We start from the raw sequence: 54,431 nt of genomic DNA on the forward strand, positions 1-54,431 counted from the left end.
CTGGACATCCTCCAGGACCGTTTCGAAGAACTGACCGCCTTGCTGGGCGATGGCGAGGTCATTGCCGACCAGAACAAATTCCGTACCTATTCCAAGGAATACGCGGAAGTCGAGCCGATTGTCGCCACCTATAAACAGCTGCTTAAAGTGCAGGGCGACCTCGAAGGCGCCCAGGCGCTGCTCAAGGACAGCGACCCGGACATGCGCGAAATGGCCGTGGAGGAAGTGCGCGAAGCCAAGGAACAGTTGCTCGAACTGGAAAGCAACCTGCAACGCATGCTGCTGCCCAAGGATCCGAATGACGGGCGCAACGTGTTCCTTGAGATCCGTGCCGGCACCGGCGGCGACGAGGCGGCGATTTTTTCCGGCGACCTGTTCCGTATGTATTCGCGTTATGCCGAGCGTCGCGGCTGGCGGGTGGAGATCCTGTCGGAGAACGAAGGCGAACACGGCGGTTATAAAGAAGTCATCGCCCGGGTCGAAGGCGACAATGTCTACGGCAAGCTGAAGTTCGAGTCCGGCGCCCACCGCGTGCAACGCGTGCCGGCCACCGAATCCCAGGGGCGTATCCACACCTCGGCCTGCACCGTGGCGGTATTGCCCGAGCCGGACGAGCAGGAAGCCATCGAGATCAACCCGGCGGACCTGCGGGTCGACACGTACCGTTCCTCTGGCGCGGGCGGCCAGCACGTCAATAAGACTGACTCGGCGATCCGCATCACGCACTTGCCCTCGGGCATCGTGGTCGAGTGCCAGGAAGAGCGTTCCCAGCACAAGAACCGCGCGCGGGCCATGGCCTGGTTGTCGGCCAAGCTCAATGACCAGCAGACCAGCGCCGCCGCCAATGCCATCGCCAGCGAACGCAAATTGCTGGTGGGCTCGGGCGATCGTTCCGAGCGGATCCGTACCTACAACTTCGCCCAGGGCCGGGTCACCGACCATCGCGTCAACCTGACCCTGTATTCCCTGGATGAGATCCTTGCCGGTGGTGTCGATGCGGTGATCGAGCCGTTGCTGGCCGAATACCAGGCCGACCAGTTGGCGGCGATTGGCGAGTAAGCACAGGTGAATGAATGACCATTATCGCCAGTCTGTTACGCGCCGCCGAGCTACCGGATTCGCCCACGCCACGGCTGGATGTCGAGTTGTTGCTGGCCGCTGCCCTGGGCAAGTCCCGCAGCTTCCTGCACACCTGGCCTGAGCGGATCGTGCCCAGCGAGGCGGCGTTGCTGTTCTCCGAATACCTGCGGCGTCGTCGCTCCGGCGAGCCGGTGGCCTACATCCTCGGGCAGCAGGGTTTCTGGAAGCTCGACCTGGAAGTCGCGCCCCATACGCTGATCCCGCGTCCCGACACCGAGCTGCTGGTGGAAACCGCACTGGCCTTGCTGCCCGCGACACCGGCCCGGGTCCTGGACCTGGGCACCGGCAGCGGCGCGATTGCCCTGGCGTTGGCCAGTGAGCGCCCGGCCTGGAACGTCACGGCGGTCGACCGGGTGCTGGAGGCCGTGGCCCTGGCCGAACGCAATCGCCAGCGCCTGGACCTGCGCAACGTCACGGTGTTGAGCAGCCACTGGTTCAGCGCTTTGGAAGGCGAGCGTTTCCAGTTGATCATCAGCAACCCGCCGTACATCGCCGCCAGCGATCCGCACCTGGCCGAGGGCGACGTGCGTTTCGAGCCGGCCAGTGCCTTGGTGGCCGGGCCGGATGGGCTCGATGATCTACGCCAGATCGTGGCCCAGGCGCCGGCGCACCTCGAACCGGGTGGCTGGCTGATGCTCGAGCACGGTTACGATCAGGCCGAAGCGGTGCGCGATTTGCTGAGCGCCCAAGGGTTTGTTGAAGTCCACAGCCGCAAGGACCTGGGGGGCCATGAGCGCATCAGCCTGGGGGTGCCTGCCGTGCTGAACGATCAGGAGCTGTTGCGCTACAGTCGGCAGATTCTGTTGCAGCATGTCGACATCGACGGCCAATTGCGCCTCAAGCAAAGCCGCGTGTTGATCATCGGCCTCGGCGGGCTCGGTGCCCCGGTGGCGTTGTACCTGGCCGCTGCCGGCGTGGGTGAGCTGCACCTGGCGGATTTCGACAGCGTCGATTTGACCAACCTGCAACGCCAGGTCATTCACGACACCGACAGCGTCGGCCTGAGCAAGGTCGATTCGGCGATGCGGCGCCTGGGGGCGATCAACCCCGAGGTTCGGCTGGTGCCTCACCGGGTGGCCATGGACGAAGACAGCCTGGCCGCTGCGGTCGCGGTGGTGGATGTGGTGCTCGATTGCTCGGACAATTTCTCGACCCGCGAAGCGGTAAACGCGGCCTGTGTCGCAGCGGGTAAACCGTTGGTCAGCGGCGCGGCGATTCGCCTGGAAGGGCAGTTGTCGGTGTTCGATCCGCGCCGTCCTGAAAGCCCTTGCTACCACTGCCTCTACGGCCACGGCAGCGAAGCCGAACTGACCTGCAGCGAAGCCGGTGTGATCGGGCCGCTGGTGGGATTGGTGGGCAGCTTGCAAGCTCTTGAAGCCTTGAAGTTGCTGGTCGGTTTCGGTGAGCCGCTGGTGGGGCGCCTGCTGTTGATCGATGCCTTGGGCACACGATTCCGTGAGTTGCGGGTCAAGCGTGATCCAGGTTGCAGCGTCTGTGGTGGTCAACATGAGTGAAGCGCCGGTCGGTGTGCTCGACTCGGGGGTTGGCGGGCTGTCGGTGCTGGGGGAGATCCGTCGGCTGCTGCCCAATGAGTCGCTGTTGTACGTGGCTGACTGTGGGCATATTCCCTACGGCGAGAAGACTCCGGAATACATCCGACAACGTTGCGCGATCATTGCCGACTTTCTCCTGGGCCAAGGCGCCAAGGCCTTGGTCGTCGCCTGTAACACCGCAACGGTCGCTGCCGTTGCCGACCTGCGCCGTGATTTCCCCCATTGGCCCATCGTCGGCATGGAGCCGGCGGTCAAGCCCGCAGCCGCCGCCACCCGTAGCGGTATCGTCGGCGTACTGGCCACCACCGGCACCTTGCAGAGCGCCAAGTTCGCCGCGTTGCTCGACCGTTTCGCCACCGATGTGCGGGTCATCACGCAACCGTGTCCTGGGCTGGTGGAGCTGATCGAAGCGGGTGATCTGCACAACCCGGCCTTGTATCAATTGCTGCAGCATTACGTCGACCCCTTGCTGGCGGCCGGCTGCGATACGCTGATCCTGGGTTGCACGCACTATCCTTTCCTCAAGCCGTTGCTCGCGCGGATGATTCCTGAACACATCAGCCTCATCGACACGGGGGCCGCGGTGGCCCGGCAACTTCAACGCCTGTTGATTGAACGGGGGCTGTTGGCTGAAGGACCGGCCAGTGAAACGCACTTCTGGACCAGCGCAGACCCGATGCATCTAAGAAAAATCCTACCAACCCTATGGCATTCGTCTGGCGTTGTGCGAAGCTTCGATCTGTAAAAAAAACGTGAAAATTATGTAAATCGTGCTGAACTTCTGTTTTAGCGCGGATTTCTATAGCTTCGAGTGTTTGTAACAAAATCAACTAAGTCTGTTCGGAAAAGGATGTTTCTAATGAAGCGCTTATTCTGCTTTGCCGCGTTTGCGGCTGCGTTGTTGGGGCACACTTACACTGCGCAAGCAGCGGGTGTGGAATTTGGGGTGGGCCAGACCAGCGACTCGACCATGACCTATCGCCTGGGCATGCAGTTCGACTGGGACAAGAGCTGGCTGCAAAGTGACGTCGGTCGCCTGACCGGCTACTGGAGCGGTGCCTATACCTATTGGGACGGGGACGAGACATCCAGCAACCACAGCCTGTCGTTCTCGCCTGTGTTTGTGTATGAATTTTCCGGGCAGAACGTGAAGCCTTACATCGAGGCGGGTGTCGGTGTTGCACTGTTCGCCAATACCGAAGTGGAAAGCAACAAGTTGGGAACGGCCTTCCAGTTCGAGGATCGCATCGGGTTTGGCCTGCGCTTCAATGGTGGACATGAAGTGGGCATTCGCGCCACTCACTACTCCAACGCCGGTATCAAGTCGACCAACGACGGTGTGGAAAGCTACGCGCTGCACTACACGATGCCGCTATAACACCTGAGCAACAATTGTGGGAGCGAGCTTGCTCGCGATAGTGATAGACCAGCCACCCTGAAGTTGTCTGACCTACCGCTATCGCGAGCAAGCTCGCTCCCACAGTAAATCAGGTCTGTCAGATCATTCTTTTAGCGATACGCCGTCGCAATTCCCTGGCGCTCTTCCAGGCATTCCGGCGCCCCCATCTCGAACTCGCGACAGATCAGCGGGCGCTTTTCGTAGATGGTGCACATCATGCTGTCGCGATCCAAGGCCGCGCACCAACCGTCGTCGAGCCGCAGCATCACTTCCCCACCCCAATCGTCCGTGTCGATAAAACGCTCCGGGACCCCAGTGTCGGTGATCAGCATCACTTCCAACTGGCAGCAGCACGCCGCGCACGTCGAACATGTGACGGCCGGTGCCGGGATTTCATGGAGGGGGATGGTTTTCATGGCGCGCAGTGTAAGGCAATCGGCGGCTCAGGGGCGTCCCTTGATCGGATAGCCGTTTTTCGCCTGGCATGAGTCGATGTCGGCCGGCAGGGCTTCGGTGGATGAAGGCAAGGGCCACAGGGCGGGCATGAACGCGATGGGGAGTGCGACTTCTCGGGGGCGTTCGACCAAGTGATTCAACACATGCCGCGCCGCTTCTTCTGGCGACCAGTGGGCCGGGAATGGGAAACAATCGTCGGGCCCCAGCGATGGGTCGTCGTAGCCAGGGTGCACCAATGTCACATCAACGCCCGCAGACGTCAGCTCTGTCCGAGCCGATTCGAACAGATGGCGCATCCCGCTTCCACCCGCTTCGATTTTCGAGGGCGGCAGAAAAGTCGCCGGGCTGGCAATACCCACCAGATGAGGTTGGGTCCCGGCGCGCAACAAGGGTATGGCCACTTCGATGCAGAAGCTGGCGGCCAGCAGGTTGCTGCGCACGATATGCTCGATCAATGTCTGGTCGGCAGGTTGTCCGTCAACGTACTCAGCCGTTCCGGCATTGAGAATCACCTGATCCAGGGCACCCCATTGTCGAGAGATTTGCTCGCCGATCTCGCGCACGACCTGGCTGTCGGTCAAATTGCCGGGCACGGTCAGCACTCGTCCTGGATAACGTGTCGAAAGGGTTTCGCACGCTTGAGCCGAGCGCGAACTGACGGCCAGGTAGGCACCTGTCTCGAGTATCGCTTCAGCCAACGAAGCGCCGACTCCATTGCCAGCCCCGGTGAGCCAATAGCGCCGTGGCAGTCTTAGACCCATTCCATACTCCTTTCGATTGCGCGGCGCCCTGAGACACAGCCTTCAGTAGGCGCGGCACGATTAGTAAGACTATATGTTATCGGGTAAATATTGCATCCTGCGGCCCGGCAAATTCATGTTCGCTGATCGCCCACCCCTTCAACGGCGGCATCCTGTCGCACCGGCAGGTTTCTGAACGCTGCCAGCGCCCGCGCCCTGGACTCGCGCAAATCGACGATCGGTGCCGGATAATCCATGGCGCCAAACAAGCCGCCTGGGGTATTTGGGCTATGGACCTGTTGCCCAGTCAGATCGTTCAGTTCCGGTAGCCAGTACTTGATGAATAGTCCCTCGCGGTCAAATTTTTCCGACTGGCTCAACGGGTTGAAGATGCGGAACCAAGGCGCTGAGTCGGTGCCGGTGGAGGCGCTCCACTGCCAGCCGCCATTATTGGCGGCCAGGTCGCCGTCGATCAGGTGCTGCATGAAAAAACGCTCGCCTTCACGCCAATCGATCAGCAGGTTCTTGGTCAGGAACATGGCGACTACCATCCGCAAACGGTTGTGCATCCAGCCGGTTTCCAGCAATTGGCGCATGGCCGCATCGATAATCGGCAGGCCAGTGCGCGCCTGTTTCCAGGCCTCCAGTTCTGCGGGGGCTTTGCGCCACGCCAGCGCCTCGGTCTCCGGGCGGAACGCGCGGTGGCGCGACACACGTGGATAGCCCACGAGAATGTGTTTATAGAACTCCCGCCAGAGCAATTCATTGATCCAGGTCACAGCGCCGGCACTTCCACTCTCGAATTCACCCCGGTTGGCTTGCAGTGCGGCATGCAGGCACTGACGTGGCGACACCACCCCGGCTACCAGATAGGCCGAGAGCTGGCTGGTGCCGGGGCGGGCGGGGAAATCCCGTTCGTGCTGGTAATCGTCGAGGTGTTGGTCGACAAAGCTGTCCAGACGCCGTCGGGCTTCGGTTTCCCCGGCGGGCCAGAGGGCGCGCAGTGCTTCACGGGGCGGGGCGAATCCATCGACTTGCGTCGGCACAGTATCGCGGGCAATGCCCGTGGGAGCCTGCCGGTGCGGCGTGGCGACCAGGCTCGGCAATGAAAAGTGCAGACGGTTGTAGCAGACTTTGCGGAACTGGCTGAACACTTGGAAATAGTTGCCGGTCTTGGTCAGCACGCTGCCAGGCTTGAACAGCAGTTGGTCGAGATGACTGCGAAACTCAATGCCCTGGTCATTCAACGCGCGGGCGACCTCGGCGTCGCGTTGCGTTTCATTCACGCCGTACTCTTCATTGACATGCACGGCACTAATGTTCAGTTCGCGACACAGCTTGAGCAGCACGGACGGCGCCTGGTGCCAATGCGCTGACTCGCGGATCAAGAGCGGGATGTTCAATTCATCCAGGGCCGCGCTCAACGCGCCGAGGTTGCGCAGCCAGAAATCGATCTTGCACGGTGCGTCGTCATGGACGCGCCACTGCTCGGGGCTGGTCAGGTACACCGCTGCGCATGGCCCTCGGGCTGCGGCAGCCGCCAGGGCGGTGTTGTCGTGCAGGCGCAAGTCGCTGCGCAACCAGATCAGTTGCAGGCTGTTTTTCATTTAAAGGAGTTCTCTGCGGCTCAGTTCGCGGTGAGCCGATAGCGGGTCTTCGGCCCAGGACAGGTCAATCTTCGCAACGCCTGTGGATAACCGGGCCTGGTGGATCGACGCGGCCGGGCCGGCAATGATGATCGGGCAATCGATACCGCTGAGCAGCCTGGGCAGTTGGGACAGATTGAGGGCGTGATTGGAATACAACAGGACGCCACGGGCCTTGAGGCGTTCGACTGCCAGGGCCAGTTCGCCCGCCGGTAGCGGGCTGTCGAACACTTCCACCGGACAATCGGCGCTGCTGACCAGCCAGGCGGTGAGCCACAAATGCGGCTCCTGGGGCAAGTCCGAATGATTGACCAACAAAAGTGGCGCGCCGCGCACCTGACGGTTGTTGTGGTAGATCCGGCTGCCGAACTTGCTGCGCAGCCACGAGTACAGGAAAACCTGTTCCAGTTGCGCGCCGAACTGGCCTTGCCAGCGCAGGTGCAGTTCGGCCAGCAGCGGCAGGAGCAATTGTTCGCACACGGTCCAGGGTGGATACAGCGCCATCGCCTGGTTGACCAGGTCATCGATCTGACGTTCGGCCAGTTGCGTCACCGCCAGCGCCAGGGCGTGACGCTGACGCTGCCAATCGTTCTCCGGTGGCTGTGTGGGCTCCATCGGCAGCGGCGGTATGTCCAGCAACGGCTTGATCTTGCTCACCGCAACGCCACGATCGATCCAGGTGAGGATATTCCGGATCCGTTGCACATGGTCGGCGTTGAACAAGCGGTGGCCCTTGGGCGTGCGGTGCGGCACGATCAGGCCGTACCGGCGCTCCCAGGCCCGCAGCGTGACGGCGTTGACACCGGTCTGCCGAGCGACTTCGCGGATGGGCAACCAGCCTTGCGCCAAGGCCTTGGCAAAGTCGGCTCCCAGGTCTTCGCGGGCGCTGGCATCGGGGTCGTGGTTCATTAAATAGCGTTTCGCAAGCTGAGGTTTTCCGGGTGCGGTTGCAGGTAGACCTGCTGCGCCAGGTAAGGATCGGGGTGCTGGCGCAGGTGATGCTTGAGCAAGGTCAGCGGAACCACCAAGGGCACGATGCCGAGGCGGTATTGCCCGATGAGGTGCTGCACCTCCTGTTTGTCCTCGGCGTCGATGTCGCGCTTGAGGTACCCGCTCAGGTGTTGCAGCACATTGGTGTGGGTACGGCGGGTGGCGCATTTCTTCAAGGCGGCCATCAATGCACTGAAATAGCGTGGGCCCAGCTCATTGGCATCGGCCTTGCCCATGGTGCCCAGCAGTTTGCCCAGGGCCTTGTACTGCTCCGGGTTGTGCGCCATCAGCAGGTATTTGTAGCGCGAGTGGAATTCGATCAGGTCGCGCCGGGTCAGGCGCTGGCGGCGCAAGGGTTGCCAGGCGGCATAGGCAAACACCCGGGTCAGGAAGTTCTCCCGCAGCACCGGGTCGTTGAGGCGGCCGTCTTCCTCCACCGGCAGATCGGGATGGCGTTCACAAAAGGCCTGGGCATAGATGCCGCGCCCGCCGCCGTCCTGGGTCACGCCGTTGTGGTCGTAGACCTTGACCCGCTCCAGTCCGCAGGATGGCGATTTCTGCATAAAGATGTAGCCGCAGATGTCATCCAGTTCACCAGCCATTTGCCGGCCGTAGTCGGCCAGCGGTCGGGTCACGTCGAGGTCGCGATTCACCGTGCCGAGTGCCTCGGGGTGTTCGGGGTCGCCCACCAGGCGGATCGGTTCCCGGGGAATACCCAAGCCAATGGCGACTTCGGGGCACACCGGCACGAAGTCGAAATATTCGATGAGGGTGCGGCTGCACAACGGCGATTGCTTGTGCCCGCCGTTGAAGCGAACTTCAGCACCCATCAGGCAGGCGCTGATGGCGATCTTGGGTTTGGCGATGGCTGCACTGTGCATGGGCGACCTCTGATGGCTTAATCTTGTACATATTTATATTTCTGTACAATATTTTCATCATAGGCTCGAACGTACGCAAGTCAACCGGATTCAGAGAGGGCTGGGCGACATCAGTGGGTGTCGCAGGCAGGCTGCTGTCTCTTTCGACAGCAGCGAAGAGCGAGGGGGACGCGATCTACTGCAGGCTTGCGTGCAGGCGACGTGCAGCTTCCTGGCCGCTGAGCCATGCACCTTCGACCCGACCGGACAGGCACCAGTCGCCGCACACATACAGGCCGAGGTCGGCATCGGCCAGCGCTCCCCATTCGTGGCTGCCGGCGGGGCGGGCGTAGAGCCAGCGATGGGCCACGCTGAAGCTCGGTGCGGGCATCGCGCTGTGCAGCAGTTCGGCGAAGGCACCGTGCAGGTGTTCGATCACGGCTTCCTTGGACAGGTCGATATGCTGCCGGCTCCAGTCGCTGGTGGCGTGCAGTACCCAGGTGTCGAGCTTGCTGTCGCGTCCCGGTTTGCTGCGGTTGCGCGCCAGCCAGTCCAGGGGGCTGTCTTGTACGAAGCAGCCTTCCATGGGGGTGTCCAGCGGTGTTTCGAAGGCCAGGGCCACGGCCCAGGTCGGGTCCATCTTCACCCCGGCGGCCACGGCGGCCAGTTTCGGTACGGCGGCCAGCAATGCGGTGGCCTGGGGGGCGGGCGTGGCGATCACCACTTGGCCGAAGGGGCCGTGGGTGAAACCTTCCGCATCCTGCAAATGCCAGTGCTCCTGGCCGCGGTACACCTCGGTGATCCGGCAGGAAAACTGCACTTGCAGCTTGTCGAGCAAGGCGCGGGTGATAGCGCTCATGCGTGGGGTGCCGACCCAGCGGGTCTGTTCGTCCGGCGATGGGCTCAGTTGTCCATTCTGGAAATGGTAGAGCTGCGGGTTCCATTCCGCGGCCCAGCCGTTGGCTTGCCAGCGCTGGACCTCCGTGACAAAGCGGCGATCGCGGGCAGTGAAGTACTGTGCGCCCATGTCCAGCGCGCCGGCGTCGCTGCGCTTGCTCGACATGCGTCCGCCACTGCCATGGCTTTTATCGAAGAGTTGAACGATATGCCCGGCCTCCGTCAGGGCCTGAGCGGCTGAAAGTCCGGCGATGCCGGTGCCGATGATTGCGATAGGTACAGTCATGAGGGCCTCGTTTACCTTTCTGTACAGACTACGCCGTCGTTTAAACCTGTACAATTCGGGTTTTTGGTATAAGTTTTACCGTTCGCGTTTGGACAGGTTGTCCTATTGTTAAACACAGACCCTGTCCGATACGAAAAATCCCTGCTTATAAAAATAGACTAATGGGCCGGGTAAAACGCGATGCGAGGAACATCTCATGCACATATTGCTGACCGGCGGTACTGGTTTGATCGGACGTCAGCTCTGCCGCCTCTGGTTGCAGCAGGGACATCGCCTGACGGTATGGAGTCGCCGCCCCGAAGAGGTGGCGAAAATCTGCGGGGCACCGGTGCGGGGCGTGGCCCGGCTCGACGAAATTGACGAGCCGGTGGACGCGGTGGTCAACCTCGCCGGCGCGCCCATCGCCGACCGCCCCTGGAGCCATAAACGCAAGATGTTGTTGTGGAGCAGTCGCATCACGTTGACGGAAGTTTTGCTGGCGTGGTTGGAGCGTTGCGAGCAGAAACCGCAGGTGTTGATTTCCGGTTCCGCGGTGGGCTGGTACGGCGACGGTGGCGAACGTGAGTTGACCGAGGAATCGGGACCGGTGAGCGAAGATTTCGCCAGCCAGTTGTGCATCGCCTGGGAAGAAACCGCGCAACGGGCTGAGGCCATGGGGCTGCGCGTGGTGCTGGTGCGTACCGGTCTGGTCCTGTCTGCAGAGGGCGGCTTTTTGTCGCGGCTGCTGTTGCCCTTCAAACTGGCGCTGGGCGGGCGTATCGGCAATGGTCGGCAGTGGATGCCGTGGGTTCACATTGACGATCAAATCGCCCTGATTGATTTTCTTCTGCACCGCACCGATGCCAGCGGTCCCTATAATGCGTGCGCGCCGAACCCTGTGCGCAACCGCGATTTTGCCAAGGCCCTGGGGCGCGTATTGCATCGGCCGGCCGTGGTGCCGATGCCGGAGCTTGCGCTGAAGGTCACGCTGGGGGAATTGTCCTTGCTGTTGCTCGGCGGCCAGCGCGCCACGCCAGCCCGATTGCAGGCGGCGGGTTTCACATTCCGCTTCACTGATTTGCCTGCGGCCCTGGAAGACTTGTCCAGCCGCCTTTGAAATAGGACGTTGCATGACCGATCACGCGTTGCTTCTGGTGAATCTGGGTTCGCCTGCCTCCACCTCAGTGGCCGATGTGCGCCGCTACCTCAATCAATTTCTGATGGACCCGTATGTCATCGACCTGCCCTGGCCGGTGCGGCGTCTGCTGGTATCGCTGATCCTGATCAAACGTCCCGAGCAGTCGGCCCATGCTTACGCCTCGATCTGGTGGGACGAGGGTTCGCCGCTGGTGGTGCTCAGTCGCCGGCTGCAGCAGGCCATGACCGCGCAGTGGACCCAGGGCCCGGTGGAGCTGGCGATGCGTTATGGCGAGCCGTCCATTGAGTCGGCACTGGTGCGACTGGCGAGCCAGGGGCACAAGAAGATCACGTTGGCGCCGTTGTACCCGCAGTTCGCCGACAGCACCGTGACCACGGTGATCGAGGAGGCCAAGCGGGTCGTACGGGAAAAGAAACTCAATGTGCAGTTTTCGATTCTCCAGCCGTTCTACGATCAGCCCGAATACCTCGACGCCCTGGTGACCAGCGCCAAGCCGTACCTGATGCAAGAACACGATCATCTGTTGTTGAGTTTCCACGGTCTGCCGGAACGGCACCTGACCAAGCTCGACCCGACAGGGTTTCATTGCTTCAAGGATGCCGACTGCTGCAAGAACGCGCCGCCAGAGGTCATGGCGACCTGTTATCGCGCGCAATGCATCCGCACGGCCGAACTGTTCGCCCAACGCATGGGGCTGGCGGAGGGCAAATGGTCGGTGTCGTTCCAGTCGCGGTTGGGGCGGGCCAAGTGGATCGAACCCTACACCGAGGCGCGCCTGGAGGAACTGGCCAAAAGCGGCGTGAAGAAAGTGTTGGTGATGTGCCCGGCGTTCGTGGCCGACTGCATCGAAACCCTGGAAGAAATCGGTGATCGCGGCCGTGAGCAGTTCCGCGCGGCAGGGGGGAGGAGTTGGTGCTGGTGCCTTGCCTCAATGATGGGGCGCAGTGGGCGCAGGCGTTGAGTACCCTCTGCGAACGGGCGCCGATCGCTTTGTAGAATTCAAGGGCCCCATCGCGAGCAAGCTCGCTCCCACATGGGATCTGCTGTGTACACAAATTGTGTGACCACTCGAGATCCACTGTGGGAGCGAGCTTGCTCGCGATAGCTATCTGGCTGACAACTAAATATCAAGCTGGGGTCAGATCAGCGGCTCATCCACCTTCTTCTGCTTCCAGCCGTCATTGCCCGGCAGCAGCAGGTTCAGCGCGATCGCCACCACCGCGCACAGCGCGATGCCTTTGAGACCGAAATCGTCCGGGCCGGTGCCGGTGCCCACCAGCACGCCGCCGATGCCGAACACCAACGTCACCGAAACGATCACCAGGTTGCGCGCCTCGCCCAAGTCGATCTTGTGGCGGATCAGTGTGTTCATGCCCACCGCCGCAATCGAACCGAACAACAGGCACAGGATCCCGCCCATCACCGGCACCGGGATGCTTTGCAGCAGCGCGCCGAACTTGCCGATGAACGCCAGGCTGATGGCAAAGATCGCCGCCCAGGTCATGATCTTCGGGTTGTAGTTCTTGGTCAGCATCACCGCGCCGGTCACTTCGGCATAGGTGGTGTTGGGCGGGCCGCCGAACAGGCCGGCGGCGGTGGTGGCGATGCCGTCACCGAGCAGGGTGCGGTGCAGGCCGGGTTTCTTCAGGTAGTCGCGACCGGTCACGCTGCCCACGGCGATCACGCCGCCGATGTGCTCGATGGCCGGCGCCAGGGCGACCGGCACGATGAACAGGATCGCCTGCCAGTTGAACTCCGGTGCGGTGAAGGCCGGCAGGGCGAACCATGGCGCGGCGGCGATCTTCGCGGTGTCCACGACCCCAAAGAAAAACGCCATGGCAAAGCCCACCAGCACGCCGGAAATGATCGGCACCAGGCGGAAAATGCCTTTGCCGAACACCGCGACGATCAGGGTGGTGAGCAAGGCCGGCATCGAAATCATCATCGCGGTCTGATAATGAATCAGCTCGGTGCCGTCGCCGGCCTTGCCCATCGCCATGTTGGCGGCAATCGGCGCCATGGCCAGGCCGATGGAAATGATCACCGGGCCGATGACCACAGGCGGCAGCAGCCGGTCGATGAACCCGGTGCCCTTGATCTTCACCGCCAGGCCCAGGAAGGTGTAGACGAAACCCGCCGCCATTACGCCGCCCATGGTCGCCGCCAGGCCGAACTGACCCTTGGCGAGGATGATCGGGGTGATGAAGGCAAAGCTCGAGGCCAGGAACACCGGCACCTGGCGTCCGGTGACGAGCTGGAACAGGATCGTCCCCAGGCCGGCGGTGAACAGCGCCACGTTAGGGTCCAGCCCGGTGATCAGCGGCATCAATACCAGCGCGCCGAAGGCGACGAACAGCATCTGCGCGCCGGACAGGACCTGGCGCCAGAGCGGATCGTTGAACTCATCCTGCATGCTCAAGCGTCCTTCTGCTTGGTGCCGAAGATCTTGTCGCCGGCATCGCCCAGGCCCGGGATGATGTAGCCATGTTCGTTGAGTTTCTGGTCGATGGACGCGGTGTAGATGGTCACGTCCGGGTGAGCGTCCTGCACGGCCTTGATGCCTTCGGGGGCGGCGACCAGCACCATGGCGCGGATGTCCCGGCAACCGGCCTTTTTCAACAGGTCGATGGTGGCGACCATGGAGCTGCCGGTAGCGAGCATCGGGTCGATGATCATCGCCAGGCGCTCGTCGATTTCCGGCACCAGTTTTTCCAGGTAGGTGTGCGCTTGCAGGGTCTGCTCGTTGCGAGCCACGCCCACCGCGCTGACCTTGGCCCCGGGGATCAGGCTCAGGACGCCTTCGAGCATGCCGATGCCGGCGCGCAGGATCGGCACCACGGTGATTTTCTTGCCGGCGATTTTCTCGACCTGGACCGTACCGGCCCAACCGTCGATTTCATAGGACTCCAGCGGCAGGTCCTTGGTGGCCTCGTAGGTGAGCAGGGCACCGACTTCCTGGGCCAGTTCACGGAAGTTTTTCGTGCTGATATCGGCGCGGCGCATCAGGCCGAGTTTGTGTCTGATCAGCGGGTGGCGGATCTCGAGGATGGGCATGGGGAAGGCTCCGGCGGCGGGCAAAAAAACCGGCCTAGATTAATCTATCCGAGGGTGTTGTCCTATAGACAATACAGAACGTTAGTCCACAAACGCTTGATCTGGCCTTGCTTGATGCGTACCTTTGCCGGCTTTTCCGAACCCGTCCCGCCCCTCAACTTCCCCTGGAGAGCGCCATGTCCGCTGATCTCGAGCATATCCGTCAAATCATGCGAGAGGCTGACTGCCTGTACACCGAAGCCGAAGTCGAAGCGGCCATCGCCCGTGTCGGTGCGCAAATCAATGAGCAACTGGCCGATGCCAATCCGGTGGTGTTCTGCGTCATGAACGGCGGGCTGATCTTCTCCGGCAAGCTGCTGACCTATCTGAACTTCCCCCTGGAAGCGTCCTACCTGCACGCGACGCGTTATCGCAACGAAACCAGCGGTGGCGACCTGTTCTGGAAAGCCAAGCCGGAAGTCTCGTTCATCGACCGCGACGTGCTGATCATCGACGACATCCTCGACGAAGGTCACACCCTGGGCGCGATCATCGACTTCTGCAAACACGCCGGCGCCCGCGCCGTGCACACCGCCGTGCTGATCGACAAGGACCATGACCGCAAGGCGCGGCCGGACTTGAAAGCCGATTTCGTCGGTCTGCCATGTATCGACCGCTACATCTTCGGCTACGGCATGGACTACAAAGGTTACTGGCGCAACGCCAACGGCATTTTCGCCGTCAAGGGCATGTAATCGATGACTCGGCCAAGCTTTCTGGACCACGCGTTGTTCGATGAATTGGCCGAGAAAGCCGCGGCCAGTCCTCGCGGACGACAGCACCATAACTTTCATGAAATGGATGAACCGTGCCACCGCATGGCGGTTGGCTTGCAGCCGTCCACCTACATCCCACCGCACCGCCACCTGAGCGCTGATAAGGCGGAAACCTTGCTGGTGCTCAAGGGGCGGCTGGGGGTGTTGATCTTCGACGAAACGGGTACGGTGGTGGATAAACGCATCCTGCAGGCCGGTGGCGATTGCCTCGGCGTCGACCTGCCGGCTGGCGTGTATCACGGGTTGGTGGTGCTGGAAGCCGACAGCCTGATGTTCGAATGCAAGGCCGGCCCTTACCGGCCCGTGGGCGAGGGCGAACTGGCCCACTGGGCGCCCCGTGAAGGCGAGGCCGGCGTGGCCGAGTACCACGCCTGGATGCGTGCCCAGTTCGACTGAACTGTGGCGAGGGGATTTATCCCCGCTGGGCTGCGAAGCAGCCCTAAAAACAGGCAACCCGGTATGTCAGGCTGATCGAGTCGATCGGTTTGGGTCGCTTCGCAACCCAGCGGGGATAAATCCCCTCGCCACATGAATCAGCTGCACCCTCACTACCGATCAAGCCAGTCTTGAATGAGCGGCGCTGCCGGCAGTGAGCCATTTTTCGCTCTTGACTCGCGCCTGCTCCAGGGTCTGCACATACGCCAATTGCCGCTGTTCGCGATGAATCCCGGCGCGGCGCAGTTTCAGGCGCACCCTGGGCGCGGTCGCGACCAGGATCAGGCCGATGCCGTGCTTGCGGTAATCCTTCAGGATATTTTCAAACGCGGCCAGCGCCGTCATGTCCAGCATCGGCACGGCGCTCATTTCCACGACCACCACCCGAACGCCCGGGTCGAACCGGCGCAGCACATCCAGGGCTTTTTCCGCCGCGCCAAAGAACAACGGTCCACGAATGGCGTAGCAGCGGACATGCTCGGGCATGTCCAGCAAGGCTTGGTGGAAGTGGCGCGGCAACTCGGCGCTGTCGGTCAGTTCGCTCATGCGCTTGATGAACAGCCCGGCGGCCAGCAGCAGGCCGACGGCGACGGCCAGGACCATGTCGAACAGCACCGTCAGGCCCAGGCAGGTCAGCAGCACCAGCACGTCGCTGCGCGGGGCGATGCGCAGGGTGTGCAGCACATGCCCGGCTTCGCTCATGTTCCAGGCAACCATCACCAGCAGCGCGGCCAGTGCGGCCATGGGCAAGTAGCTGAACAGCGGCGCCAGCAGCACAATCGCCACCAGCACCACGAGGCTGTGGATGATCGCGGCCAGTGGTGAAAAGGCGCCACTGCGCACATTGGTGGCGCTGCGGGCAATGGCGGCGGTGGCGGTGATGCCGCCGAACAGCGGCGCCACCAGATTACCCAGGCCCTGGCCCATCAGCTCGGCGTTGGGATCGTGCTTGCTGCCGGTCATGCCGTCCGCCACCACCGCGCACAACAGGGATTCGATGGCACCGAGCATGGCGATGGCAAAGGCGGGCGCCAGCAATTGGCGGATCAGGTCATAGGACAGGATCAGCGGATGCCCCTGGCTGTCCGGCAGGTTCCAGGGCCAGTCGAAGCTCGGTAAGAAGGGCGGGATGCCCGGATGAGCGACGCCATCGACGACGTAGCTGAAACGTTCGCCCAACGTCGCGATCGGCCATCCGCCGCGCTCCATCGCCAGCCCCAACAGTGTGCCCACCAGCAGGGCCACCAGATGCCCGGGCACCCGTGGCACCCAGCGTGGCCAGGCAATCAGCACCGCCAGGCACACGGCGCCGATCACTCCATCGCCGAGACGGGCACCGGGCAGCGCCACGATCAATTCACCCAGCTGTTCGATGTAGTGTTTGGCTTGGCCTGCGGTGGTCAGCCCCAGCAGATCCTTGAGTTGCAAAGTGGCGATGACCACGCCGATGCCCGCCGTGAAACCGAGGATGACCGGATAGGGAATGTACTGGATCAAGCGGCCGGCGCGTATCAGGCCCAGGGCGATCAGGATCAGGCCGGCGAGCATGGTGCACAGCAGCAGGCCGCCCAGGCCGTATTGTTGAGTGATGGGCAGCAGGATCACCACGAACGCCGCTGTCGGCCCGCTGACGTTGAAGCGCGAGCCGCCGGTGAGGGCGATCAGCGGCGCCGCCACCAACACCGTGTACAGGCCGTGCTGCGGCGGTACGCCGACGGCAATTGCCAGGGCCATGGCCAGGGGGATGGCGATAATGCCAACGGTCAGCCCGGCCACCAGATCGCCGCGCAGTCGTTCCAGGGTGTAGCCGGCACGCCAGGTTTGGCGCCAGGCGGCGAACAGCGGTGGGGCGGAGAAAGACATAAGTACTCCACACAAAATGAACGGGTGTTACACCTGGGCCTGCCGAGCACCGATCCCTGTGGCGAGGGAGCTTGCTCCCGCTCGGCGGCGCAGCCGTCGTAAAAAAGGTTGACGCAGTTTACTGGGGAATTGCAGCTGTCTGTTGTTGGGGCGGCTGCGCCAACCAGCGGGAGCAAGCTCCCTCGCCACAGAGGCATCGCCTGGCGGGTGTCAGCTCTGATGGCCCTTCGAGTATGCCGCGCCCGCTGTTCGGATGTATTGATCCGGATCGCTTATTTTTACCGTCCGGGCTCATGCTAGAGTGCCCGGCCAAGATTCTGGAGGTTGTCATGCGTGTATCGATCCGTCGCTGCGCCACTTCGCTGTTGATCGCCAGCCTGCCGTTGACGGCCGTGGCCGCGCCGATGCACAGCCAGTTCCTGCCGCCGGATGACCTGGTGGTGCGCCAGGAACAGCCGGAACAGCAGCAATTGCTGCAAGTGACCGAGTATTCGGTGGTGCTGGGTAACCAGCGCCAGTCCAACCAGCAACCGATCCCGGTCACTTCGCCCTTGCTGGTCCGCCTCAAGGGCAAGTCCTTGAACAAGGGGGCGAGCATCAACCAGGTGATCCTCAACTTCGACGGCGAAAGCAAAAGCCTGAAGAAGCCAGTCTTCGATGAGGCGAGCAAGACCCTGACGCTGTCTTATCCACAGGCTCAGTACCGGGTGGTCATCGATCTGCTGCGCAACAACACCGTTTATGTGCAGTTCCTCACCTACGCCAACGGCCATATCTGGGCCGACCTGCACACCGGCACCGAACGCCCGCGTTGAGCCCCGAGGCCTGGCGGGGGTAAACTGCCCGCCCCGTGAATTGTGCGAGTTGGAGCCGGCAATGCGTAAAGACAAGAAACAAGTGATTGGCGACGAGATTGGTGATGAGCAGATCAAGCTGTTCCTCAATTTCGAACCGGTCGATGCCACTTCGCCGTCGTTGCACAAATTGATCAAGGCCTACCGTGGCCTGCGGGTCGACGATTTCGAGCGCTTTTTGACGTTCTTCGTCGAGGCCGGCCATGACCTCAATGGCAAGGATGAACACGGCAACGATTTTGTTGCGCTGATCCAGGACCAGCGTAATGCCGAGGAATACATCGAGCTATTCAACAAGGCGCGCGGCTGAACACGTTGAAACCCTGTCAACGCTCTTCGGAGCGTTGAGCATTGCGCTTGACCGCAACTAATTTCTTCCTTTGAAAGTTGCTCCGAAAGGTTATGTCACCATTCGGGCGGTTTTGTTTTATTTGAATTTCCATTACTTTTGCGTCGAAGCCAATTGGCTTTAACGTCATTGTTTTAATGGAGCTGTATTTATCATGGAAGATCAAAAAAAGTGTATTGCCGGAGTGTTGTTGTCTCTGGCGGCGTGTCTGGCAAGTTCAGCTTCTTGTGCGCGGGATGACATTGTCAACGTCGAAATCTACAACGCAACCACCGCGCTCATCGTTCCCGGCAGCGATTTTACCTGGACGCAGAATCCGGCCAATGCGGGCCACAGCTTTTCGATAAGCCCGGGTGAGAGCCAGGAATTAACCTACTACTTGCCCCAATCGCGTGCCGAACGAGAGGCCTTCAGCTATACACAAGGCAGCCGCACTTGCTATTTCAGCTTTGGGCATGTCCCAAGGGCACCGGTCAGTGATGAAAGTGCAATGCTTTATCATCGCTGGGTCAAAGCGGAACCGGCGGGTGCCTGTGTCGCTGAATTGTTTTATGTTGAAGATGATGACGAGTATGTTCGTCACGGTGGAACGCGCATCAAATTCAGCATGAACTAACGACGCGGAAAATAAAAAGCCTCCCATTTGCATGGGAGGCTTTTTATATTGACTGCAAGGTATCAGGCGTAACTTTTAGCCTTGCTGTCCTCAACCAACTCCAACGCAATGTTGTTCTGCGCGTTGATCTTGCGATACAACGCCGCGTCGGTTTCCAGCACTTTTTCCCGGGCCGGGAAGATCTCTGCGAGCTTGTTGGCCCACTCGCCCTTGGCCTTGTCCGGGAAGCAGCGTTCGATCAGTTCCAGCATGATCGATACGGTCACCGAAGCACCCGGCGATGCGCCGAGCAGGGCGGCGAGGGTGCCGTCCTTGGCGGCCACCAGTTCGGTGCCGAACTGCAGGACGCCACCTTTCTTCGGGTCTTTCTTGATGATCTGCACCCGTTGGCCGGCCACTTCCAGGCGCCAATCTTCGGCTTTCGCCTCGGGGTAGAAGCGACGCAGGGATTCCAGGCGCTGCTCCATGGACTGCATCACTTCGCTGATCAGGTACTTGGTAAGGTCCATGTTGTCCCGGGCCACGGCCAGCATCGGGCCGATGTTGCCGGCGCGTACCGACAGCGGCAGGTCCATGATCGAGCCGTGCTTGAGGAACTTAGTGGTGAAACCGGCGTATGGCCCGAACAGCAGGGATTTCTTGCCATCGACCACGCGGGTGTCCAGGTGCGGTACCGACATGGGCGGCGAGCCTACGGCGGCCTGGCTGTAGACCTTGGCCTGGTGGTGCTTGACCACTTCCGGATTGTCGCAACGCAGCCACTGGCCGCTGACCGGGAAGCCACCGAAGCCCTTGCTTTCCTCGATGCCCGAGGCTTGCAGCAGCGGCAAGGCCGCGCCGCCGGCACCGAGGAAGACGAACTTGGCGTCGACGTCGCGGGTGCTGCCGGAATTGACGTCCTTGATGCTCACGGTCCAGCCGCTGCCGTTGCGCTTGAGGCCGGTGACGCGCTTGCAGTATTTGACCTGGGTGTCCGGAGCGCTGGTCAGGTGCTTGAGCAACTGATTGGTCAGGGCGCCGAAGTTGACGTCGGTACCGTTCATGACGCGGGTGGCGGCGATGACTTCATCGTCCGGCCGGCCTGGCATCATCAACGGCATCCACTCGGCCATCTGGTCTTTGTCTTCGGTGTATTCCATGTCGGCGAAGGCGTGATGCTGGTGCATCAGCTCGAAGCGCTTCTTCAGGAACTCCACGCCTTTTTCGCCTTGCACGAAGCTCAGGTGTGGCACCGGGGCGATGAAGGACTTGGAGGAGCCGAACGTGCCTTTTTTGGTCAGGTACGTCCAGAACTGCTTCGACACTTCGAACTGGGTGTTGATGTGCACGGCTTTCTTGATGTCGACCGTGCCGTCGGCCGCCTGGGGCGTGTAGTTGAGCTCACACAGCCCGGCGTGGCCGGTGCCGGCGTTGTTCCACGGGTTGGAACTCTCCGCGGCACCGGAATCCATCAGCTCGACGACTTCCAGCGAGATCGCGGGGTCGAGCTCCTTGAGCAGCACGGCCAGGGTGGCACTCATGATGCCGGCCCCTACCAGAACTACATCGACTGCTTCGTTATGCGCCATTTAACGCGTCTCCAAAATCTGCAGCACCAAATTGTCGGCATAGCGGCCAGGAGTGGCGGGGCAGGTCAGTTGCGCCCCAGTTATCCATGGCCAGGATCGCCATGTCCGAATCTTCGCAATTTTTCGCACCTACTGCGGATGCATGCAGCCTGGCCTCAAGAGTCACATGAACTCATTTAAGCGCCGGGCGGGCAATTCGACTTATGGCCGAGACATCCGTTCGTGCAACCAAATCCGTAGCGGACAGGCTTCAGGCGCCGGTTCTTGAGCGATATCCGGTCCTGTGTCGTTGGGCTGTTCCAGACGCTAATGGTGCTTGTTCAGACGCAAAACTCTTCATTTGCTCGCCACACTCTCGTGAAGTTGTGAAAACCCGTTTTTTCACGCTCTTTTGAAGACGTGAACCTCAAAAAAGGGCTGTCCCAGCCTGGCACTGCGCCCGGTTTGGTTGCCCCCATGGAGTACATGACAGGCAAAACGGGCAGACAGCTCAGTGACCGAGCGTAATGACAGCTCTGCAGATTCGCGAAAAGTGGTGATTTGCCTGAGAGAACAGCAAGCGCGCCAGCTTCACTCGATCTGTGTGGGCGGCTCTCTGTGGGCGGTGCGGGGTGCCAATACCAGCGCATCAGCGGTGTTGCGAGGCCCGATCAGGAGACGTCCTTATAATCGGGGGGAGATTGTATCGAAGAAACGCAGGGAAATGGTCGTGTTTAATGACTTTTATTAGCCGTCCGGTCAGATGGTCAACAGTTGCCGGTTGCGTGCGCGGGCACGGAGCGGTTGCACGCGGGCGCTGGCAGGCAATGGCTGGTGCAACCAGTTGAGACGAATCTCGTCGATTTCCACCCAGCCTTCGCCCATGGGTTGCAGGCTGCACTGCTTGAAGGCCTGGCAACGGCCGTTGCGATCGAGCAGGGCGAAGCTGCGGTGATGGGGACGCGGGGTGAACAGGGAAATGAGGAAGCGCATGAGCGGATACCGGGTCAGGAAGCTTGGAGCAAGCCTGACAGCGAGGCATGACATGCCGGTGTAAGGACCGTGACAATGGGGTGACAGGAACCGGCAACCATGCCCCGTGTCAGACATTTCAGTATTCATCGTAAGGCGCTAGTTCACCGCGATGGCGCACCGCTATACTGCCGGCCTGTTTGTGCCCGATTCTGGAGAGAAGAGCATGTTGCAACGCCTGTTGTTCGGTTTGATCGCTGTGACCAGTCTGACCCTCGTCGGCTGCGCCCACAGCCCGCAACAACTTAACCCGGAGCCCAAGCTCAATGCCCAACTGGCGCCTGTGGGTCGTGGCCAGCCGGTGGTGGTGCGGGTCGTGGACGGTCGTCCGTCGCCGACGCTCGGCACCCGTGGCGGGCTGTATCCGGAAACCAGCGTGATCACGGTGCAGGGCGCGCAGATCCTGCCCAAGCTGCAGGCCCAGGCTGAAGCCGCGGTGCGTTTGCTGGGCTTCACGCCGACCGCCAATGCCTTGAATGCACCGCAACTGACCGTGACCCTGGCCGAGCTCAAGTATCAGTCGCCCAAGGAAGGCATGTACGTGACCGAAGCCACCATCGGCGCGACTTTCCGCTCCGATGTGCAGAACGCCAACCGCCGCTACAGCGGTCGTTACGGTGCGTCCCTGGACCAACGCTTCGGCATGGCGCCTAACCAGGACACCAACACCAAGCTGGTCAGCGACGTGTTGAGCGATGCCCTGACCCGGCTGTTCAAGGACCCGACCGTTGGCCAGGTGCTGGCTGAGTAAGATTTCGGCCGCATGACCCTGGGCTGCAATGGCCCAGGGGGACGATGAGGCTTGTGACCTGTGGGAGCAAGGCTTGCCCGCGATAGCGATCTGTCCTTCACTGCATTGTCGAAGGTGCCGACCTCATCGCGGGCAAGCCTTGCTCCCACAGAATGAAACAGTCATGCAGCCTCCGAGTACAGCTCCAGCACACTGATCCCGGTCAGCAGGTCTGTCTCCGGCAGGTCGGCATGTTGATGGCCGCCGAGGGCGCAATACACCAGCCAATGGCGGTCCTGCACATTGAAGGACAGGCTGTCGACGAGGTTCTGTTGTTCGTCGCTCGGGCTGATGAGATAGAGGCGATCCTGGTTTTCGGCGTGCAGCATGACGGGTTCCGTGCAGGTTTGAAGGGCGACAGAGTGGCCTAATCAGATGACGAAACCGTGACGGGGAAATTAATCCAAGACGTGGTTGCCGACCCTGTAATGACCAAGCCTGCTCAACAAAATGCACACGGCCCGAACGCCTGGCGACGATCCTGTGGCGAGGGAGCTTGCTCCCGCTGGGCTGCGCAGCAGCCCCAAAACAGGGCCGCTTCGCGCTGGAGCGCCAGCCCGGCCCAGCGGGAGCAAGCTCCCTCGTCACAATGACTCACACAAGCCTTAAGTGAACAGCATTACAGTGCGGCGGCGGGGTCGTTACTGGTCGGAAAAAACGGCGCAGGGCGTCAGGCTTTCGGTAGAATCCGCGCCCTGTTCATAGGTCACGGGCGTGTCTGTCCTGTCCGTTTTTCGCTTGAGGTTCGTGATGTCGTCGCATCTGTTTTCGTTGTTCGCCGCCCACCCCGCCAAACTGATCAACCTGCTCGCGCTGCTGTTTGCCTGCCCCGGCGGCTGGGTGCTACATGCGACGCGCCGCCGTGAACAACGGGCGCGGGCCTGCCTGCAAGCACGCAATGGCAAGGGCGAGGAACGTTTCGAAGCACTGCTGGACCTGGCCACCCAGCGCATGAACCGATTTTTCTACCGGTTCGGCTTTGGCTGCCTGGCGCTGGCGTTGCTGGTGTCGTGGATCAGTACGCAGTTCTGACGAAGTAGCCGTTTTGATCTGGGACATGGTGACCTGTGGCGAGGGGATTTATCCCCGTTGGGCTGCGTAGCAGCCCTGATCGGTTTGATGTGATCGACCTGACTCACCGAGCTGTCAGGGTTTGGGTCTGCTGCGCAGCCCAGCGGGGATAAATCCCCTCGCCACAGCAAGCTCCCTCGCCACAGGGAACCGGTGTCCGCAGACCTATCGCTTAAAGCGCCAACCCCGCCTTGACCCGATACTGATTACGCACCGGCGTCGCATATTGCAGCACCAGGAACGGCCGGTGTTCCGGCGGGCAAGCGTCCAGCCGGCGCTGCCATTCTTCCTGGGCCTTGGCCAGTTCATCGGCTTCAAACACCTCGGCCGCCGTTGGCACCTGCAACTGCGGGTCGGCGTCGGCCCATTGGGCGTAAGCCAGGTAATGCACCGGGAACAGGCGGTAGCCGCCGAGAATCTGCCGGTCCATTTCCAGGGCCAATTGCTTGGTATCCTCGAACAGCTCGGTGATGGGCGCGGCGAAGTTCACGTGGACCCGGCCCTTATAGCCGGTGATGCCCTTGGCGATGCTCACGTCGTCCTCGCCCGGGGCCTTGGTGTAGGTGCCGGTGGTGGCGCGGATGTACAACTCGCGGGCCTTGGCCTGGTCGCAGGGGTCGTATTCATAGCTGATCGACACCGGCGTGAGGTTCAGCGACTGGATCACCTCGCCGAACGGCTCGTCCTTGCGGCTCATGTGGAACATCTTGAGGATCGCCGATTCGGTCCGGTCGTCACCGTCCTTGGCCCGACCTTCGGCCTGGGCGATCCAGATCGAGGCGCAGTCGTTGCGGATCGAGTGGTTGATGTACGCCGACAGCAACTGGTACGCCGCCATTTTTTCCCGCCGCCCGGTGATGGAGCGGTGCACGATGAAACTCTTGTTCAGGCGCATCAGGTCGCTGACAAAGGGCTTTTGCAGCAGGTTGTCGCCAATGGCGATGCGTGGCGTCGGCAGGCCGGCGTGGTACACGGCGTAGTTGACGAAGGCCGGGTCCATCACGATATCGCGGTGGTTGGCGATGAACAGGTACGCGCTGCCGGACTTGAATTGCTCCACCCCGGTGTAGGTCACGCCATCGGTGGCGCGCTCGATGGTGTGGTCGACGTAAAACTCCACCTTGTCCTGCAAAGTGGCGACCGACCTCACACCGGCGAACTCACGGCGCAATCTTTGCGCTATAAGGGGTTTGAGCATCCAGCCGAAGGCGCCGGCCAGGCGTGGGAAGCGGAAGTGGGTGAGGATATCTAGAAACGCCTTGTCGCCGAGCAGCCGTGCCAGCACCGCTGGGACTTCGCTGTCGTCGTAAGGTCGGATGGCATCGAATTCGCCCATCATGCTCTCTTGTTGGAAACGGCTAGGGTAAGTAAAGGTTCGGATCGAAAAAACGACGGGGCACGGCCTGGAAGATAAGCCAGACGAAAATAGCCCTGCAAATAGACCGGCGATTATACGCACAAGTCACCTGGGAGACCGCGATGCTGGAAAACGCTCGTTATGATTGTCCCTATTGCGGGGAGGAAGTTGAGACATCCGTGGATTTGTCCGGCGGCGACCAGACCTACATCGAGGACTGTCAGGTGTGCTGTCGGCCGATCACCTTTGTGTTGCAGGTCCATGGCGAGGAATGGCATCTGGAAGTCTTCAGCGAAAACGAATGATGGGGCGCCCATGCAGCGAATCTACGAGCTGGAAAACCTGATGGAAGGTGAATTATTGCAGGGCATGCTTGCCAGCGAAGGCATCACGGCGCATCTGGTGGGGCGCGATCTGCTGGGCGGCGCGGGGGAGTTGCCCATGCAGGGCCTGCTGGGGCTGGCGGTGGAAGACGAGCAGGCGCAATACGCCCGGGAGTTGATCGCCGCGTACAATGCCGCACTGCCGCTGCCCGGCGATGAACCGGACAGCTACCCCGGCACGCTGGTCTGTTAGGCTGGCGGTCGTTTGTTGATCAAGAGTCGTGTTACCCCATGTGTGGACGTTATGCCCTGTTTCGCTGGAACCCCGCCTTCGCGGCCCTGCCCGGCTTTCCCGCCGATCAGAAGGCGCAGTGGAATATTTCGCCCAACGACTCGGTGCTGATGCTGCGGGCTGGCGCCGAGGGCCAGCGTGAACTGGCTCGGGCGCGCTGGGGCCTGACGCCGCCGTGGCTGACCGACCTGTCCCGCACCCCGGCCCATGCCCGGGCCGAAACCGTGGCCGAGCAACCGATGTTCCGCGAGGCCTTGCGCCTGCGCCGCTGCCTGCTGCCGGCCAACGGCTTTTATGAATGGCGCGGAGGCACGCGCAAGCGTCCGTACTGGCTGACGCCGGGGGAGGGCTCGTCGTTGTTTTTCGCCGCGATCTGGGAGGCGTACCCGGTACAGGAACAGGTGTGGCTGAGCACGGCGGTCATCACCCAGCCTGCGGCGGGTCAACGCCGGCCGTTGATCCTGGACGAAGAAGGCCAGCGCCTTTGGCTCGACCCCGAGACACCGTTGCATGCCTTGCAAGGGCTGCTGGCAAGCGAGCCAGCGCCGCTGCGCGAGCGGGTATTGGCCAATATGGTCAATGATCCGAAGCTCAATGGGCCGGAGTGCCTGACGCCGGCTTGAGTCTTGCGGCGATTGTGCTGGCCTCATCGCGAGCAAGCTCGCTCCCACAATGGGCGGCAGGTGTATTCAAATCTTCCGTACACCCGCCATCCCCTGTGGGAGCGGGCTTGCTCGCGAAAGGGGCGTGACATCCAACATTCGTGCAAGCTGACCCACCGCTTTCGCGAGCAAGCCCGCTCCCACAATAGGCTGCCGGTGTCTACAAAAAATGTGTTCACCGCTATTCCCTGTGGGAGCGAGCTTGCTCGCGATGGCGCCGTGTCAGTCAACCTCGCTCCCACATTAGGTTCTGGGGTTACTCGTGGTGCGGTTCGCCCAGGAAGGTCAGCGAGGTGAATACGCCGCGGGTGGCCACGTCCTTGTTGTCCTTGAGCGCGATTTCCATCTGCGCCGCAATCACATTCAAGCCCTCGTTGCGCACCAGCACCTTGGCCCGGCCTTCTGCGTCGGTTTCCGCCGAGACGGTGTCCGGCGCGCTGCGGTAGTCGCCCACCAGTTTCACACCGGCCGCCGGTTTGCCGTCCAGCAGCACCCGCACCGGCAATGACTGGCCCGGACCTACGGTCAGCGGGTCGACTTCCGGCAGGATCACGAACTTGATCGGTGCAAGCGCCGGCAGTTTCGCCCCCGGCTCATAGATCGCCAGGCTGTACTTGAACGTTTGGGTCGACTCGATCGCCCCGGGCACTTTGCTGCGGCCTTCGTTGATCCATTTCTTGTCCGCCGTCTGGGACCACATGCCATTGTCCAGCGCCACCGCCAGCACGGCCGGGGGCTTGAGCGGTTGCAGACGGGCGTGGTCCGGTAGGCGCTCTACGGTGACCGGAATCATCTTGCCGCCCAAGTCATAGGCCCAGGCACCGCTGATTTTCTGCGCTTTGAAGGCATTGTCTTCGGCGCCGTGGCCGTAGATCACTTCGATGTTGCCGCGGCGCTGCTCGGTCCACAGGCCATGGGCCGAGGCTTGTGTGGCCAGGAGCAGGCCGAGCAGGACGAAGGTCTTGGGGTGTTTCATTGCGATTTTCCTTTTACAGAGCGAGGGTAAGACTGATGGTGAAGTTGCGCGGATCGCCGGGGGTGACCCAGTAGTTGCTGTAGGCGCGCTCGTAGTATTTTTCGTCGAAGACGTTGTTCAGGTTCAGGCCCACGGTGACGTCATCGCTGGCCTTGTAGTGGGCCAGCAGATCCACGGTGTGGTAGGCCGGCAATTCGAAATCCTTGCCGGCTTCGCCCGAACGATCGCCGACGTACGTGAACGCCGCGCCGACATCCGAACCGCGCAGGTGCCCATCCTGGAATTCGTAGACCCCCAGCAGGCTGCCGCTGTGTTTGGCAACGCCGAGGATCCGGCTGCCGGTGGGATTGTCCCGGTCACCCTGGGTCACTTCGGCATCGATGTAGGCATAGGCGCCGATCACCCGCACGGCGTCGGTCACCTGCCCCGTCACCTGGAGGTCGATGCCCTGGCTGCGGGCCTTGCCGATGGCGCGGCTGAAGTCGGTCCCGGCGACCGGGCTCAGGACGTTTTCCTTCTCTATATGGAATGCCGCCAGGGTGGTGCTCAGGCGGTCGTCGAACAACTCGCTCTTGATCCCCACTTCATAGCCGACCCCTTCCTCGGGATCGAACGTCTTGCCGCTGGCATCCAGGCCATTGTTGGGCTTGAACGAGGTGGAAGCGTTGGCGAACAGGCCGACTTCGGGGGTCAGTTGATACAGCAGGCCGGCCCGCTGCGTCAGGGTGTCGTGGCGCTGGCGGCTGGTTTTACTGCGGGTGTGATCGTCGATGCTCTGCTCGAAATGCTCATAACGCACGCCAAGCATGCCCCGCAGCTTGTCGGTGAAAACGATCTGGTCCTGCAGGTTCAGCGCGCGGCTTTGCACATGTTCGAAGAAGTCGGTGCCGGTCCGAGCACCATTGGGTTTCGGCTGGCCGTAGATCGGCTGATAGATGTCGATGGGGTAGGTGCTGCCACCGATGGTGGTCACGCGCTCGTTCTTGCGGTAGTCCTCGTATTCGCTGCCGATCAGCAGTTCGTGCTGCCACGGGCCGAGGTCGAACAAGCCGCGCAATTCCAGTTGGGTGATGCTGTCATGCCAATTGTTGTCGCGCTCGCGATAGCGGCGGTTCACCGTGTGGCCGTCGGGGTTCAGCGGACGCGCTTCGGAGGCAAAACCCCAGAGTTCCCCCTGCTTGTAGTGGCTGGCCAAGCGCAACTGCCAAGTGTCGTTGAGCTGATGTTCGAGGGCGGCCTGGAGCATGTTGTTGTGATTGTCGATGTCGCCGTCGTTGGGTTCGCCCAAAAAGGTCGAGCGGGAAACGCCGCTCCAGCGATTGTTCGGGGCGACGATGCCACGGTCGAACGTCGAGCTGTGGCGCACGATTTCGCTTTCCACCAGCAACCGCGTGTCGGGGTTCAATTGCCAGCTGATGGAAGGCGCGACGAAGACGCGCTTGCTGTCGACGTGATCGCGAAAGCTGTGGTTGTCCTCGACCGCCAGGTTGACCCGCGACAGCAACTGGCCTTCGGCGTCCAGGGGCGTGTTGACGTCCAATGCGGTGCGGTAGCGGTCCCAACTGCCGGCGCTGGTCTGCAGGGTGGTGAAGGCTTCAGGCTGGGGTTTCTTGGTGACAATGTTCACCGTACCGCCGGGATCGCCCCGGCCATACAGGCTGGCGGCCGGGCCCTTGAGCACCTCGATGCGTTCGATGTTCGCCGCGTCCGGCGTGCTCGGATAACCGCGATTGGCGCTGAAGCCGTCCTTGTAGAACTCCGACGTCGTAAAGCCGCGCACGCTGTACTCGTAAAGCGTCAGGCCACCGAAGTTGTTCTGCTTCGACACGCCGCCGGCATATTCCAATGCCCGCTCGACGCTGGTGCTGCCCAGGTCCTTGAGTACGCTGGCGGGAATTACACTGATCGATTGCGGGATGTCGCGCAGGGCCGTGTCGGTTTTGGTTGCACTGGCAGAGCGGGTGGCACGATAGCCCGTCACGGGGCCAGTGGGCGATTCGTACTCGGATGTGACGCTGATGGCGTCCAGTTCCAGGGGCTGGATTTCTTCGGCGTAGGCGGGATCGCCGAGCAGGCCCAGGGCGAGACTGGCAACGGAAATCCGTTTTAGGGATGACATGTTATGTTGTTCCAATTTTTAGTATTGAAATAATATAACACTACTAATGAGAATTCATGCTATCTGTATTTTCGAGGGAAATACGGATGGATTGTCAGGGGGATCACTCTGGAGGGGCGGGTAGGATTTTTTTGTGGCGAGGGGATTTATCCCCTCGCCATAGGGATTTGTTTGGCCACTTCAGGAAGCGTTGCGCGGTTTACTGCTCTTCTTTGAGCACCACCGGCGCCGGCGGTGGGCGCAGGCCAATTTCAGCGGTGAGCTTGAGCTCCTTGCCGTTGCGCATGACCTGGATCGTCACTTTGTCGGTGGGCTTGATCCGCGCCACCTGGTTCATCGAGCGGCGGCCATCGCCGGCCGGTTCGCCATCGATGCTCAGGATCACATCGCCCAGTTGCAGACCGGCCTTCTGCGCCGGACCGTCGCGGAAGATCCCCGCCACCACGATGCCGGGCCGCCCGGACAAACCGAAGGATTCCGCCAGTTCCTGGGTCAGCGGCTGGACTTCAATCCCCAGCCAGCCACGGATCACCTGGCCGTGTTCGATGATCGACTTCATCACTTCCATCGCCAGCTTCACCGGAATGGCGAAACCGATGCCCTGGCTGCCGCCGGACTTGGAGAAGATCGCCGTGTTGATCCCGGTGAGGTTGCCGTTGGCATCCACCAGTGCGCCGCCGGAGTTGCCGGGGTTGATCGCGGCGTCGGTCTGGATGAAATCCTCGTAGTTGTTCAGGCCTAATTGATTGCGCCCGGTGGCGCTGATGATGCCCATGGTCACGGTCTGGCCAACGCCGAACGGGTTGCCGATGGCCAGGGCGACGTCGCCGATGCGGATGCTGTCGGAGCGGCCGATGGTGATGGCCGGCAGGTTCTTGAGGTCGATCTTCAGCACTGCGAGATCGGTTTCCGGGTCGCTGCCGATCACCCGGGCCAGGGTTTCACGGCCATCCTTGAGGGCCACCACGATCTGGTCGGCACCGCTGGTGACGTGGTTGTTGGTCAGAATGTAGCCTTCCGGGCTCATGATCACACCCGATCCCAGGCTTGATTCCATGCGCTTCTGCTTGGGCGAGTTGTCGCCGAAGAAGCGCCGGAATTGCGGGTCTTCGAACAGCGGATGGCTGGGTTTGTTGATGACCTTGGTGGTGTACAGGTTCACCACCGCCGGCGCGGCGGTGGTCACGGCGTCGGCATAGGACACCGGCCCCTGTTGCACCGCCTTGGTTTGTGGCGCCTGCTGCAGGTTGACGTCGAGGCTCGGCAGGCCGACCCATTCCGGGTAGCGCTGGATAATCAGCAGAGCGACAAGCACGCCGGCCAACAGCGGCCAGCCGGAAAAACGCAGCGCCTTGAGCATTAAGCACGTCCTACAAAGGTTGCAGGCGGTATGAGACCGCCCATAATGTCGCGCATTATACGAGGCCGCGCGCGCCTCTGAACGGGATATTTAGGAGTCTTTTCATGGCCGTAGCCCTGAACACCCTGGTTGAAGAAGCGGACCGTTACCTGGCCAGCAGTCGGATTGCCGATTATTGCCCCAATGGCCTGCAGGTCGAAGGCGCGCCCCAGGTGATGCGCATCGTCAGCGGCGTCACCGCCAGCCAGGCACTGCTCGATGCGGCTGTCGAGGCCGAGGCCGACCTGGTGCTGGTGCATCACGGTTATTTCTGGAAGGGCGAGAACCCTTGCATCACCGGCATGAAGCAGCGTCGCCTCAAGACGTTGCTCAAGCATGACATCAGCCTGCTGGCTTACCACTTGCCCTTGGACCTGCACCCCGAGGTGGGCAACAACGTGCAACTGGCTCGCCAGTTGGACATCACCGTCGAGGGGCCGTTGGACCCGGATAACCCCAAGGTTGTCGGCCTGGTCGGCTCCCTGTCCGAACCGATGACGGCGCGGGACTTCGCGCGCAAGGTCCAGGAAGCCCTGGGCCGCGAGCCCTTGCTGATCGAAGGCGAGCAGATGATCCGCCGGGTCGGCTGGTGCACCGGCGGCGGCCAGGGGTATATCGATCAGGCGGTACTGGCCGGTGTCGACCTGTACCTCAGCGGCGAGGCGTCGGAGCAGACATTCCACAGCGCGCGGGAAAACGGCATCAGCTTCATCGCCGCCGGGCATCATGCGACTGAGCGCTACGGCGTGCAGGCGTTGGGTGAGTACCTGGCGCGACGCTTTGCCCTGGAGCACATCTTCATCGATTGCCCGAACCCCATCTGACTAACGCTGAACCAAATGTGGAAGCGGGCCTGTGGGAGCAAAGCTTGCTCGCGATGACGTCGGCACATGCAACGCCGCTATCGCGAGCAAGCTTTGCTCCCACAGAGTTCACTGGCTCCCCCAGAACTTACCGCAACGCCCGAACCACCAGGCATATCCATATGCTGTTTCGATCTAGTTGGCGCCCTGATTAGAAGAGGTCGCTGTGCTAGGATTCCCCGCTCGAACACGGCCCGCTGGCCGTTCATAAGAAAGTTTTCGTGAGTAGCCATGGTCGACAAACTGACGCATCTGAAACAGCTGGAGGCGGAAAGCATCCACATCATCCGCGAGGTGGCCGCCGAGTTCGATAACCCGGTGATGCTGTACTCCATCGGTAAAGACTCCGCCGTGATGCTGCACCTGGCACGCAAGGCGTTCTTCCCCGGCAAGCTGCCGTTTCCGGTGATGCACGTCGACACCCGCTGGAAATTCCAGGAAATGTACAAGTTCCGCGACCGCATGGTCGAGGAACTGGGCCTGGACCTGATCACTCATGTGAACCCGGACGGCGTGGCGCAGGGCATCAACCCGTTCACCCACGGCAGTGCCAAGCACACCGACATCATGAAGACCGAAGGCCTCAAGCAGGCCTTGGACAAGTATGGTTTCGACGCCGCGTTCGGCGGTGCCCGTCGCGATGAAGAGAAATCCCGCGCCAAGGAGCGTGTGTACTCGTTCCGTGACAGCAAGCACCGCTGGGACCCGAAGAACCAGCGTCCGGAGTTGTGGAACGTCTACAACGGCAAGGTCAACAAGGGCGAGTCGATCCGGGTATTCCCGTTGTCGAACTGGACCGAGCTGGACATCTGGCAGTACATCTACCTCGAAGGCATCCCGATCGTGCCGCTGTACTTCGCCGCCGAGCGTGAAGTGATCGAGAAGAACGGCACGCTGATCATGATCGACGACGAGCGCATCCTCGAGCACCTGTCCGACGAAGACAAAGCCCGTATCGTCAAGAAGAAAGTGCGTTTCCGTACCCTTGGCTGCTACCCGTTGACGGGCGCGGTGGAGTCCGAGGCCGAAAGCCTGACGGACATCATCCAGGAAATGCTCCTGACGCGAACTTCCGAGCGCCAGGGCCGGGTCATCGACCACGATGGCGCAGGCTCGATGGAAGATAAAAAACGTCAAGGTTATTTCTAAGGGGCTGTCATGTCGCATCAATCTGATTTGATCAGCGAGGACATCCTCGCCTACCTGGGCCAGCACGAGCGTAAAGAGCTGCTGCGCTTTTTGACCTGCGGTAACGTCGACGACGGCAAGAGCACCCTGATCGGGCGCCTGCTGCACGACTCCAAGATGATCTACGAAGATCACCTGGAAGCCATCACCCGCGATTCGAAGAAAGTCGGCACCACCGGTGACGATATCGACCTGGCGTTGCTGGTCGACGGCCTGCAGGCCGAGCGCGAGCAGGGCATCACCATCGATGTCGCGTACCGCTATTTCTCCACCGCCAAGCGCAAATTCATCATCGCCGATACCCCGGGCCATGAGCAGTACACCCGCAACATGGCCACCGGTGCGTCCACCTGTGACCTGGCGATCATCCTGGTGGACGCCCGCTACGGCGTGCAGACCCAGACCCGTCGCCACAGCTTCATCGCCTCGTTGCTGGGCATCAAACACATCGTCGTGGCCATCAACAAGATGGACCTCAAGGACTTCGACCAGGGCGTGTTCGAGTCGATCAAGGCCGACTACCTGAAGTTCGCCGAAGGCTTGAAGATGAAGCCCACCAGCATGCACTTCGTGCCGATGTCCGCCCTCAAGGGCGACAACGTGGTGAACAAGTCCGAGCGTTCGCCGTGGTACACCGGCCAGTCGCTGATGGAAATCCTCGAGACCGTGGAAGTGGCGGGCGACCGCAACTTCACCGACCTGCGTTTCCCGGTGCAGTACGTCAACCGTCCGAACCTGAACTTCCGCGGTTTTGCCGGCACCCTCGCCAGCGGCATCGTGCACAAGGGCGACGAAGTGGTGGTGCTGCCGTCGGGCAAGAGCAGCCGCGTGAAATCCATCGTCACCTTCGAAGGCGAGCTGGAACACGCAGGCCCTGGTCAAGCGGTGACGCTGACCATGGAAGACGAGATCGACATCTCCCGTGGCGACCTGTTGGTGCATGCCGACAACGTCCCGCCGGTCACCGACAGCTTCGAAGCGATGCTGGTGTGGATGGCCGAAGAGCCGATGCTGCCGGGCAAGAAATACGACATCAAGCGCGCCACCAGCTATGTGCCGGGCTCGATTGCCAGCATCGTCAACAAGGTCGATGTGAACACCCTTGAAGAAGGCCCGGCCAGCGCGTTGCAGCTCAACGAAATCGGCAAGGTGAAGATCGCCCTGGATGCGCCAATCGCCCTGGACGGTTACGAGAGCAACCGCACCACCGGCGCGTTCATCGTCATCGATCGCCTGACCAACGGTACGGTCGGTGCCGGCATGATCGTCGCCCAGCCGCTGACCCACGGCAGCAGCACGCACCACGGCAAACTGGCCCATGTGTCGGTGGAAGAACGCGCCCAGCGCTTCGGCCAGCAGCCGGCCACGGTCTTGTTCAGTGGCCTGTCGGGCGCGGGCAAGAGCACGCTGGCCTATGCGGTCGAGCGCAAGTTGTTCGACTCGGGACGTGCGGTCTTTGTCCTCGATGGCCAGAACCTGCGTCATGACCTGAACAAGGGCCTGCCGCAGGATCGCGCCGGGCGGACCGAGAACTGGCGCCGTGCGGCCCATGTCGCTCGTCAGTTCAACGAAGCCGGCCTGCTGACCCTCGCCGCGTTCGTTGCGCCGAGTGCCGAAGGGCGTGAGCAGGCCAAAGACCTGATCGGACGAGAGCGCCTGCTCACGGTCTACGTCCAGGCCTCGCCAACGGTGTGTGCCCAGCGTGATCCGCAAGGGCTGTATGCCGCCGCCGGCGACAACATCCCAGGCGAATCCTTCCCGTATGACGTGCCGCTGGATGCCGACCTGGTGATCGACACCCAGGCGCTGACACTGGAAGAGAGCGTCAAGCAGGTGCTGGATCTGCTGCGCAAGCGTGGGGCGATCTAAGGACCGCCGCTGTAAATAAAAAAGCCCGCGGATGAGTGATCATCCGCGGGCTTTTTCGTTGTCTGGAGGGACGCCATCGCGAGCAAGCTCGCTCCCACAGGGTATGTGTGAACACCACAAATCGACTGTGGGAGCGAGCTTGCTCGCGATGAGGCCAGTACAGGCGCCTCAAGACTTGCAGGGATACTCCCGATGCATCTGTTCCAACAACGCATCCTTGTCCTGCCACAACTGGTTGATCCAGCCCTGGAACTCCAGGCGATACACACCGTCCTGGTCATAGTTCTTGCCGATGAACTGCGGTGGGATCTTCAGCTCCTGGAAATGCACCACCACTTCCCCAACGTTGCCGCAGAGCAAATCCCAATACCCCGGTCGGCCGCCCGGGTAATGGATGGTCACGTTGATGATCGATTCCAGTTGTTCGCCCATGGCATCGAGCACGAAGGCGATGCCGCCGGCCTTGGGCTTGAGCAGGTAGCGAAACGGTGACTGCTGCTGGGCATGCTTGCCTTCAGTGAAGCGCGTGCCTTCGACGAAGTTGAAAATGCCCACGGGGTTGTCGCGAAACTTCGCGCAGGTCTTGCGGGTGGTTTCCAGGTCCTTGCCTTTCTTTTCCGGGTGTTTTTCCAGATAAGCCTTGGAGTAGCGTTTCATGAACGGGAAGCCCAGGGCCCACCAGGCCAGGCCGATCACCGGCACCCAGATCAGTTCCTGCTTGAGAAAGAACTTCAACGGCCGGATGCGTCGGTTCAGCACGTACTGCAGCACCATGATGTCGACCCAGCTCTGGTGGTTGCTGGTGATCAGGTATGAATGCTGGTAATCCAGGCCCTCCAGGCCGCTGAGGTGCCAGCGGGTACGACGCAGCAGGTTCATCCAGGCCTTGTTGTTGCTGATCCAGGCTTCATGGATGTGGCTCATCAACCAGTTGGTGAAGCGCTGGGCGGTGGGGAAGGGCAGCAACAGCTTGAAAATTGCCACGATGAACAGCGGTGTGCAGCAGGCGATGGTGTTCAGCGCCAACAGCAGCGAGGCAATGACGCCGCGCAAGGGGGCAGGCAGGAAGTCCAGCATTTAAATATCCAAAGGTCGGTTGGCGGCTTGGATCGCGGTCAGGGCGATGGTGTACACGATGTCGTCGACCTGGGCGCCGCGGGGCAAGTCATTCACTGGTTTGCGCAAGCCTTGCAGCATCGGCCCGAGGCTGACGCAGTCGGCGCTGCGCTGCACGGCCTTGTGGGTGGTGTTGCCGGTGTTGAGGTCCGGGAAGATGAACACCGTCGCCCGGCCGGCCACCTGACTGTTGGGTGCCAATTGTCGCGCCACGGTTTCGTTGGCGGCGGCGTCGTATTGCAGCGGACCGTCGATCAGCAGGCCATGCTGGGCCTCGTGGGCCAGCAGGGTGGCTTCGCGGACTTTTTCCACCTCTTCGCCACTGGCCGACTCACCGCTGGAATAGCTGAGCATCGCCACCCGCGGCGTAATGCCGAACGCCGCGGCCGAGTCGGCGCTTTGCAAGGCGATTTCCGCCAGTTCCGCGGCGCTGGGGTGTGGGTTCATCACGCAGTCGCCGTAGACCAGCACTTCTTCGGGAAACAGCATGAAAAACACCGAGGACACCAAGGAGCAACCCGGCGCGGTCTTGATCAGTTGCAGCGCCGGACGGATGGTGTTGGCGGTGGAGTGAATGACCCCGGAGACCAGTCCGTCCACTTCATCCAGGGCCAGCATCATGGTGCCGATGACCACGGTGTCTTCCAATTGCTGCTCGGCCATCGGCGCGTTCAGGCTTTTGCTCTTGCGCAACCTCACCATCGGCTCGACATAACGCTCGCGAATCGAATCCGGGTCGAGAATCTCCAGCCCCGGCGGCAACTCGATGCCTTGGGCGCGGGCCACCGCTTCGACGTCGGCCGGTTTTGCCAACAACACGCAGCGGGCGATGCCCCGGGCCTGACAAATGGCGGCGGCCTGGACGGTCAGCGGTTCGCTGCCTTCGGGCAGCACGATGCGTTTGTTGGCGGCCTGGGCGCGCTGGATCAACTGATAGCGGAACACCGCCGGCGACAGGCGCATTTCCCGTGGTGTGCCGCAGCGTTGGTGCAGCCAGTTGGCGTCCAGGTGGCTGGCGACAAAATCGGTGATGATCTCCGCACGTTCGCGGTCATCGATGGGAATTTCCTTGTTCAGGCCGTTGAGCAGGTTGGCGGTGTCATAGGAGCCGGTGCTCACCGACAGCACCGGCAATCCTGCCTGCAAGGCGCCGCGGCACAGGTCCATGATGCGTGGGTCGGGCAGGGTGTCACTGGTCAGCAGCAGGCCGGCCAGTGGCACGCCGTTGATCGCCGCCAGGCTCACGGCGAGGATGATGTCGTCACGATCGCCGGGGGTCACCACCAACACGCCAGGCTTGAGCAGTTCCACGGTGTTGCGCATGGTGCGGGCGCAAATGATGATGTTGCTCATGCGCCGGGTTTCGTAGTCGCCGGCATTGAGCACCTGGGCGCCCATCAGGTCGGCCACGTCGCGGGTGCGCGGGGCGTTGAGTTCGGGGCGAAACGGGATGCAACCCAGCAGGCGGAAATCGCCACTGCGCAACAGGGGCGAGTGCTCCTTGAGTCGTGCGGAAAACGCTTCCATGCTTTCCTCGGTGCGGACCTTGTTCAGGATCACCCCGAGGACTTTCGGGTCCTTCGGCCCGCCGAAGAGCTGCGCCTGCAACTCCACCCGCCCGGACAGCTCAGTCAGTACTTCGTTCTCCGGCGCCGACACCAGGATGACCTCGGCGTCGAGGCTCTTGGCCAGGTGCAGGTTGACCCGGGCGGCGTAGCTGGCGTTGCGGGTCGGGACCATGCCTTCGACGACCAGCACGTCCTTGCCGATGGCCGCTTGCTGGTACAGGGTGATGATTTCTTCCAGCAACTCATCGAGCTGGCCGTCGCCAAGCATCCGCTCGACATGAGCCAAACCCAGGGGCTGTGGAGGCTTGAGGCCATGGGTGCGGGCCACCAGCTCGGTGGAGCGCTCCGGCCCGGTGTCGCCGGGATGCGGCTGGGCAATCGGTTTGAAAAAGCCGACTTTCAGCCCGGCCCGTTCGAGGGTACGCACCAGCCCGAGGCTGATGGAGGTCAGACCCACACCAAAATCGGTGGGTGCGATAAAAAAAGTTTGCATGCGAATTCTCTAAGGGGGAATGGCGCGACCTATGACTGGTCGTCTACCCACAATTCAGTCGCCAAGGTTATCGCTAACCGGGCCTTGAGCGCACCAGCCGCAATCAAAGGGCTGGCCTATTTTTTCAATACGTTGCGCCGAGTCCAGTACCCAGGCCCGGGATTGCCACGGGGGTTGGTGGCGCAGGTGCTGGGTATGGCCACAGGACAGCTCGGCCACCCAGTGCCCGTCCTCGTCCTGATGGAAACCGATGACCGTCGGTCTGTTCGAGCAGGCCCGTTTGTCCGGGTTCCGTTCGCTTTCGGGCAAATCCTTGTTTAGACTTGTCCGTTCTTCATTCTTATGCAAAAGGTCTCGCCCCATGCTGATCGCCGCCAATAAGGCTGTCTCCATTGACTATACCCTGACCAACGACGCTGGTGAGGTCATCGACAGTTCTGCCGGCGGCGCTCCGCTGGTCTACCTGCAAGGCGCAGGTAATATCATTCCAGGCCTGGAAAAGGCTCTGGAGGGCAAAGCCGTCGGTGACGAGCTGAAAGTGGCCGTTGAGCCGGAAGACGCCTATGGCGAATATTCCGCTGAACTGGTCAGCACCTTGAGCCGCAGCATGTTCGAAGGTGTGGATGAGCTGGAAGTGGGCATGCAGTTCCACGCCTCGGCGCCCGACGGCCAGATGCAGATCGTCACCATCCGCGACCTGGAAGGCGACGACGTCACTGTCGACGGCAACCACCCGTTGGCCGGCCAGCGCTTGAACTTCCAAGTCAAGATCGTCGATATCCGTGACGCCAGCCAGGAAGAAATCGCCCATGGTCACGTCCATGGCGAAGGCGGCCATCACCACTGATTTCTGCGCTACGCTCAGGTAACCAGTGAATTGGAAAGGCGCCCTATGGCGCCTTTTTAGTCGCTTGCTGTTAGCATCGCCCATGTCTGTTTCAAAAGATCCGCAAACCCTGGAGTTCGTCATGAGTGCTTTCCACGACCTTAAACTGAAAGCCCTGGATGGTCAGGAGCTTGATCTGGCACCGTTCAAGGGGCAAGTCGTGCTGGTGGTCAACGTCGCCTCCAAATGTGGCCTGACGCCTCAGTACGCGGCGTTGGAAAGTCTCTATCAGCAATACAAGGACAAGGGGTTCAGCGTGCTGGGCCTGCCCTGCAATCAGTTCGCCGGGCAGGAGCCTGGGACCGAGCAGGAAATCCAGGAGTTCTGCAGCCTCAACTATGGCGTGACGTTCCCGCTGTCCAGCAAGCTGGAAGTGAATGGTCATGATCGTCATCAGTTGTACCGCCTGCTAGCGGGCGAGGGGGCCGAGTTTCCCGGGGACATTACCTGGAACTTCGAGAAATTCCTGGTCGGCAAGGACGGTCGGGTGCTGGCGCGTTTCTCGCCGCGCACGGCGCCGGATGATCCTTCCGTGATCCAGGCGATCGAAAAAGCGCTGAGCTGAAGTCAGGCACTGGACCCTTGTGGCGAGGGGATTTATCCCCGCTGGGTTGCGCAGCAACCCCATCAACTGCGACCGGGCCTTTCTGACACGCCGAGTTAGCAGGTTTTGGGGGGCTGCTTCGCAACCCAGCGGGGATAAATCCCCTCGCCACAGGTTTTGCACCCGGCTGGGCATTCGGCTCAATCCCGACAGTCGCGATCTTCTAATCCTTAATCATTCAAATCAATAGTGCTATCCAGCACTCCCCAGGCTCCATATTATCGTCGTCATATCCGACCTGTGACTTCGTTCCGTGGAGTGCCCCATGCCTGCAAAAGCCCTGTTCAAACCCTTCCACCTCGGCGCGTTCGAATTGCCGACCCGGGTGGTGATGGCGCCGATGACCCGTTCCTTTTCGCCGGGCGGCGTGCCGAACGCCAAGGTGGTCGAGTACTACCGTCGCCGTGCGGCGGCCGGGGTCGGCTTGATCATCACTGAGGGCACGACGGTCGGGCACAAGGCCTCCAACGGTTATCCGAACGTGCCGCATTTCTACGGCGATGCCGCGCTGGCCGGTTGGAAACAGGTGGTCGATGCGGTGCATGCCGAAGGCGGCAAGATCGTTCCACAGTTGTGGCACGTGGGCAGTGTGCGACGCATCGGCACCGAGCCGGACGCCAGCGTGCCGGGTTATGGTCCGAGCGAAAAGCTCAAGGACGGCCAGGTGGTCGTCCACGGCATGACCCAGGCGGATATTGATGACGTCATTGCCGCGTTCGCCCAAGCGGCAAAAGATGCCCAGAGCATTGGCATGGACGGGGTGGAGATCCACGGCGCCCACGGTTACCTGGTGGACCAGTTTTTCTGGGAAGGCAGCAATCAGCGCACGGACGGTTATGGCGGCAGCCTGGCCAACCGCTCGCGCTTTGCGATCGAATTGATCCGTGCCGTGCGTGCGGCCGTAGGCGAGGGCTTCCCGATCATTTTCCGTTTCTCCCAATGGAAGCAGCAGGATTACACCGCGCGGCTGGTGCAGACCCCCGCAGCCTTGGGCGAATTCCTCAAGCCGTTGTCCGAGGCGGGCGTGGATATTTTCCACTGTTCGACACGGCGTTTCTGGGAGCCGGAATTCGAAGGCTCCGAGCTGAACCTGGCCGGTTGGACCCGCAAGCTCACCGGCAAGCCGACCATCACCGTCGGCAGCGTTGGCCTGGATGGCGAGTTCCTGCAGTTCATGGTCAACACCGACAAAGTCGCGCAGCCGGCCAGCCTGGAAAAACTGCTGGAGCGCTTGAACAACGATGAGTTCGACCTGGTGGCGGTGGGGCGTGCGCTGCTGGTGGATCCGGACTGGGCGCAAAAAGTCCGTGAAGGGCGCGAGCAGGAGATCTTGCCGTTCAGTCGCGAGGCTTTGATGACCCTGGTTTGAGTATCGCCTGAACTGACGCCATCGCGAGCAAGCTCGCTCCCACAGGGGCGGGCGGCCGGACACAGATATCGCGTTCGCTGAAGATCCAATGTGGGAGCGAGCTTGCTCGCGATGGCGATATCAGTATCACCGAATAATTAACGCACAGTTGGTGTAACAGGCATCACCTGCTCACCCACGCAAACCCCGCGCAACTGCGTCTCGAATTGCTCGATCACCGCCGCCCAACCCTGGCGACTGGCATGCTGGCGCGCATTGAGCCGCACGCAACGCAAGGTCTCGCGCTCTTCCAGCAGCCAACGGGCGGCATCGCAGAACGCCTCTTCATCCCCCGGCATCGCCAGCACGCCGTTATAGCCGTGGCGAATATGTTGCGCCGCCGCGGCCTGATCGTAGGCCACCACGCCCAGCCCGGACGCCAGCGCCTCCAACACCACATTGCCGAAGGTTTCGGTCAGGCTCGGAAAGACAAACACATCCCCGGACGCATAGTGGCTGGCCAACGCCTCGCCCCGTTGCGAGCCGCAAAAGATCGCCTCGGGCAATGCCTGCTCCAGCTCGGACCGCTGCGGGCCGTCGCCGACCACCACCAGCTTTATCCGTCGCCCCGGAAAAGCGCTGCACAGCGTGTCGAAACTGCGCTTGAGCAGCCCCAGGTTTTTCTCCGGTGCCAGGCGCCCGACATGGAGCACGGCGATGTCGTCGTCGCCTAGACCCCACGCTTCGCGCAGGCTCGACGAGCGCTTGACCGGATGGAACAGTTGGCTGTCCACGCCCCGGGACAACAATGCCACGCGCTCGAAGTGTCGTCGCTCCAGTTCCAGGCGCTGGCTGAGACTGGGCACCAGGGTCAGGCTGGAGCGGTTGTGAAACCAGCGCAGGTAATGGGTGAGCATGCGACTCAAGAGCCCGAGGCCGTACTGCTGGGTGTATTGCTGGAAATTGGTGTGGAAGCCACTGACTACCGAGATGCCCAGGCGCCGTGCCGCCCGCAGTGCCGACAAGCCCAGCGGCCCTTCCGTGGCGATGTAGAGCACGTCCGGACGATGACGTTTCCAGCGCCGGAGCAGCTTGTGCATCGACGCCTGGCCCCACTGCAGCCCCGGATAACCCGGTAACGGCCAGCCCCGGCACAGCAGCAACTGCTCGTCACCGGCCTGGCGTGGGTCGTCGACCTGGCGCGGCCGTATCAGCTCGACCTGGTGCCCGCGGGCGCGCAAGCCGTCGTACAGGCGGCCCAAGGTATTGGCCACGCCATTGATTTCCGGCGGGAAGGTTTCGGTGATCAGGGTAATGTGCAGGGGTGTGGTCATGACCCCAGTGTCGACCGGGGCCATTTCGTCATTGTGACGACAGGATGATGGATTTGTGACGGCTCAGCCCTGGCGGGCCAACGCGGTCTCGGCACCTTGCTCACGCACCCAGAACAAGGTCGCCCCGGCCACCGCCGCCGGCATCATCAGGATGTTCACCACCGGGATCAGCAGCACCAAATACACGCTGCCGCCAAAACCCAGGCTCTGCCAGCGTTTTTCCCGCAGCCAGGCGAGCATTTCGTTCCAGCCCAGCTTGTGGTTGTCCGCCGGGTAGTCGATGTACTGGATCGCCATCATCCACACGCCGAATAGCAGCCACAGCGGTGCCGCCACCAGATTGACCACGGGGATGAACGACAGCACGAACAGCCCCAGGGCGCGGGGCAGGAAATAGCCGAGCTTGCGCGCTTCCCGACCGAGGGTCCGCGGCACCATGGCGATCAACTCGGCCCAACTGAAGGCCGGGAAGTCGTCGGTGCCACGGATGACCACTTCGACTTTTTCCGCGAGAAAACCGTTGAATGGTGCGGCGATGATGTTGGCGAGCATGGTGAAGGTGAAAAACACCATCAGCACGACGAGCACCACGAACAGCGGCCAGAGCACATAGCTGAGGAAACTCAGCCACTCTGGCAGCGACGGCATCAGCGTATCGACCCAGAGGCTGAACTGATGGCCGGCCAAGTAAATCAATCCGACGAACAGCACCAGATTGATCGCCAGGGGCAAGAGTACAAACAGGCGCAGGCCCGGGCTCAGGACCAGCTTGAGGCCTTCTTGCAAATATTGCGGGCCGGACAGGACGGGGGCGGGCATAGGTGGCTCCGAGCGAAATGAACGCGCCGACCTTACCGGCTTTGCCCCGCCTGGGAAAGCGGCGACATGGCGTGTAACAACGTTTCTTGAGGCGAAGGCGCCTATTGAAAGGCTTGCTGCAGATAGAGCTCACCTATGAGCTGGATTGTTAAACCGTATTTCCTTAATCTTCGCTCCCTCGATACGCTGCACCCATTCTTTTCCAGGACTGTCGAACCCAAGCCTTCCCCAAGTGCGTCAACGGTCCTTTTTATTCGCGCCGCTCACCCGGCGTTCCGGCCCGCAAGGTCCGGTCAACAGGAGCAGGTCATGTCTGAAGTGCGTCATTCGCGAGTGATTATTCTCGGTTCCGGCCCTGCCGGCTACAGCGCTGCGGTTTATGCGGCCCGTGCCAACCTCAAGCCGCTGCTGATCACCGGCATGCAGGCCGGCGGTCAATTGACCACCACCACCGAAGTCGACAACTGGCCGGGCGATGTCCACGGCCTGACCGGCCCGGCGCTGATGGAGCGCATGAAGGAACACGCCGAGCGTTTCGAGACCGAGATCGTTTTCGATCACATCAATGCCGTGGATTTTGCCGCCAAGCCGTACACCCTGACCGGCGACAGCGCGACCTACACCTGCGATGCCCTGATCATCGCCACCGGCGCCAGTGCGCGTTACCTGGGTCTGCCGTCGGAAGAAGCCTTCATGGGCAAAGGTGTTTCCGCCTGCGCCACCTGCGACGGTTTCTTCTACCGCAACAAGCCAGTGGCTGTGGTCGGTGGCGGCAACACCGCGGTCGAGGAAGCGCTGTACCTGGCCAATATCGCCAGCACGGTCACCCTGATCCACCGTCGCGAAACCTTCCGCGCCGAGAAGATCCTGATCGACAAGCTCAACGCCCGTGTCGCTGAAGGCAAGATCATCCTCAAGCTCAACGCGACCCTGGACGAAGTGCTGGGCGACAACATGGGCGTGACCGGTGCCCGCCTGAAGAACAACGACGGCAGCTTTGACGAGATCAAGGTCGACGGCGTCTTCATCGCCATTGGCCACACGCCGAACACCTCGCTGTTCGAAGGCCAACTGGAACTCAAGGACGGCTACCTGGTGGTCAAGGGCGGTCGCGACGGCAACGCCACTGCCACCAGCGTCGAAGGTATCTTCGCGGCTGGCGACGTGGCCGACCACGTCTACCGTCAGGCGATCACCTCGGCCGGTGCTGGTTGCATGGCAGCCTTGGACACCGAGCGTTACCTGGATGGCCTGCAGAACGCTTCGTTCTGATTTATCGGGCATTAAAAAACCGGCTTCGGCCGGTTTTTTTATGCCTGGATATCTGCCGGCGAACCCCTGTGGGAGCGAGCTTGCTCGCGATGGCTTCAGGTCAGTCGACATGGATGGTGACTGATACACCGTCATCGCGAGCAAGCTCGCTCCCACAGGGTTTGTGTGCAGTCAAAAACACTGCATTTCAGGCCAGCTTCGCCAGGCACGCTTCCAGAATATCCAACCCCTCTTCCAGCACGGCCGGCTCGGTCGTCAACGGCGCCAGCAGTCGAATGATGTGCCGCGATTTACCACTGGGCATCAGCAGCAGGCCCGATTCCCGTGCGAGGGCCAGCAGTTGGGTCAATTGTGCCGAAGCCGGGGTACCGTCGGCGTGGCTCAGTTCGATGCCGCGCATGGCGCCGACGCCGGTCAGGCGACCCAGGTAAGGACTCAGCCCGCGGTTGCGCCAGGATTGGTAGCGGCTGACGATCGCCTCTTCCTGTTGTGCACCCCAGGCGCGCAGGTTGGCGTCGGTCATTTCGTCCAGAGTTGCCAGTGCGGCGGCGCAGGCGATGGGGTTGCCCGAATAGGTGCCGCCCAGGCCGCCCTTGGGCAGGTTGTCCAGCAGTGCTTTTCGTCCTACCACGGCCCCCAGGGGCACGCCGCCGGCAATGCTTTTGCCCAACAGGATCAGGTCTGGTTCGATGCCCAGCCGGGAGAAGGCAAAGCGCTCGCCGGTGCGGCCGAAGCCCGACTGGATCTCATCGATGATCAGCACAATGCCCTTGTCGTCGCAGAACTGCCGCAGGGCCTGGGCGAAGGGCACATCCATTGCCAGGAAGCCAGCTTCGCCCTGTACCGGCTCGACGATGAAACAGGCGACGTCGTTTACGTCGATCTCGACGCTGAACAGCCGCTCCATGGCCTTCAAGGCCTCTGCGCAGGTGACACCGTTGTCCTGGCTGGGGTAGGGCAGGTGATAGACCGGCCCGGGCAGGACGCCGACTTTCTGTTTGTAAGGCGCGACCTTGCCGTTGAGGTTGAGGGTCGCCAGGGTGCGGCCGTGAAAGGCGCCGTCAAACGCGATCACCGCGGTACGGCCCGTGGCGCCCCGCACGATCTTCAAGGCGTTCTCCGCCGCCTCGGCACCGCTGTTGGTGAGCATGCCGCTGACCGGGTAATCCAGCGGGATAAACGCCGCCAGGCGTTCCATCAACTCAATGTAGGGCGCGTGAGGGGCAGCGTTGAAGGCGTAGTGAGTCAGCCGGGTAGCCTGTTCGCGGATCGCCTCGACGATGCGCGGATGGCAATGCCCAAGGTTCAACACACCAATGCCCCCGACAAAATCGATGTAGCGTTTGCCGTCGGTGTCCCAGACCTCGGCATTCTTGCCGTGGCTGAGACTGACGGGGTGCACGATGGAGATCGATTGACTGATGGTGTCGCTGCTCATGGATGACGGCTCGGACGAAGGAGAAATTTCCGTTATCTAAGCCGCGAGCAGAGGGGCCCGGCAAACGAAATAAAGTTGCTGGGTCAATCTTAAAAGTCGGGATGTGGAGCGGAAGGATTTATTTGGGGGAGGAAGACCTGTGGGAGCATGGCTTGCCCGCGACGAACGATAACGCGGTTCGGCTGTTAAACCTCGGCGCGCCCATCGCGGGCAAGCCATGCTCCCACAGATGAATTCCCTCGCCACAAAAGAGGGTTGCAAGAGTCTGTGGATCAGCGCCGTTGCAGTGGCGGTGCCTCGAACTTCACACCTGCCAGCCCATGGATCATCAGCGCACGGATATTGCCGTGATCACTGCCTTCGGGCGTGGCCAGCACCGAACGGTAATGTTCGCCAAATGCCAGCAGCGCTTCTTCATCGCTCAAGCCTTCGAGCAGCGCCAGGCCCAGGGTCTTGCACGAACCTTCGTTCTGCCCGGCGGCGTTTTCCACGCCGCCGTTGTTGAAGGCCTGGGGCTGGTAGTCGTAGCCGGCGGCGATAAAGGCCAGGGTGTCGGCGAAGGCATGTTCACCGCTCTTGAGGCGGGTACGCAGGGTAGCAAGATCAAGCATCGGGTTTTCCTTTGGCGAACGCCGCCTGTTGTTCGGCGCTGGCTTCTTTCTGGTATTGGGCTTTCCACTCGGCGTACGGCATGCCGTAGACCACTTCGCGGGCGTCGTCGAGGCTGACGTCCACCTGGCGTTCATCGGCGGCGGCCTTGTACCACTTGGACAGGCAGTTGCGGCAGAAGCCGGCGAGGTTCATCAGGTCGATGTTCTGCACATCCTTGCGGCTGTCCAGGTGGGCAACCAGCCGACGGAAAGCGGCGGCTTCGAGTTCGAGGCGTTGTTGGTCGTTCATGGTGATCTCTGCGAGACAGCTTCAAGTTGTAAGTTTCAAGCTGCAAGTGGGTATGCGGTCTTCAGGCTTGAAGCTTACAGCTTGAAGCTTTTAGCGGCTACGCAGTAGCCCGGCTTGCCGCGAGGGTAATCGACACCGACTCGGCAAATCGCAAGGCGTGGGGCTTGTCGACTTCGACTTCGGCGTACAGCACCGACTCGTTGGCCATGACCAGGTCGAGCAATTCCTGGGTCAGGCGTTCGAGCAGGGCGAAGCGGTTGCTTTCCACGTGGGCGATGATCGCCTTGGTGATGGTGCGGTAGTTCAGCGCATGGTCGATGTCGTTGTCGCGCACCGCCTCCTGGGCGGCATAGAGGATGGTCAGGTTGATCAACACATCCTGCTTGTTGAGGATTTCATCCTCGTTGATGCCAATGAAGGTGCGCAGGCGCAGGTCCTTGACCTTGATGCGTGCCATGGCTGGCTGAAGTTGTGGCATTTACTTGCTCCGTCGAATCAATTGCAGGAACTCCTGGCGCGTGGTGCTGGAGTCGCGAAAGGCGCCGAGCATCACCGAGGTGTTCATGGTCGAGTTCTGTTTTTCGACACCGCGCATCATCATGCACATGTGCTGGGCCTCGATCACCACCGCTACGCCAGCGGCCTGGGTGACCTGCTGCACCGCGTCGGCGATTTGCCGGGTCAGGTTCTCCTGGATTTGCAGGCGGCGGGCGAACATGTCCACCAGCCGGGCGATCTTCGACAGCCCCAGGACCTTGCCGGTAGGAATATAAGCCACATGGGCCTTGCCGATGAAGGGCAACAGGTGATGTTCGCAGAGCGAATAGAGCTCGATGTCGGCGACGATCACCATTTCATCGCTGTCAGAGGCGAACAGCGCGCCATTGACGATCTGCTCGACGCTTTGTTCATAGCCATGGCAAAGGTACTGCATGGCCTTGGCGGCACGTACCGGGGTATCGAGCAGGCCCTCGCGCTCGGGGTCTTCCCCCAGGCCGATAAGGATCTCGCGGTAGTTCTGGGGCAGGGATAGCGTCATGGTGCATCCTCGAAACAAGGCTATTTGACGTGCCGCCCGCCGTTGACGGTCAGGGTCGTGCCGGTGACATAAGGGTTGTCCAGCAGATAACGCAGGCTCTGGTAGATCACTTCGCTGCCGGGTTCGATACCCAGTGCGGACTTGGCCAGGGCCTTGGCGCGGTAAGCCGCGTCGTCTTCGGGATTGAACAGTAGCAGGGCCGGCGCGATGCCGTTGACCTTGATCGCCGGGGCGAACTTGGCCGCGAACGACAGGGTCAGGCTTTCCAGGCCTGCCTTGGTGGCGCAATAGGCGATATGCCGGGCGCTGCCTTTGCGAGTCACGTCATCGCTGATGTGCACGATATCGGCCGGCGTTGAACGCCGCAGCAACTCGGCGCCATGCAGGTTGATCAGGTAAGGCGCCAGCATGTGCACGCCGAACATGGCGTTGAAGGCTGCCGCTTCGTTGCCAGGCGCCTCGGTCATCCAGGCCGAGGCATTGTGCACGATGGCTCGCAGCCGGTCGGTGTGCTGCTTGAGTTGTTCGATAAAGGCCAGGATCCCCGTTTCGCTGGAGAAGTCGGCGAATAGCACCACCGCTCCCAGGTCCCGCAACGTTTGCACGCCGGGGCGTTCGGTGCGATAGGTCGCGATCACCGGGTGCCCGTCCTCCAGCAAGCGCCGGGCGCAATGCAGGCCGACGCGCTGGGCTGCACCAGTGATCAGGATCGGAGCGGTGGCGCTGGACATAGGACGGCTCGGTTCGCGGCAAGAGCAAAACTATAACAGCGACACGGGGCGCGTCCTATGTACAAAGGTCAATCCAGCAACGACTCAACTGCCCCCAGTGGGAGCGAGCTTGCTCGCGATGACGGTGTGTCAGTCAGCATCAATGTCGGCTGACCTGACGCTATCGCGAGCAAGCTCGCTCCCACCGGTTTTTTGTCGTCCATGGATCCGGGGCTCCCACAGGAATCACTGTGTAGGCGGGTGGCATCAATGATTCTGCGTAGCCGGCAACGCCCGCGGCGGCGCGCCGTTGAGCCAGTTCGCCAGCAGATGGGTCGACATCGGGATAAACAGATAGACCATCAGTGGCGTCAGGATCAGGGTGCTGATGAGCACACGGCTCAACAGGCCCAGTTCGCCCAGCAACGGGCCCAACAGGAAATTGAACAATAGCGACACGGGAAAGAACGCGAGCCAGATGGCCACGGCCTGTTTCCAACGGGGCGGGCGCTGGCCGACGGCGCCGAACCAGCCATCGATGCCACGCACCCGGTGTTCGGAGGGATGGGCGAACAGATCGCTGCCCCGTCCCAGCCAGGCGGTGCGTGAGGCGGAGTGTTCCCAGGCGTGCAGTGTCTGCTCGTCGGCAAAACGGAAGATGATCTGGAATTCATCGTCCTGGGGCGGTGGTGCGAGCACGCCGGAACCCAGGTAGCCGGGGAAGTCGGTTGCCAGTTGTTCGCCTTCGCGCAACCAAGCGATCAGATCCTCATAGCGTCCATTGGCGACGCGGCGGGCAACCATCAGGGTGACGGGTGAGGTAGACATTATGTATCTCCGTAAGACAGGCGCGGCACTCCGGGTAGGAGATTCGCGGGGGACGCCCCGGGATAGTGGGTAGCGTCTGGTCGCCGAAAAACAGGCAAGGATTATTCCCGATTGCGCAAAAAACAACAAAACCGCGCATCGACAACGTTTGTTCTTGTCATGACGTGTCTTGGAGGAGGACACTGGGATCCAATTTGCCAGCCGGAATTGTCTGCCAAAATGAGTGTAATCACAGAGGATGGCTTTGTTTTCCAGGCATCAGGTGCCTTGAAGCGGGAAGACTTGTTTCCCATCCGCGAAGTCGCGCGCATGACCGGCGTGAATCCCGTGACCCTGCGTGCATGGGAGCGACGCTACGGTCTGATCCAGCCCACCCGCACCGAAAGCGGGCATCGCCTGTACTCGTTGAGCGATATCGAAAAGGTTCGCAGCATCTTGGCCTGGATAGAGCGCGGGGTAGCCGTGAGCAAAGTGGGAAAGATCCTGGCGAAGACCGAGTCGGTGCAACCGGTCTCCACGCTGATTTCATCGGATCTGGTCATGGCCGATCACGCCCGGTGGCAGCAACAGGTGGCGGACGCGGTTGGCAACTTTGACGATGTGGAACTGGATCGCGTCTACGGGCAGGTTTTTTCCACCTACAGCGTGCCGATCGTGTTCCAGGACATCCTGATGCCGCTTTGGCGACGAATGCTGCATCGCCAGCCAGAGTTCGGGCAGATCAGTGAATGGGTGTTTTTGGATGGGTTCCTGCGTTCGCGCATCATCCAGCGGCTTTTGCTCAAGCGCGAAGGCCAGTCGCCGCGAGTCTTGGTCTGCGCCCTTGCCGGCCAATGCCGTGAACTGGAGTTGCTGGTCACGGCGCTGTTTCTATCCAAGGCGGACGTGGGCGTCAGGGCGCTGTCGATCGGCCTGCCGTTCAACGAGCTGGCCCTGGTGTGCCAGAAGATCCAGCCGCTGGCATTGGTGCTGGTTTCCAATCATGCGCCGCTCCCGGACTTGCCCAAGCGCCTGGCCAAATTGGCGATGAGCCTGGATTGTCCGTTGATGCTGGCCGGTGATGCATCCGATCTGGCGCAGGAAAGCCTGGCTGGCTCGTCAATCGGTTGCCTGGGTAATGAAGGAACGGTGATGCGCCAGCGCCTGCGTCAATTTCTGGAAGGCAACCTCGATACCTGAGGGAGCATCCTGCGAAACAGGATATTAGAGATGCATGGTGGGATGGGTCAGGCGATGTTGCTGCAGGATGTACTGGCGCAGGCGCTCGGTCTCGTCCTGGTCATTCTGGTTCAGGTGATAGGCAAGCCATCCTCGATCGGTTTCCCGTTCGAAGGTGCCTCGCAACGAAATTCTCTCGTAGCCTGACGGGCTGAACCACAAGGCAAACTGCTTCGGTGGCTTGGTGCGGCTGCGGTTTTCCAGCAATACGCCCTTGCAGGACACTTCGTGGACCCACAGCGGTCCCGGCTGGCCCTTGATATTTTCCAGCGCCACCGGCTCGTCGAGCGTCAGGCGCCACGGGCGGATCTTCGGTCCGTCCTCGTAGATGCTTGGCACACCCAGGCGCAGGTGCATCGCATGGAATTCGTCTTCCACCAGATGCAGCGGAAAGGTCATTTGCTGGTTTTCGAAATTGGCTTGGAGCGTGACCTGCTCATTCGCCGCCAGGCGCGTCAGCAAGTCACGGATCTGCGACCCACCGTTGACCAGCAAGCTCGACGTGACATCCCGCTCGTTCAACTGCGGGTTGTGTTGCATGGTCCGGATGAAATCCAGTTCATCCTGCGTCAGGAGGGCATCGCGCTGCATGGTCGGCTCGAAATGATAATTTACATTTTCACTGGTGATTGTAGTGACTGACCATTAATTCGTGGTTTTGTTTGTGCCGTTCGTCGCTTCAAGCCGGGCAATCGTTTCTCGGGCTTCGGCCAACTCCTTTTCCAACTGGGCGACACGTTGTTGAGCCTTGACCTGAGTCGTGACGTCTTTTTGCACGCCCACGAAATAGGTGTGCCCGTCAGCCTGGTTTTTTACCGTGGATAAGGACAGCTCATTCCAGAACGGCGTGCCGTCCTTGCGATAGTTGCGCAGCACCTCACGACAGACACCGCCTTCTCTCAAGGCCTTGCGAATGGGCTCCAGGGAAGGTTGGTCCCGATCACCCGACTGCAGGAAACGGCAATCCTGATAAAGGATTTCGTCGCGGTGATAACCGGTCAAGCGTTCGAAGGCCGGGTTCACGTAGATCAGGATGTTGTCTTCGCCTTCTTTTTCAGCGATGACAATCCCATCGTTGGAAGCATTGATGACCAGTTGCATCAGTTGAGCGTTGATCATGGGAAGAGCCCTTTTGAACATCCCTGTTGAAGCCGCATTCTAGAAGAAATCGACGGGATGTCTACTGGCCACTACTGCCGTTGAGAGCCATTCGCAGCCTGGCAGGTGCAACTGTTACTATCCCGGCTCTTTTTCAGGTTCAGGATCAGATTGATGAAAGTCGCCATTCTTTCCGGCTCAGTGTATGGCACCGCCGAAGAAGTCGCCCGGCATGCTGCCAAACTGCTTCGCGACGCGGGCTTCGATGCCTGGCACAACCCTCGTGCGACCCTGGCGGATGTCCAGGCATTTGCGCCAGAAGCCTTGTTGGCGGTGACTTCCACCACCGGCATGGGAGAGTTGCCAGACAGTTTGATGCCGTTGTATTCGACCATTCGCGACCAATTGCCAGGGTTCTTTCGCGGCTTGCCCGGCGCGGTGATCGGCCTGGGCGACGCCAGCTACGGGGATACTTTCTGCGCCGGCGGCGAGCAGATGGGCGAGCTGTTCGCCGAACTGGGCGTGCGCGAGGTGCTGCCGATGCTGCGCCTGGATGCCAGCGAAAGCGTCACCCCGGAAACCGACGCCGAGCCGTGGCTGGCTGAATTGATCGACACGTTGCGCCCCTGAAGCGATTGTGGTGACTCGTTTGGCCAGTAAGCTGGCTGCCAATGCAACTACCGCCTCTGGAAGACCTGACTAGACTGATTTTCTTGCGTAAGACGTTTTGATGACAAGACTCCTATAAGAAGAAACCAGAGGTCAGAGCCGTGAGCGTAGCGCCCGTTCAAACGACACTCAGTATCCAGGAACAGGTCAGTGCGGCCGAATGGCAAACCCGGGTGGACCTTGCCGCCTGCTATCGGCTTGTCGCGCTGCATGGCTGGGATGACCTGATCTTCACCCACATCTCTGCGAAGGTCCCCGGCACCGAGGATTTCTTGATCAACCCATTCGGGTTGATGTTCCATGAAGTCACCGCCTCGAGCCTGGTCAAGGTCGACCAGGCCGGCAACAAGTTGATGGACAGCCCCTACGAGATCAACCCGGCCGGCTACACCATCCACAGTGCGGTGCATGAGGTGCGCCATGATGTGGCGTGTGTGCTGCACACCCACACCGCCGCCGGCGTCGCGGTATCGGCGCAGAAGCAAGGTGTGCTGCCGATCAGCCAGCAAGCGCTGTTCGTGCTGTCGAGCCTGGGCTATCACGCTTATGAAGGGGTGGCCTTGAATCACGAGGAAAAGGCGCGCCTGCAAGCCGACCTGGGCGATAGCAATTTCCTGATGCTGCACAACCATGGCTTGCTGACATGCGGCGGCACCATCGCCGATACCTTCCTGATGATGTTCACCTTTCAACGAGCCTGTGACATCCAGGTCCTGGCCCAGAACGGCGGGGCCGAATTGATAGCCATCGAACCGCAGATTCTGGCCGGCGCCCGGGCGATGATCGCCGGGGTGACCAAAAGCGCCCAAGGCATGGGCGGTGCGTTGGCCTGGCCGGCGTTGCTGCGCAAGCTCGATCAACAAGACACCGGGTATAGAAGCTGATGCCCCTGGCCCAGATTCCCCTGCGTATCTGGCGCCAGCGCAGCCAGACCTTCCTGTTTCGCGGCCATGCCATCCGTTATTGGGTGGCCGGCCAGGGCGAACCGCTGCTGCTGATCCACGGCTTCCCTACCGCCAGTTGGGATTGGCATTACCTATGGCAACCCTTGGCACAACGCTATCGAGTGATCGCGTGCGACATGCTCGGTTTCGGCGACTCGGCCAAGCCGAGGGATCACGTCTACAGCCTGCTGGAGCAGGCCGATCTGCAACAAGCCTTGCTGGCGCACCTGAATGTGAAAGGCGCGGTGCATGTGCTGGCCCATGATTACGGTGACAGCGTGGCCCAGGAGCTGCTCGCGCGGCATTACGAAGCACGCATCCACCTCGACAGTTGTGTCTTTCTCAATGGTGGCCTGTTCCCCGAAACCCACCGTCCGGTATGGGCCCAGAAACTCTTGCTAAGCCCTCTGGGTTGGTTGCTGGGGCGGATGTTCTGCCGGGAAAGCCTGGCCAGCAGCTTTCGGCAGATTTTCGGCCCCGGGACCGCCCCCACCGAAAGCGAGCTGGATGACTTCTGGAGCCTGGTGGAGACCCATCACGGTCCGCGGATCATGCACAAACTCATCGGCTATATTCCCGAACGCCGTGTGCAGCGTGATCGCTGGGTGCAGGCGATGCAGCGCGGCGACGTGCCGTTGCGGGTGATCGACGGCGCGGTCGATCCGATTTCCGGTGAGCACATGGTGGCGCGCTACGAGGCGCTGATCCCGAACCCGGACACGGTATTGCTGCCCGACATCGGTCATTACCCGCACACCGAGGCACCGGTGCAGGTGCTCAAGCATTACCAGGCGTTTCGCGAAGCCATCGCCGCGCCGCACAGACAAATGGCCTGTTCCTGACGACTCGGCACTGCAGAAGCAGATCTGTGTGTGGGAGCGAGCTTGCTCGCGATAGCGTCAGCACAGCCACCCTGTGTATTGACTGAAAGACCGCTATCGCGAGCAAGCTCGCTCCCACAGTGGATTGATGGTGAATACAGCATTTGTGGACAACAAAAATCACCCTGTGGGAGCGAGCTTGCTCGCGATGGCGGTGCATTTGCCAGCAGGAAAATCGAATGCGCCGCCGAGGCTTGAGCGTGCATCATCCCCCCACCTTATCGCCCACCATTCACTGGCAACCGTGTTGATTGTGACCGGCCGACAGGTGCCGGACACTCGTGCCCATTGTCCTATCCGCCTGCTGGAGTTCTGCCATGAGTGAGTCTGTGCGCTTCGAAGATAAAGTCGTGATCGTCACAGGAGCCGGCGGAGGCCTGGGACGCGCCCATGCGTTGCTGTTCGCCAAACAAGGCGCGAAAGTGCTGGTCAACGACCTGGGCGGCTCGGCGCAAGGGGAAGGGGCCAATGCCTCGGCTGCGGACCGGGTGGTCGCCGAAATCCGCGAGGCGGGCGGCATCGCCGAGGCCAACCACGACTCGGTGACCGATGGCGACAAGCTGGTTCAAAACGCGCTCGACGCGTTCGGTCGCGTCGATGTGGTGGTCAACAACGCCGGGATTTTGCGGGACAAGACGTTCCACAAAATGGACGACGCCGATTGGGATCTGGTCTACCGCGTCCACG

The 54,431-nt window shown here is 61.4% G+C and carries 57 protein-coding genes and 2 pseudogenes (2 of these 59 cut by a window edge); 29 read left to right on the top strand and 30 right to left on the bottom strand.

The genetic code is table 11. The features are described from left to right. The 5 genes and pseudogenes from prfA to AB4N80_RS10315 form a co-directional block, all read left to right on the top strand. On the top strand, window positions 1-1,059 hold the 3' portion of the coding sequence (prfA, locus tag AB4N80_RS10295; protein WP_060740653.1) for a peptide chain release factor 1. It extends 24 nt beyond the left edge of the window; 1,059 of the gene's 1,083 nt are visible here — the last part of the coding sequence; the start codon falls outside the window, past its left edge; the stop codon is at window positions 1,057-1,059. Between the two features lie 14 nt (window positions 1,060-1,073). Further along, window positions 1,074-1,889, top strand: a pseudogene (prmC, locus tag AB4N80_RS10300) (peptide chain release factor N(5)-glutamine methyltransferase); the annotation flags it as partial. A 9-nt stretch (window positions 1,890-1,898) separates the two neighbouring features. Beyond that, the gene (locus tag AB4N80_RS10305; RefSeq protein ID WP_122564738.1) at window positions 1,899-2,654 is read left to right on the top strand and encodes a molybdopterin-synthase adenylyltransferase MoeB; all 756 of its coding nucleotides are present in this window, start codon (window positions 1,899-1,901) and stop codon (window positions 2,652-2,654) included. Then, window positions 2,647-3,438 carry a glutamate racemase gene (gene murI, locus AB4N80_RS10310; protein ID WP_122564703.1) on the top strand — a complete coding sequence of 264 codons (792 nt, stop codon included), beginning with the start codon at window positions 2,647-2,649 and terminating at the stop codon, window positions 3,436-3,438. The genes AB4N80_RS10305 and murI overlap by 8 nt, the downstream gene beginning before the upstream one ends. A gap of 114 nt (window positions 3,439-3,552) precedes the next feature. Continuing rightward, window positions 3,553-4,071: an acyloxyacyl hydrolase gene (locus AB4N80_RS10315; RefSeq protein WP_305482153.1), complete on the top strand. Its 519-nt coding sequence runs from the start codon at window positions 3,553-3,555 to the stop codon at window positions 4,069-4,071. 131 nt (window positions 4,072-4,202) lie between these two features. On the opposite strand, the gene AB4N80_RS10320 is transcribed toward AB4N80_RS10315, so the two are convergent. The 6 genes from AB4N80_RS10320 to AB4N80_RS10345 form a co-directional block, all read right to left on the bottom strand. After that, window positions 4,203-4,508 (bottom strand): YkgJ family cysteine cluster protein, encoded by a 306-nt coding sequence (locus tag AB4N80_RS10320; RefSeq protein ID WP_060740657.1) that lies wholly within the window; start codon window positions 4,506-4,508, stop codon window positions 4,203-4,205. A gap of 27 nt (window positions 4,509-4,535) precedes the next feature. After that, entirely contained in the window at window positions 4,536-5,309 is a 774-nt protein-coding gene (locus AB4N80_RS10325; RefSeq protein WP_460081843.1) for an SDR family NAD(P)-dependent oxidoreductase, read from the bottom strand. A gap of 113 nt (window positions 5,310-5,422) precedes the next feature. Continuing rightward, a complete protein-coding gene (phrB, locus tag AB4N80_RS10330) occupies window positions 5,423-6,883 on the bottom strand; it encodes a deoxyribodipyrimidine photo-lyase (protein ID WP_460083045.1) in 1,461 nt (486 codons plus the stop codon). A gap of 12 nt (window positions 6,884-6,895) precedes the next feature. Next, the gene (locus tag AB4N80_RS10335; protein WP_122564699.1) at window positions 6,896-7,843 is read right to left on the bottom strand and encodes a MerR family transcriptional regulator; all 948 of its coding nucleotides are present in this window, start codon (window positions 7,841-7,843) and stop codon (window positions 6,896-6,898) included. After that, a complete protein-coding gene (locus AB4N80_RS10340; RefSeq protein ID WP_122564698.1) occupies window positions 7,843-8,805 on the bottom strand; it encodes a YbgA family protein in 963 nt (320 codons plus the stop codon). Before AB4N80_RS10340 ends, AB4N80_RS10335 begins: the two co-directional genes overlap by 1 nt. Window positions 8,806-8,980: 175 nt before the next feature. Next, on the bottom strand, window positions 8,981-9,967 hold the full coding sequence (locus tag AB4N80_RS10345) for an NAD(P)/FAD-dependent oxidoreductase (RefSeq protein WP_122564697.1): 987 nt from the start codon (window positions 9,965-9,967) through the stop codon (window positions 8,981-8,983). A gap of 196 nt (window positions 9,968-10,163) precedes the next feature. Between AB4N80_RS10345 and AB4N80_RS10350 the strand changes: the two genes are divergently transcribed. Together AB4N80_RS10350 and hemH are read left to right on the top strand one after the other, a co-directional pair. Continuing rightward, window positions 10,164-11,063: a TIGR01777 family oxidoreductase gene (locus AB4N80_RS10350; RefSeq protein ID WP_122564696.1), complete on the top strand. Its 900-nt coding sequence runs from the start codon at window positions 10,164-10,166 to the stop codon at window positions 11,061-11,063. Between the two features lie 13 nt (window positions 11,064-11,076). Beyond that, a pseudogene (gene hemH / locus AB4N80_RS10355) lies at window positions 11,077-12,101 on the top strand (ferrochelatase). 142 nt (window positions 12,102-12,243) lie between these two features. On the opposite strand, the gene AB4N80_RS10360 reads toward hemH, so the two are convergent. Together AB4N80_RS10360 and upp are read right to left on the bottom strand one after the other, a co-directional pair. Further along, complete coding sequence (locus AB4N80_RS10360) at window positions 12,244-13,518, bottom strand: uracil-xanthine permease family protein (protein ID WP_122564694.1); 1,275 nt, start codon at window positions 13,516-13,518, stop codon at window positions 12,244-12,246. 2 nt (window positions 13,519-13,520) lie between these two features. Continuing rightward, on the bottom strand, window positions 13,521-14,159 hold the full coding sequence (gene upp / locus AB4N80_RS10365) for a uracil phosphoribosyltransferase (protein ID WP_003185330.1): 639 nt from the start codon (window positions 14,157-14,159) through the stop codon (window positions 13,521-13,523). Window positions 14,160-14,335: 176 nt separating this feature from the next. On the opposite strand from upp, the gene AB4N80_RS10370 reads away from it, so the two are divergent. Together AB4N80_RS10370 and AB4N80_RS10375 are read left to right on the top strand one after the other, a co-directional pair. After that, the gene (locus tag AB4N80_RS10370) at window positions 14,336-14,893 is read left to right on the top strand and encodes a hypoxanthine-guanine phosphoribosyltransferase (protein WP_053125250.1); all 558 of its coding nucleotides are present in this window, start codon (window positions 14,336-14,338) and stop codon (window positions 14,891-14,893) included. Window positions 14,894-14,896: 3 nt separating this feature from the next. Next, window positions 14,897-15,370, top strand: a complete 474-nt coding sequence (locus AB4N80_RS10375) for a WbuC family cupin fold metalloprotein (RefSeq protein ID WP_122564693.1) — start codon at window positions 14,897-14,899, stop codon at window positions 15,368-15,370. Between the two features lie 159 nt (window positions 15,371-15,529). On the opposite strand, the gene dauA is transcribed toward AB4N80_RS10375, so the two are convergent. Next, window positions 15,530-17,272, bottom strand: coding sequence for a C4-dicarboxylic acid transporter DauA (gene dauA, locus AB4N80_RS10380; protein WP_122564692.1), 1,743 nt, complete (start codon window positions 17,270-17,272; stop codon window positions 15,530-15,532). 329 nt (window positions 17,273-17,601) lie between these two features. Between dauA and AB4N80_RS10385 the strand changes: the two genes are divergently transcribed. The 3 genes from AB4N80_RS10385 (at window position 17,602) to AB4N80_RS10395 (ending at window position 19,091) form a co-directional block, all read left to right on the top strand. After that, entirely contained in the window at window positions 17,602-18,087 is a 486-nt protein-coding gene (locus AB4N80_RS10385; protein ID WP_122564691.1) for a hypothetical protein, read from the top strand. A 61-nt stretch (window positions 18,088-18,148) separates the two neighbouring features. After that, window positions 18,149-18,436 (top strand): PA4642 family protein, encoded by a 288-nt coding sequence (locus AB4N80_RS10390; protein ID WP_122564690.1) that lies wholly within the window; start codon window positions 18,149-18,151, stop codon window positions 18,434-18,436. Between the two features lie 193 nt (window positions 18,437-18,629). Beyond that, window positions 18,630-19,091, top strand: a complete 462-nt coding sequence (locus AB4N80_RS10395) for a hypothetical protein (RefSeq protein WP_122564689.1) — start codon at window positions 18,630-18,632, stop codon at window positions 19,089-19,091. Between the two features lie 62 nt (window positions 19,092-19,153). Here AB4N80_RS10395 and mqo read toward each other — a convergent pair whose 3' ends face one another. Both mqo and AB4N80_RS10405 read right to left on the bottom strand, forming a co-directional pair. Continuing rightward, window positions 19,154-20,659, bottom strand: a complete 1,506-nt coding sequence (gene mqo / locus AB4N80_RS10400) for a malate dehydrogenase (quinone) (protein WP_122564688.1) — start codon at window positions 20,657-20,659, stop codon at window positions 19,154-19,156. A gap of 738 nt (window positions 20,660-21,397) precedes the next feature. Then, window positions 21,398-21,631: a hypothetical protein gene (locus tag AB4N80_RS10405; protein WP_014340171.1), complete on the bottom strand. Its 234-nt coding sequence runs from the start codon at window positions 21,629-21,631 to the stop codon at window positions 21,398-21,400. Between the two features lie 205 nt (window positions 21,632-21,836). On the opposite strand from AB4N80_RS10405, the gene AB4N80_RS10410 reads away from it, so the two are divergent. Then, window positions 21,837-22,421, top strand: a complete 585-nt coding sequence (locus AB4N80_RS10410; RefSeq protein ID WP_106270605.1) for a YajG family lipoprotein — start codon at window positions 21,837-21,839, stop codon at window positions 22,419-22,421. 161 nt (window positions 22,422-22,582) lie between these two features. Here the strand turns inward: AB4N80_RS10410 and AB4N80_RS10415 are convergent, their stop codons facing one another. After that, window positions 22,583-22,789 (bottom strand): hypothetical protein, encoded by a 207-nt coding sequence (locus AB4N80_RS10415; protein ID WP_014340170.1) that lies wholly within the window; start codon window positions 22,787-22,789, stop codon window positions 22,583-22,585. A gap of 421 nt (window positions 22,790-23,210) precedes the next feature. On the opposite strand from AB4N80_RS10415, the gene AB4N80_RS10420 reads away from it, so the two are divergent. After that, window positions 23,211-23,492, top strand: a complete 282-nt coding sequence (locus AB4N80_RS10420; RefSeq protein ID WP_122567093.1) for a hypothetical protein — start codon at window positions 23,211-23,213, stop codon at window positions 23,490-23,492. 211 nt (window positions 23,493-23,703) lie between these two features. Here AB4N80_RS10420 and AB4N80_RS10425 read toward each other — a convergent pair whose 3' ends face one another. Then, complete coding sequence (locus AB4N80_RS10425; protein WP_460081857.1) at window positions 23,704-24,870, bottom strand: 1-acyl-sn-glycerol-3-phosphate acyltransferase; 1,167 nt, start codon at window positions 24,868-24,870, stop codon at window positions 23,704-23,706. A gap of 140 nt (window positions 24,871-25,010) precedes the next feature. Between AB4N80_RS10425 and AB4N80_RS10430 the strand changes: the two genes are divergently transcribed. The 3 genes from AB4N80_RS10430 to AB4N80_RS10440 are packed head-to-tail and all read left to right on the top strand — an operon-like array spanning window position 25,011 to window position 26,126. After that, window positions 25,011-25,193 (top strand): CPXCG motif-containing cysteine-rich protein, encoded by a 183-nt coding sequence (locus AB4N80_RS10430; RefSeq protein ID WP_122567091.1) that lies wholly within the window; start codon window positions 25,011-25,013, stop codon window positions 25,191-25,193. A 10-nt stretch (window positions 25,194-25,203) separates the two neighbouring features. Continuing rightward, window positions 25,204-25,464 (top strand): putative signal transducing protein, encoded by a 261-nt coding sequence (locus tag AB4N80_RS10435; RefSeq protein WP_092202539.1) that lies wholly within the window; start codon window positions 25,204-25,206, stop codon window positions 25,462-25,464. Window positions 25,465-25,502: 38 nt separating this feature from the next. Next, entirely contained in the window at window positions 25,503-26,126 is a 624-nt protein-coding gene (locus tag AB4N80_RS10440) for an SOS response-associated peptidase (RefSeq protein WP_207964445.1), read from the top strand. Window positions 26,127-26,421: 295 nt separating this feature from the next. Here the strand turns inward: AB4N80_RS10440 and AB4N80_RS10445 are convergent, their stop codons facing one another. The 3 genes from AB4N80_RS10445 to algW all read right to left on the bottom strand — a co-directional run bounded on the left by AB4N80_RS10445 (window position 26,422) and on the right by algW (window position 30,620). Beyond that, window positions 26,422-27,141, bottom strand: coding sequence for a DUF4198 domain-containing protein (locus AB4N80_RS10445; protein WP_305468441.1), 720 nt, complete (start codon window positions 27,139-27,141; stop codon window positions 26,422-26,424). 13 nt (window positions 27,142-27,154) lie between these two features. Continuing rightward, window positions 27,155-29,260: a TonB-dependent siderophore receptor gene (locus AB4N80_RS10450; RefSeq protein ID WP_122567087.1), complete on the bottom strand. Its 2,106-nt coding sequence runs from the start codon at window positions 29,258-29,260 to the stop codon at window positions 27,155-27,157. Window positions 29,261-29,459: 199 nt separating this feature from the next. Then, window positions 29,460-30,620, bottom strand: coding sequence for a Do family serine endopeptidase AlgW (gene algW / locus AB4N80_RS10455; RefSeq protein ID WP_072344423.1), 1,161 nt, complete (start codon window positions 30,618-30,620; stop codon window positions 29,460-29,462). A gap of 104 nt (window positions 30,621-30,724) precedes the next feature. Here algW and AB4N80_RS10460 point away from each other — a divergent pair, with 104 nt between their 5' ends. The 3 genes from AB4N80_RS10460 (at window position 30,725) to cysN (ending at window position 34,579) form a co-directional block, all read left to right on the top strand. After that, window positions 30,725-31,483 (top strand): Nif3-like dinuclear metal center hexameric protein, encoded by a 759-nt coding sequence (locus AB4N80_RS10460; RefSeq protein WP_460081866.1) that lies wholly within the window; start codon window positions 30,725-30,727, stop codon window positions 31,481-31,483. Between the two features lie 270 nt (window positions 31,484-31,753). Next, window positions 31,754-32,671 carry a sulfate adenylyltransferase subunit CysD gene (cysD, locus tag AB4N80_RS10465; RefSeq protein ID WP_003178041.1) on the top strand — a complete coding sequence of 306 codons (918 nt, stop codon included), beginning with the start codon at window positions 31,754-31,756 and terminating at the stop codon, window positions 32,669-32,671. A 9-nt stretch (window positions 32,672-32,680) separates the two neighbouring features. Continuing rightward, a complete protein-coding gene (gene cysN / locus AB4N80_RS10470; RefSeq protein ID WP_092172079.1) occupies window positions 32,681-34,579 on the top strand; it encodes a sulfate adenylyltransferase subunit CysN in 1,899 nt (632 codons plus the stop codon). Window positions 34,580-34,747: 168 nt separating this feature from the next. On the opposite strand, the gene AB4N80_RS10475 is transcribed toward cysN, so the two are convergent. The 3 genes from AB4N80_RS10475 to AB4N80_RS10485 are packed head-to-tail and all read right to left on the bottom strand — an operon-like array spanning window position 34,748 to window position 38,149. Continuing rightward, on the bottom strand, window positions 34,748-35,656 hold the full coding sequence (locus tag AB4N80_RS10475) for an acyltransferase (protein ID WP_460081870.1): 909 nt from the start codon (window positions 35,654-35,656) through the stop codon (window positions 34,748-34,750). Then, window positions 35,657-37,756: a phosphate acetyltransferase gene (gene pta / locus AB4N80_RS10480; protein ID WP_305468435.1), complete on the bottom strand. Its 2,100-nt coding sequence runs from the start codon at window positions 37,754-37,756 to the stop codon at window positions 35,657-35,659. It abuts the gene before it with no gap. A 54-nt stretch (window positions 37,757-37,810) separates the two neighbouring features. Beyond that, window positions 37,811-38,149 (bottom strand): DUF3565 domain-containing protein, encoded by a 339-nt coding sequence (locus tag AB4N80_RS10485; protein ID WP_122567095.1) that lies wholly within the window; start codon window positions 38,147-38,149, stop codon window positions 37,811-37,813. Between AB4N80_RS10485 and AB4N80_RS10490 the strand changes: the two genes are divergently transcribed. The 3 genes from AB4N80_RS10490 to AB4N80_RS10500 all read left to right on the top strand — a co-directional run bounded on the left by AB4N80_RS10490 (window position 38,118) and on the right by AB4N80_RS10500 (window position 40,615). Continuing rightward, window positions 38,118-38,603: an FKBP-type peptidyl-prolyl cis-trans isomerase gene (locus AB4N80_RS10490; RefSeq protein ID WP_018612607.1), complete on the top strand. Its 486-nt coding sequence runs from the start codon at window positions 38,118-38,120 to the stop codon at window positions 38,601-38,603. The genes AB4N80_RS10485 and AB4N80_RS10490 overlap by 32 nt on opposite strands. A gap of 121 nt (window positions 38,604-38,724) precedes the next feature. Beyond that, entirely contained in the window at window positions 38,725-39,207 is a 483-nt protein-coding gene (locus AB4N80_RS10495; RefSeq protein ID WP_305482165.1) for a glutathione peroxidase, read from the top strand. Between the two features lie 304 nt (window positions 39,208-39,511). Beyond that, window positions 39,512-40,615, top strand: coding sequence for an NADH:flavin oxidoreductase (locus AB4N80_RS10500; protein ID WP_305468430.1), 1,104 nt, complete (start codon window positions 39,512-39,514; stop codon window positions 40,613-40,615). 137 nt (window positions 40,616-40,752) lie between these two features. On the opposite strand, the gene AB4N80_RS10505 is transcribed toward AB4N80_RS10500, so the two are convergent. Continuing rightward, entirely contained in the window at window positions 40,753-41,952 is a 1,200-nt protein-coding gene (locus AB4N80_RS10505) for a glycosyltransferase family 4 protein (RefSeq protein ID WP_354338870.1), read from the bottom strand. A gap of 39 nt (window positions 41,953-41,991) precedes the next feature. Further along, window positions 41,992-42,747 (bottom strand): sulfate transporter CysZ, encoded by a 756-nt coding sequence (gene cysZ / locus AB4N80_RS10510; protein ID WP_122567079.1) that lies wholly within the window; start codon window positions 42,745-42,747, stop codon window positions 41,992-41,994. Window positions 42,748-43,056: 309 nt separating this feature from the next. Here cysZ and trxB point away from each other — a divergent pair, with 309 nt between their 5' ends. After that, window positions 43,057-44,019 carry a thioredoxin-disulfide reductase gene (gene trxB / locus AB4N80_RS10515; RefSeq protein WP_003205459.1) on the top strand — a complete coding sequence of 321 codons (963 nt, stop codon included), beginning with the start codon at window positions 43,057-43,059 and terminating at the stop codon, window positions 44,017-44,019. 187 nt (window positions 44,020-44,206) lie between these two features. Here trxB and AB4N80_RS10520 read toward each other — a convergent pair whose 3' ends face one another. From AB4N80_RS10520 to AB4N80_RS10550, 7 genes are all read right to left on the bottom strand, one after another. Beyond that, window positions 44,207-45,457, bottom strand: coding sequence for a 2-aminoadipate transaminase (locus AB4N80_RS10520; RefSeq protein WP_305482170.1), 1,251 nt, complete (start codon window positions 45,455-45,457; stop codon window positions 44,207-44,209). 272 nt (window positions 45,458-45,729) lie between these two features. Then, a complete protein-coding gene (locus AB4N80_RS10525) occupies window positions 45,730-46,068 on the bottom strand; it encodes a HopJ type III effector protein (protein ID WP_305482171.1) in 339 nt (112 codons plus the stop codon). Then, entirely contained in the window at window positions 46,061-46,357 is a 297-nt protein-coding gene (locus AB4N80_RS10530; RefSeq protein WP_305468423.1) for a DUF1244 domain-containing protein, read from the bottom strand. Before AB4N80_RS10530 ends, AB4N80_RS10525 begins: the two co-directional genes overlap by 8 nt. A gap of 97 nt (window positions 46,358-46,454) precedes the next feature. Beyond that, the gene (gene folX, locus AB4N80_RS10535) at window positions 46,455-46,835 is read right to left on the bottom strand and encodes a dihydroneopterin triphosphate 2'-epimerase (RefSeq protein ID WP_122567075.1); all 381 of its coding nucleotides are present in this window, start codon (window positions 46,833-46,835) and stop codon (window positions 46,455-46,457) included. Next, window positions 46,836-47,396 (bottom strand): GTP cyclohydrolase I FolE, encoded by a 561-nt coding sequence (folE, locus tag AB4N80_RS10540; RefSeq protein ID WP_122567074.1) that lies wholly within the window; start codon window positions 47,394-47,396, stop codon window positions 46,836-46,838. Between the two features lie 20 nt (window positions 47,397-47,416). After that, complete coding sequence (gene folM, locus AB4N80_RS10545; RefSeq protein WP_305482173.1) at window positions 47,417-48,127, bottom strand: dihydromonapterin reductase; 711 nt, start codon at window positions 48,125-48,127, stop codon at window positions 47,417-47,419. A gap of 246 nt (window positions 48,128-48,373) precedes the next feature. Then, the gene (locus tag AB4N80_RS10550; RefSeq protein ID WP_122567072.1) at window positions 48,374-48,934 is read right to left on the bottom strand and encodes an antibiotic biosynthesis monooxygenase; all 561 of its coding nucleotides are present in this window, start codon (window positions 48,932-48,934) and stop codon (window positions 48,374-48,376) included. A 219-nt stretch (window positions 48,935-49,153) separates the two neighbouring features. Here AB4N80_RS10550 and AB4N80_RS10555 point away from each other — a divergent pair, with 219 nt between their 5' ends. Next, window positions 49,154-50,113, top strand: coding sequence for a MerR family transcriptional regulator (locus tag AB4N80_RS10555; protein ID WP_460083048.1), 960 nt, complete (start codon window positions 49,154-49,156; stop codon window positions 50,111-50,113). A 24-nt stretch (window positions 50,114-50,137) separates the two neighbouring features. Here AB4N80_RS10555 and AB4N80_RS10560 read toward each other — a convergent pair whose 3' ends face one another. Then, window positions 50,138-50,743 carry a hypothetical protein gene (locus tag AB4N80_RS10560; protein ID WP_305468416.1) on the bottom strand — a complete coding sequence of 202 codons (606 nt, stop codon included), beginning with the start codon at window positions 50,741-50,743 and terminating at the stop codon, window positions 50,138-50,140. A 54-nt stretch (window positions 50,744-50,797) separates the two neighbouring features. After that, on the bottom strand, window positions 50,798-51,271 hold the full coding sequence (locus AB4N80_RS10565; RefSeq protein WP_305482174.1) for a PAS domain-containing protein: 474 nt from the start codon (window positions 51,269-51,271) through the stop codon (window positions 50,798-50,800). 153 nt (window positions 51,272-51,424) lie between these two features. On the opposite strand from AB4N80_RS10565, the gene AB4N80_RS10570 reads away from it, so the two are divergent. The 4 genes from AB4N80_RS10570 to AB4N80_RS10585 form a co-directional block, all read left to right on the top strand. Continuing rightward, window positions 51,425-51,880 (top strand): flavodoxin, encoded by a 456-nt coding sequence (locus tag AB4N80_RS10570; RefSeq protein WP_305468412.1) that lies wholly within the window; start codon window positions 51,425-51,427, stop codon window positions 51,878-51,880. 140 nt (window positions 51,881-52,020) lie between these two features. Further along, window positions 52,021-52,803, top strand: coding sequence for a class II aldolase/adducin family protein (locus tag AB4N80_RS10575; protein ID WP_460081887.1), 783 nt, complete (start codon window positions 52,021-52,023; stop codon window positions 52,801-52,803). Further along, window positions 52,803-53,705, top strand: a complete 903-nt coding sequence (locus tag AB4N80_RS10580; RefSeq protein ID WP_460081890.1) for an alpha/beta fold hydrolase — start codon at window positions 52,803-52,805, stop codon at window positions 53,703-53,705. Before AB4N80_RS10575 ends, AB4N80_RS10580 begins: the two co-directional genes overlap by 1 nt. A 356-nt stretch (window positions 53,706-54,061) precedes the next feature. Then, a protein-coding gene (locus AB4N80_RS10585; RefSeq protein WP_122567064.1) for an SDR family oxidoreductase crosses the window boundary here: on the top strand, window positions 54,062-54,431 show its beginning. Its footprint extends 542 nt past the window's final position; the window shows 370 of its 912 coding nt (coding positions 1-370); its start codon is at window positions 54,062-54,064; the stop codon falls past the right edge of the window.

Source organism: Pseudomonas sp. H3_A02 (genome assembly GCF_054671965.1).

What these genes read in the sequence shown, in the direction of transcription:
- murI (WP_122564703.1), top strand. Translation starts at nt 2,647, where the DNA reads ATGAGTGAAGCGCCGGTCGGTGTGCTCGACTCGGGGGTTGGCGGGCTG.
- AB4N80_RS10315 (WP_305482153.1), top strand. Translation starts at nt 3,553, where the DNA reads ATGAAGCGCTTATTCTGCTTTGCCGCGTTTGCGGCTGCGTTGTTGGGG.
- AB4N80_RS10320 (WP_060740657.1), bottom strand. Translation starts at nt 4,508, where the DNA reads ATGAAAACCATCCCCCTCCATGAAATCCCGGCACCGGCCGTCACATGT.
- AB4N80_RS10325 (WP_460081843.1), bottom strand. Translation starts at nt 5,309, where the DNA reads ATGGGTCTAAGACTGCCACGGCGCTATTGGCTCACCGGGGCTGGCAAT.
- AB4N80_RS10335 (WP_122564699.1), bottom strand. Translation starts at nt 7,843, where the DNA reads ATGAACCACGACCCCGATGCCAGCGCCCGCGAAGACCTGGGAGCCGAC.
- AB4N80_RS10340 (WP_122564698.1), bottom strand. Translation starts at nt 8,805, where the DNA reads ATGCACAGTGCAGCCATCGCCAAACCCAAGATCGCCATCAGCGCCTGC.
- AB4N80_RS10345 (WP_122564697.1), bottom strand. Translation starts at nt 9,967, where the DNA reads ATGACTGTACCTATCGCAATCATCGGCACCGGCATCGCCGGACTTTCA.
- AB4N80_RS10350 (WP_122564696.1), top strand. Translation starts at nt 10,164, where the DNA reads ATGCACATATTGCTGACCGGCGGTACTGGTTTGATCGGACGTCAGCTC.
- AB4N80_RS10360 (WP_122564694.1), bottom strand. Translation starts at nt 13,518, where the DNA reads ATGCAGGATGAGTTCAACGATCCGCTCTGGCGCCAGGTCCTGTCCGGC.
- upp (WP_003185330.1), bottom strand. Translation starts at nt 14,159, where the DNA reads ATGCCCATCCTCGAGATCCGCCACCCGCTGATCAGACACAAACTCGGC.
- AB4N80_RS10370 (WP_053125250.1), top strand. Translation starts at nt 14,336, where the DNA reads ATGTCCGCTGATCTCGAGCATATCCGTCAAATCATGCGAGAGGCTGAC.
- AB4N80_RS10375 (WP_122564693.1), top strand. Translation starts at nt 14,897, where the DNA reads ATGACTCGGCCAAGCTTTCTGGACCACGCGTTGTTCGATGAATTGGCC.
- dauA (WP_122564692.1), bottom strand. Translation starts at nt 17,272, where the DNA reads ATGTCTTTCTCCGCCCCACCGCTGTTCGCCGCCTGGCGCCAAACCTGG.
- AB4N80_RS10385 (WP_122564691.1), top strand. Translation starts at nt 17,602, where the DNA reads ATGCGTGTATCGATCCGTCGCTGCGCCACTTCGCTGTTGATCGCCAGC.
- AB4N80_RS10390 (WP_122564690.1), top strand. Translation starts at nt 18,149, where the DNA reads ATGCGTAAAGACAAGAAACAAGTGATTGGCGACGAGATTGGTGATGAG.
- AB4N80_RS10395 (WP_122564689.1), top strand. Translation starts at nt 18,630, where the DNA reads ATGGAAGATCAAAAAAAGTGTATTGCCGGAGTGTTGTTGTCTCTGGCG.
- mqo (WP_122564688.1), bottom strand. Translation starts at nt 20,659, where the DNA reads ATGGCGCATAACGAAGCAGTCGATGTAGTTCTGGTAGGGGCCGGCATC.
- AB4N80_RS10405 (WP_014340171.1), bottom strand. Translation starts at nt 21,631, where the DNA reads ATGCGCTTCCTCATTTCCCTGTTCACCCCGCGTCCCCATCACCGCAGC.
- AB4N80_RS10410 (WP_106270605.1), top strand. Translation starts at nt 21,837, where the DNA reads ATGTTGCAACGCCTGTTGTTCGGTTTGATCGCTGTGACCAGTCTGACC.
- AB4N80_RS10415 (WP_014340170.1), bottom strand. Translation starts at nt 22,789, where the DNA reads ATGCTGCACGCCGAAAACCAGGATCGCCTCTATCTCATCAGCCCGAGC.
- AB4N80_RS10420 (WP_122567093.1), top strand. Translation starts at nt 23,211, where the DNA reads ATGTCGTCGCATCTGTTTTCGTTGTTCGCCGCCCACCCCGCCAAACTG.
- AB4N80_RS10425 (WP_460081857.1), bottom strand. Translation starts at nt 24,870, where the DNA reads ATGATGGGCGAATTCGATGCCATCCGACCTTACGACGACAGCGAAGTC.
- AB4N80_RS10430 (WP_122567091.1), top strand. Translation starts at nt 25,011, where the DNA reads ATGCTGGAAAACGCTCGTTATGATTGTCCCTATTGCGGGGAGGAAGTT.
- AB4N80_RS10435 (WP_092202539.1), top strand. Translation starts at nt 25,204, where the DNA reads ATGCAGCGAATCTACGAGCTGGAAAACCTGATGGAAGGTGAATTATTG.
- AB4N80_RS10440 (WP_207964445.1), top strand. Translation starts at nt 25,503, where the DNA reads ATGTGTGGACGTTATGCCCTGTTTCGCTGGAACCCCGCCTTCGCGGCC.
- AB4N80_RS10445 (WP_305468441.1), bottom strand. Translation starts at nt 27,141, where the DNA reads ATGAAACACCCCAAGACCTTCGTCCTGCTCGGCCTGCTCCTGGCCACA.
- AB4N80_RS10450 (WP_122567087.1), bottom strand. Translation starts at nt 29,260, where the DNA reads ATGTCATCCCTAAAACGGATTTCCGTTGCCAGTCTCGCCCTGGGCCTG.
- algW (WP_072344423.1), bottom strand. Translation starts at nt 30,620, where the DNA reads ATGCTCAAGGCGCTGCGTTTTTCCGGCTGGCCGCTGTTGGCCGGCGTG.
- AB4N80_RS10460 (WP_460081866.1), top strand. Translation starts at nt 30,725, where the DNA reads ATGGCCGTAGCCCTGAACACCCTGGTTGAAGAAGCGGACCGTTACCTG.
- cysD (WP_003178041.1), top strand. Translation starts at nt 31,754, where the DNA reads ATGGTCGACAAACTGACGCATCTGAAACAGCTGGAGGCGGAAAGCATC.
- cysN (WP_092172079.1), top strand. Translation starts at nt 32,681, where the DNA reads ATGTCGCATCAATCTGATTTGATCAGCGAGGACATCCTCGCCTACCTG.
- AB4N80_RS10475 (WP_460081870.1), bottom strand. Translation starts at nt 35,656, where the DNA reads ATGCTGGACTTCCTGCCTGCCCCCTTGCGCGGCGTCATTGCCTCGCTG.
- pta (WP_305468435.1), bottom strand. Translation starts at nt 37,756, where the DNA reads ATGCAAACTTTTTTTATCGCACCCACCGATTTTGGTGTGGGTCTGACC.
- AB4N80_RS10490 (WP_018612607.1), top strand. Translation starts at nt 38,118, where the DNA reads ATGCTGATCGCCGCCAATAAGGCTGTCTCCATTGACTATACCCTGACC.
- AB4N80_RS10485 (WP_122567095.1), bottom strand. Translation starts at nt 38,149, where the DNA reads ATGGAGACAGCCTTATTGGCGGCGATCAGCATGGGGCGAGACCTTTTG.
- AB4N80_RS10495 (WP_305482165.1), top strand. Translation starts at nt 38,725, where the DNA reads ATGAGTGCTTTCCACGACCTTAAACTGAAAGCCCTGGATGGTCAGGAG.
- AB4N80_RS10500 (WP_305468430.1), top strand. Translation starts at nt 39,512, where the DNA reads ATGCCTGCAAAAGCCCTGTTCAAACCCTTCCACCTCGGCGCGTTCGAA.
- AB4N80_RS10505 (WP_354338870.1), bottom strand. Translation starts at nt 41,952, where the DNA reads ATGGCCCCGGTCGACACTGGGGTCATGACCACACCCCTGCACATTACC.
- cysZ (WP_122567079.1), bottom strand. Translation starts at nt 42,747, where the DNA reads ATGCCCGCCCCCGTCCTGTCCGGCCCGCAATATTTGCAAGAAGGCCTC.
- trxB (WP_003205459.1), top strand. Translation starts at nt 43,057, where the DNA reads ATGTCTGAAGTGCGTCATTCGCGAGTGATTATTCTCGGTTCCGGCCCT.
- AB4N80_RS10520 (WP_305482170.1), bottom strand. Translation starts at nt 45,457, where the DNA reads ATGAGCAGCGACACCATCAGTCAATCGATCTCCATCGTGCACCCCGTC.
- AB4N80_RS10525 (WP_305482171.1), bottom strand. Translation starts at nt 46,068, where the DNA reads ATGCTTGATCTTGCTACCCTGCGTACCCGCCTCAAGAGCGGTGAACAT.
- AB4N80_RS10530 (WP_305468423.1), bottom strand. Translation starts at nt 46,357, where the DNA reads ATGAACGACCAACAACGCCTCGAACTCGAAGCCGCCGCTTTCCGTCGG.
- folX (WP_122567075.1), bottom strand. Translation starts at nt 46,835, where the DNA reads ATGCCACAACTTCAGCCAGCCATGGCACGCATCAAGGTCAAGGACCTG.
- folE (WP_122567074.1), bottom strand. Translation starts at nt 47,396, where the DNA reads ATGACGCTATCCCTGCCCCAGAACTACCGCGAGATCCTTATCGGCCTG.
- folM (WP_305482173.1), bottom strand. Translation starts at nt 48,127, where the DNA reads ATGTCCAGCGCCACCGCTCCGATCCTGATCACTGGTGCAGCCCAGCGC.
- AB4N80_RS10550 (WP_122567072.1), bottom strand. Translation starts at nt 48,934, where the DNA reads ATGTCTACCTCACCCGTCACCCTGATGGTTGCCCGCCGCGTCGCCAAT.
- AB4N80_RS10555 (WP_460083048.1), top strand. Translation starts at nt 49,154, where the DNA reads ATGAGTGTAATCACAGAGGATGGCTTTGTTTTCCAGGCATCAGGTGCC.
- AB4N80_RS10560 (WP_305468416.1), bottom strand. Translation starts at nt 50,743, where the DNA reads ATGCAGCGCGATGCCCTCCTGACGCAGGATGAACTGGATTTCATCCGG.
- AB4N80_RS10565 (WP_305482174.1), bottom strand. Translation starts at nt 51,271, where the DNA reads ATGATCAACGCTCAACTGATGCAACTGGTCATCAATGCTTCCAACGAT.
- AB4N80_RS10570 (WP_305468412.1), top strand. Translation starts at nt 51,425, where the DNA reads ATGAAAGTCGCCATTCTTTCCGGCTCAGTGTATGGCACCGCCGAAGAA.
- AB4N80_RS10580 (WP_460081890.1), top strand. Translation starts at nt 52,803, where the DNA reads ATGCCCCTGGCCCAGATTCCCCTGCGTATCTGGCGCCAGCGCAGCCAG.